At 64.6% G+C, this 57671-nt stretch carries 48 protein-coding genes (1 of these 48 running past the window's edge); 27 read left to right on the forward strand and 21 right to left on the reverse strand.

The window, feature by feature from the left end; all coding sequences use genetic code 11:
* Positions 1-403: 403 nt before the first annotated feature.
* Positions 404-691 carry a GIY-YIG nuclease family protein gene (locus tag C7450_RS30920; protein ID WP_110378345.1) on the forward strand — a complete coding sequence of 96 codons (288 nt, stop codon included), beginning with the start codon at positions 404-406 and terminating at the stop codon, positions 689-691.
* Positions 692-768: 77 nt separating this feature from the next.
* On the opposite strand, the gene lepA is transcribed toward C7450_RS30920, so the two are convergent.
* A complete protein-coding gene (gene lepA, locus C7450_RS30925) occupies positions 769-2574 on the reverse strand; it encodes a translation elongation factor 4 (protein ID WP_110378413.1) in 1806 nt (601 codons plus the stop codon).
* Positions 2575-2743: 169 nt separating this feature from the next.
* Between lepA and C7450_RS30930 the strand changes: the two genes are divergently transcribed.
* The gene (locus C7450_RS30930) at positions 2744-3286 is read left to right on the forward strand and encodes a GNAT family N-acetyltransferase (protein WP_110378346.1); all 543 of its coding nucleotides are present in this window, start codon (positions 2744-2746) and stop codon (positions 3284-3286) included.
* Between the two features lie 3 nt (positions 3287-3289).
* Here C7450_RS30930 and hrcA read toward each other — a convergent pair whose 3' ends face one another.
* Positions 3290-4390 carry a heat-inducible transcriptional repressor HrcA gene (hrcA, locus tag C7450_RS30935; protein WP_110378347.1) on the reverse strand — a complete coding sequence of 367 codons (1101 nt, stop codon included), beginning with the start codon at positions 4388-4390 and terminating at the stop codon, positions 3290-3292.
* A gap of 240 nt (positions 4391-4630) precedes the next feature.
* Here hrcA and rph point away from each other — a divergent pair, with 240 nt between their 5' ends.
* From rph to hemW, 3 genes are all read left to right on the forward strand, one after another.
* Positions 4631-5344, forward strand: coding sequence for a ribonuclease PH (rph, locus tag C7450_RS30940; protein ID WP_110378348.1), 714 nt, complete (start codon positions 4631-4633; stop codon positions 5342-5344).
* Positions 5345-5347: 3 nt separating this feature from the next.
* Positions 5348-5989, forward strand: coding sequence for an RdgB/HAM1 family non-canonical purine NTP pyrophosphatase (gene rdgB, locus C7450_RS30945; protein WP_110378349.1), 642 nt, complete (start codon positions 5348-5350; stop codon positions 5987-5989).
* Positions 5990-6433: 444 nt separating this feature from the next.
* The gene (hemW, locus tag C7450_RS30950; protein WP_110378350.1) at positions 6434-7594 is read left to right on the forward strand and encodes a radical SAM family heme chaperone HemW; all 1161 of its coding nucleotides are present in this window, start codon (positions 6434-6436) and stop codon (positions 7592-7594) included.
* Here hemW and C7450_RS30955 read toward each other — a convergent pair whose 3' ends face one another.
* On the reverse strand, positions 7595-8740 hold the full coding sequence (locus C7450_RS30955) for a penicillin-binding protein activator (RefSeq protein ID WP_246573953.1): 1146 nt from the start codon (positions 8738-8740) through the stop codon (positions 7595-7597).
* Positions 8741-9051: 311 nt separating this feature from the next.
* Here C7450_RS30955 and rsmI point away from each other — a divergent pair, with 311 nt between their 5' ends.
* From rsmI to C7450_RS30975, 4 genes are all read left to right on the forward strand, one after another.
* Positions 9052-10026, forward strand: a complete 975-nt coding sequence (rsmI, locus tag C7450_RS30960) for a 16S rRNA (cytidine(1402)-2'-O)-methyltransferase (RefSeq protein WP_110378352.1) — start codon at positions 9052-9054, stop codon at positions 10024-10026.
* On the forward strand, positions 10023-10403 hold the full coding sequence (locus C7450_RS30965) for a YraN family protein (RefSeq protein ID WP_110378353.1): 381 nt from the start codon (positions 10023-10025) through the stop codon (positions 10401-10403). Before rsmI ends, C7450_RS30965 begins: the two co-directional genes overlap by 4 nt.
* A 107-nt stretch (positions 10404-10510) precedes the next feature.
* Positions 10511-11464 (forward strand): glutathione synthase, encoded by a 954-nt coding sequence (gene gshB / locus C7450_RS30970; protein WP_110378354.1) that lies wholly within the window; start codon positions 10511-10513, stop codon positions 11462-11464.
* Between the two features lie 106 nt (positions 11465-11570).
* On the forward strand, positions 11571-12152 hold the full coding sequence (locus C7450_RS30975; RefSeq protein WP_110378355.1) for an NAD(P)H-dependent oxidoreductase: 582 nt from the start codon (positions 11571-11573) through the stop codon (positions 12150-12152).
* Positions 12153-12168: 16 nt separating this feature from the next.
* On the opposite strand, the gene nth is transcribed toward C7450_RS30975, so the two are convergent.
* Positions 12169-12864, reverse strand: a complete 696-nt coding sequence (gene nth, locus C7450_RS30980) for an endonuclease III (protein WP_110378414.1) — start codon at positions 12862-12864, stop codon at positions 12169-12171.
* Between the two features lie 418 nt (positions 12865-13282).
* On the opposite strand from nth, the gene C7450_RS30985 reads away from it, so the two are divergent.
* Positions 13283-13810 (forward strand): DUF2244 domain-containing protein, encoded by a 528-nt coding sequence (locus C7450_RS30985; protein ID WP_110378356.1) that lies wholly within the window; start codon positions 13283-13285, stop codon positions 13808-13810.
* A gap of 8 nt (positions 13811-13818) precedes the next feature.
* Here C7450_RS30985 and C7450_RS30990 read toward each other — a convergent pair whose 3' ends face one another.
* On the reverse strand, positions 13819-14619 hold the full coding sequence (locus C7450_RS30990; protein ID WP_146227598.1) for a hypothetical protein: 801 nt from the start codon (positions 14617-14619) through the stop codon (positions 13819-13821).
* A gap of 424 nt (positions 14620-15043) precedes the next feature.
* Here C7450_RS30990 and dnaK point away from each other — a divergent pair, with 424 nt between their 5' ends.
* The 11 genes from dnaK to grpE all read left to right on the forward strand — a co-directional run bounded on the left by dnaK (position 15044) and on the right by grpE (position 27601).
* On the forward strand, positions 15044-16960 hold the full coding sequence (dnaK, locus tag C7450_RS30995) for a molecular chaperone DnaK (protein ID WP_110378358.1): 1917 nt from the start codon (positions 15044-15046) through the stop codon (positions 16958-16960).
* A gap of 400 nt (positions 16961-17360) precedes the next feature.
* Positions 17361-18506, forward strand: coding sequence for a molecular chaperone DnaJ (dnaJ, locus tag C7450_RS31000; protein ID WP_110378359.1), 1146 nt, complete (start codon positions 17361-17363; stop codon positions 18504-18506).
* A gap of 96 nt (positions 18507-18602) precedes the next feature.
* A complete protein-coding gene (locus C7450_RS31005; protein WP_110378360.1) occupies positions 18603-19217 on the forward strand; it encodes a class I SAM-dependent methyltransferase in 615 nt (204 codons plus the stop codon).
* 322 nt (positions 19218-19539) lie between these two features.
* Positions 19540-20409, forward strand: a complete 870-nt coding sequence (locus C7450_RS31010; protein ID WP_245450271.1) for a hypothetical protein — start codon at positions 19540-19542, stop codon at positions 20407-20409.
* A 315-nt stretch (positions 20410-20724) separates the two neighbouring features.
* Complete coding sequence (gene pyrF, locus C7450_RS31015) at positions 20725-21465, forward strand: orotidine-5'-phosphate decarboxylase (RefSeq protein ID WP_110378415.1); 741 nt, start codon at positions 20725-20727, stop codon at positions 21463-21465.
* A 10-nt stretch (positions 21466-21475) separates the two neighbouring features.
* Positions 21476-21763 (forward strand): DUF1330 domain-containing protein, encoded by a 288-nt coding sequence (locus tag C7450_RS31020; protein ID WP_110378362.1) that lies wholly within the window; start codon positions 21476-21478, stop codon positions 21761-21763.
* Positions 21764-21820: 57 nt separating this feature from the next.
* Positions 21821-22636, forward strand: a complete 816-nt coding sequence (dapB, locus tag C7450_RS31025; RefSeq protein ID WP_110378363.1) for a 4-hydroxy-tetrahydrodipicolinate reductase — start codon at positions 21821-21823, stop codon at positions 22634-22636.
* Between the two features lie 126 nt (positions 22637-22762).
* Positions 22763-23383, forward strand: a complete 621-nt coding sequence (locus C7450_RS31030; RefSeq protein ID WP_110378364.1) for a 2,3-bisphosphoglycerate-dependent phosphoglycerate mutase — start codon at positions 22763-22765, stop codon at positions 23381-23383.
* Complete coding sequence (locus tag C7450_RS31035) at positions 23380-24039, forward strand: alpha-ketoglutarate-dependent dioxygenase AlkB (protein ID WP_425351271.1); 660 nt, start codon at positions 23380-23382, stop codon at positions 24037-24039. Before C7450_RS31030 ends, C7450_RS31035 begins: the two co-directional genes overlap by 4 nt.
* A gap of 2 nt (positions 24040-24041) precedes the next feature.
* On the forward strand, positions 24042-26858 hold the full coding sequence (locus C7450_RS31040; RefSeq protein WP_110378366.1) for a [protein-PII] uridylyltransferase: 2817 nt from the start codon (positions 24042-24044) through the stop codon (positions 26856-26858).
* Between the two features lie 107 nt (positions 26859-26965).
* The gene (gene grpE, locus C7450_RS31045; RefSeq protein WP_110378367.1) at positions 26966-27601 is read left to right on the forward strand and encodes a nucleotide exchange factor GrpE; all 636 of its coding nucleotides are present in this window, start codon (positions 26966-26968) and stop codon (positions 27599-27601) included.
* Positions 27602-27802: 201 nt separating this feature from the next.
* On the opposite strand, the gene C7450_RS31050 is transcribed toward grpE, so the two are convergent.
* Both C7450_RS31050 and C7450_RS31055 read right to left on the reverse strand, forming a co-directional pair.
* Positions 27803-28771: a hypothetical protein gene (locus C7450_RS31050; RefSeq protein ID WP_110378368.1), complete on the reverse strand. Its 969-nt coding sequence runs from the start codon at positions 28769-28771 to the stop codon at positions 27803-27805.
* A 345-nt stretch (positions 28772-29116) separates the two neighbouring features.
* Positions 29117-29920 carry an undecaprenyl-diphosphate phosphatase gene (locus C7450_RS31055; RefSeq protein ID WP_110378369.1) on the reverse strand — a complete coding sequence of 268 codons (804 nt, stop codon included), beginning with the start codon at positions 29918-29920 and terminating at the stop codon, positions 29117-29119.
* 468 nt (positions 29921-30388) lie between these two features.
* On the opposite strand from C7450_RS31055, the gene C7450_RS31060 reads away from it, so the two are divergent.
* Genes C7450_RS31060 through C7450_RS31070 form a run of 3 tightly spaced genes read left to right on the forward strand, consistent with a single transcriptional unit; the run spans position 30389 to position 33269 of the window.
* Positions 30389-31081 (forward strand): glutathione S-transferase family protein, encoded by a 693-nt coding sequence (locus C7450_RS31060; protein ID WP_110378370.1) that lies wholly within the window; start codon positions 30389-30391, stop codon positions 31079-31081.
* 50 nt (positions 31082-31131) lie between these two features.
* Positions 31132-32370: a tRNA epoxyqueuosine(34) reductase QueG gene (gene queG, locus C7450_RS31065; RefSeq protein WP_110378371.1), complete on the forward strand. Its 1239-nt coding sequence runs from the start codon at positions 31132-31134 to the stop codon at positions 32368-32370.
* On the forward strand, positions 32367-33269 hold the full coding sequence (locus C7450_RS31070; protein WP_110378372.1) for an SDR family oxidoreductase: 903 nt from the start codon (positions 32367-32369) through the stop codon (positions 33267-33269). Before queG ends, C7450_RS31070 begins: the two co-directional genes overlap by 4 nt.
* Positions 33270-33290: 21 nt before the next feature.
* Here the strand turns inward: C7450_RS31070 and olsB are convergent, their stop codons facing one another.
* The 4 genes from olsB to mutS all read right to left on the reverse strand — a co-directional run bounded on the left by olsB (position 33291) and on the right by mutS (position 41140).
* Entirely contained in the window at positions 33291-34274 is a 984-nt protein-coding gene (gene olsB / locus C7450_RS31075; RefSeq protein WP_110378373.1) for a l-ornithine N(alpha)-acyltransferase, read from the reverse strand.
* 319 nt (positions 34275-34593) lie between these two features.
* Positions 34594-36696: an ATP-binding protein gene (locus tag C7450_RS31080; protein ID WP_245450273.1), complete on the reverse strand. Its 2103-nt coding sequence runs from the start codon at positions 36694-36696 to the stop codon at positions 34594-34596.
* Positions 36697-36802: 106 nt separating this feature from the next.
* Positions 36803-38341: a YifB family Mg chelatase-like AAA ATPase gene (locus tag C7450_RS31085; RefSeq protein ID WP_110378374.1), complete on the reverse strand. Its 1539-nt coding sequence runs from the start codon at positions 38339-38341 to the stop codon at positions 36803-36805.
* A gap of 105 nt (positions 38342-38446) precedes the next feature.
* Positions 38447-41140: a DNA mismatch repair protein MutS gene (gene mutS / locus C7450_RS31090; protein WP_425351272.1), complete on the reverse strand. Its 2694-nt coding sequence runs from the start codon at positions 41138-41140 to the stop codon at positions 38447-38449.
* A 243-nt stretch (positions 41141-41383) separates the two neighbouring features.
* Between mutS and C7450_RS31095 the strand changes: the two genes are divergently transcribed.
* Complete coding sequence (locus tag C7450_RS31095) at positions 41384-43666, forward strand: NADP-dependent malic enzyme (RefSeq protein WP_110378376.1); 2283 nt, start codon at positions 41384-41386, stop codon at positions 43664-43666.
* 76 nt (positions 43667-43742) lie between these two features.
* Here the strand turns inward: C7450_RS31095 and C7450_RS31100 are convergent, their stop codons facing one another.
* Together C7450_RS31100 and C7450_RS31105 are read right to left on the reverse strand one after the other, a co-directional pair.
* Complete coding sequence (locus C7450_RS31100; protein ID WP_110378377.1) at positions 43743-44216, reverse strand: DoxX family protein; 474 nt, start codon at positions 44214-44216, stop codon at positions 43743-43745.
* Between the two features lie 241 nt (positions 44217-44457).
* Positions 44458-45549, reverse strand: coding sequence for an ATP-dependent DNA helicase (locus tag C7450_RS31105; RefSeq protein ID WP_110378378.1), 1092 nt, complete (start codon positions 45547-45549; stop codon positions 44458-44460).
* 276 nt (positions 45550-45825) lie between these two features.
* Between C7450_RS31105 and mepA the strand changes: the two genes are divergently transcribed.
* On the forward strand, positions 45826-46812 hold the full coding sequence (gene mepA / locus C7450_RS31110) for a penicillin-insensitive murein endopeptidase (RefSeq protein WP_425351273.1): 987 nt from the start codon (positions 45826-45828) through the stop codon (positions 46810-46812).
* 120 nt (positions 46813-46932) lie between these two features.
* Here mepA and C7450_RS31115 read toward each other — a convergent pair whose 3' ends face one another.
* From C7450_RS31115 to C7450_RS31130, 4 genes are all read right to left on the reverse strand, one after another.
* Complete coding sequence (locus C7450_RS31115) at positions 46933-47430, reverse strand: TIGR00645 family protein (RefSeq protein WP_110378379.1); 498 nt, start codon at positions 47428-47430, stop codon at positions 46933-46935.
* Positions 47431-47653: 223 nt separating this feature from the next.
* Positions 47654-48304, reverse strand: a complete 651-nt coding sequence (gene msrA / locus C7450_RS31120) for a peptide-methionine (S)-S-oxide reductase MsrA (protein WP_110378380.1) — start codon at positions 48302-48304, stop codon at positions 47654-47656.
* A 64-nt stretch (positions 48305-48368) separates the two neighbouring features.
* Positions 48369-48689 (reverse strand): hypothetical protein, encoded by a 321-nt coding sequence (locus C7450_RS31125; RefSeq protein WP_110378381.1) that lies wholly within the window; start codon positions 48687-48689, stop codon positions 48369-48371.
* Positions 48690-48828: 139 nt separating this feature from the next.
* Complete coding sequence (locus C7450_RS31130; protein WP_110378382.1) at positions 48829-49860, reverse strand: LLM class flavin-dependent oxidoreductase; 1032 nt, start codon at positions 49858-49860, stop codon at positions 48829-48831.
* A gap of 702 nt (positions 49861-50562) precedes the next feature.
* On the opposite strand from C7450_RS31130, the gene C7450_RS31140 reads away from it, so the two are divergent.
* On the forward strand, positions 50563-51948 hold the full coding sequence (locus C7450_RS31140; RefSeq protein WP_210206590.1) for an MFS transporter: 1386 nt from the start codon (positions 50563-50565) through the stop codon (positions 51946-51948).
* A gap of 111 nt (positions 51949-52059) precedes the next feature.
* Here the strand turns inward: C7450_RS31140 and C7450_RS31145 are convergent, their stop codons facing one another.
* The 4 genes in view from C7450_RS31145 to C7450_RS31160 are tightly spaced (at most 20 nt apart) and all read right to left on the reverse strand, a layout consistent with a single transcriptional unit that may run on beyond the window.
* Positions 52060-53829 carry an ABC transporter ATP-binding protein/permease gene (locus C7450_RS31145; protein ID WP_210206591.1) on the reverse strand — a complete coding sequence of 590 codons (1770 nt, stop codon included), beginning with the start codon at positions 53827-53829 and terminating at the stop codon, positions 52060-52062.
* Positions 53826-54740 carry a ChaN family lipoprotein gene (locus tag C7450_RS31150; RefSeq protein ID WP_110378385.1) on the reverse strand — a complete coding sequence of 305 codons (915 nt, stop codon included), beginning with the start codon at positions 54738-54740 and terminating at the stop codon, positions 53826-53828. Before C7450_RS31150 ends, C7450_RS31145 begins: the two co-directional genes overlap by 4 nt.
* A gap of 17 nt (positions 54741-54757) precedes the next feature.
* Positions 54758-55480, reverse strand: a complete 723-nt coding sequence (locus C7450_RS31155; protein ID WP_170147539.1) for a ChuX/HutX family heme-like substrate-binding protein — start codon at positions 55478-55480, stop codon at positions 54758-54760.
* A 20-nt stretch (positions 55481-55500) separates the two neighbouring features.
* On the reverse strand, positions 55501-57671 hold the 3' portion of the coding sequence (locus tag C7450_RS31160) for a TonB-dependent hemoglobin/transferrin/lactoferrin family receptor (RefSeq protein WP_170147540.1). The gene runs 163 nt beyond the window's last position; 2171 of the gene's 2334 nt are visible here — the last part of the coding sequence; its start codon lies beyond the right edge, outside the window; its stop codon occupies positions 55501-55503.

Raw genomic sequence — 57671 nt, forward strand, 5'->3', positions numbered from 1 at the left:
ATGAACGTTCATCCGGGTGCTCCGGTTAGGGTTGGTGCTTCGCAACCCCAGCCTCACATCCCGGCCCCGGATGAACAACCTTCATAGCTTCGACACCTAGAGCAAATCCCGCGTGGATTGAATCCGCTGAGTCAATCCAAGCCGGTGAATTTGCTCGTCTAGTTATAACGCCTCACCGATCGGGATGGCCGGGACAAGCCCGGCCATGACGGGGATTGTGCTGGAAAGGCCATTGGCCGCTCGGGCGAACGCGAGGCGCTCACACTTGCACCGCCATCGGCCGCGCTTGATCTCTGATCCAATCGGACGGGCGGTCATGCCTTCGCTTTAAGCGTCATGGCCGGGCTTGTCCCGGCCATCCCGATCGGTGAGGCTGTACGAGACGTGCTTCGGGGGGAGCCGAATGAAACAGCCTTGCGTCTACATTCTCGCGAGTCGTCCAGGGGGAGCGATCTATGTCGGCGTCACAAGCCATCTTGCTCGCCGCATTTGGGAACACAGACAAGGTCTCGCAGACAGCCACACCAAGCGTTACGGCATCACTCGGCTCATCTACTACGAGCAGTACGATCGAATGATGGACGCGATCCAGCGTGAACGCACCATGAAGCACTGGCCACGGGTTTGGAAGACGCGGCTGATCGCTTCCATGAATCCGGAATGGCGCGACCTCTACGATGACCTCGCGTAGAGCATTGCCGATCGGGATGGCCGGGACAAGCCCGGCCATGACGTCCGATTCTTTTCGGAATGCGAAGAGGTTCCCCCTCAGCTATCCATCTTCAGGGCGGCGATGAAGGCTTCCTGCGGGATTTCGACCTTGCCGAACTGCCGCATGCGCTTCTTGCCCTCTTTCTGCTTGTCGAGGAGCTTGCGCTTGCGGGTGGCGTCGCCGCCGTAGCACTTGGCTGTCACGTCCTTGCGCAATGCGCGCACGGTCTCGCGGGCGATGATCTTGCCGCCGATGGCCGCCTGGATCGGAATGACGAAGAGATGCGGCGGGATGAGCTCCTTCAGCTTCTCGCACATGGCGCGGCCGCGGGATTCGGCGCGGGCGCGGTGCACGAGCATGGAGAGCGCATCGACCGGCTCGGCATTGACGAGGATCGACATCTTCACGAGATCGCCGGGGCGATATTCGGTGATCTGGTAGTCGAACGAGGCGTAGCCCTTCGAGATCGACTTCAGGCGGTCGTAGAAATCGAACACCACCTCGTTGAGCGGCAGGTCATAGGTGACCATGGCGCGCTTGCCGACATAGTTCAGGTCCACCTGCTCGCCGCGGCGGTCCTGGCAGAGCTTGAGCACCGAGCCGAGATAATCATCCGGGGTCAGGATGGTGGCGCGGATCCACGGCTCCTCGATCTCCTCGATCTTCATCACATCCGGCATGTCGGCCGGGTTGTGCAGCTCGATCGCGGTGCCGTCCCGCATCCTCAGCTTATAGATGACCGACGGGGCGGTGGAGATGAGGTCGAGGTTGAACTCGCGCTCCAGGCGTTCCTGGATGATCTCGAGATGGAGAAGCCCGAGGAAGCCGCAGCGGAAGCCGAAGCCGAGCGCGGCCGAGGTCTCCATCTCGTAACTGAAGCTCGCGTCATTGAGGCGCAGCTTCCCCATCGCGGCGCGCAGGTTCTCGAAGTCGGCGGCATCAACGGGAAAGAGCCCGCAGAACACCACCGGCTGCACCGGCTTGAAGCCCGGCAGCGCCTCGGCGCAGGGGCGCTTGGCATCGTTGATGGTATCGCCGACGGCCGTATCCGCCACTTCCTTGATCGATCCCGTGAGGAAGCCGACTTCGCCCGGCCCGAGCTCGGCGACATCGACCATCTTCGGCCGGAACACGCCGATCTTGTCGACGCCATGGATGGCATTGGTGCCCATCAGCTTGATGGTCATGCCCTTCTTGAGCACGCCGTCGACGATGCGCACGAGCACGACGACGCCGAGATAGGCATCATACCAGCTGTCGACCAGCAGCGCCTTCAACGGCGCGTCGCGGTCGCCCCTCGGCGGCGGCAGGCGGGTGACGATGGCTTCGAGCACATCGGGAATGCCGAGGCCCGTCTTGGCCGAGATCGGGATGGCATTGGAGGCATCGAGCCCGATGACCTCCTCGATCTGCTCCTTCACGCGGTCCGGCTCGGCTGCCGGCAGGTCCACCTTGTTCAGGACCGGCACGATCTCATGGCCGGCGTCGATCGCCTGATAGACGTTCGCGAGCGTCTGCGCCTCCACGCCCTGGGAGGCGTCGACGACGAGGAGCGAGCCCTCGCAGGCCGCCAGCGACCGCGACACCTCATAGGCGAAATCGACGTGGCCGGGCGTGTCCATCAGGTTCAGGATGTAGGTCTTGCCGTCCTTGGCCGGATATTCCAGCCGCACGGTCTGCGCCTTGATGGTGATGCCGCGTTCGCGCTCGATATCCATGGAGTCGAGCACCTGCTCCGACATCTCGCGATCGGTCAGGGCGCCCGTCATCTGGATCAGACGGTCGGCCAGCGTCGACTTGCCATGGTCGATATGCGCGACGATGGAAAAATTGCGGATGGTGTCGATGGGTTGCTCACTCATGCTCGGCACATAGCAGTGCGCTTCGGCCGCGCCAAGAGGGAAGGCGCTGCAGCGCCGCAAAGAACGAAGTAAAATCACGGGTTGAGCCGCTTTGCCGCGTTGGTTCGAGTTACGCTCAAGCTCGCCGCCGTGCTATGACGGGACGCGCGAACAACCGGATGACGTGACGATGACGTGTGAAACATCAGGCGTAGCTGTGCGATCGGTTGCGCCAGCGGAGGCTGAAGCACGCGCAAGCGAACTCGCCGATCTCCTGGTCGATGCGGTGGCGGGTGGCGCATCCGTCAATTTCCTGGCCGACTTCACCCATGAAGACGCGCTGGCCTTCTGGCGGGGACAGTTCGCAGGCCTTGCGGACGGCTCGCGGCGCCTGTTCGTGGCCGACGATGGCCAGCGCCTTCTTGGAACCGTGGTGCTGACTTTTGCGCCGCAACCCAATGCGCCGCACCGCGCCGAGATCGGCAAAATGCTCGTCCATTCGGATGCACGGCGCCAGGGCCTCGGTGCGCGCCTTCTCACGGCCGCCGAACAGGCGGCGCTCGCCAACGGCCGCACGCTGCTGCTGCTCGATACGGCAAGCGGCAGCGCCGGGGAACAGCTTTACCGCCGCTGCGGCTGGACGGAATACGGTGTCGTCCCCGACCACGCCCATACTCCTGACGGCGTACTCGCGCCGACGACCTTCTTCTTCAAGCACCTCACTGCGCGCTGACGCTCAGGTCCGCCGGGCCTCGAGCAGGCTCGAGACGAGCTTCGCCGTGTAGTCCACCATGGGCACGATGCGGGCATAGTTGAGCCGGGTCGGGCCGATGACCCCCACGACGCCGACGATGTGCTGCGAGCCGTCGCGGAAGGGCGCGGCGATCATCGAGGAACCGGACATCGAGAACAGCTTGTTCTCCGAACCGATATAGATGCGCACGCCTTCCCCCTGCTCGGCCCGCGCGAGCAGATCGATGACCTCCTTCTGCGTCTCGAGGTCGTCGAACAGGAGGCGGATGCGCTCGAGATCCTCGGCGGCGCGCAGATCATCGAGGAGGTTCGCCTGCCCGCGTACGATCAGCTGACGGCTGTCGGCCGGGCCGACGGAGGTGGCAAGGCCAGCCTCCACAAGCCGGGCGGTAATCGCGTCAAGCTCGCGCTCCATCGCCTCGCGGGCGCGCTGGATCTCGCGCTTGGCATCGGCGAGCGTCCGGCCGCGGATATGGGCATTGAGGAAATTGCCGGCCTCGATCAGGGCTGCGGTCGGCAGTCCCTGCGGCAGATCGAGCACCCGATTTTCCACCTTGCCATCTTCGGCCACCATGACGACGAGCGCCTTGCCGGGGTCGAGGCGAACGAATTCAATGTGCTTGAGCGGTGCATCCTGCTTGGTGGTGACGACCACGCCCGCGCCGCGCGACAGGCCGGACAGCGCCGACATGGTCTGGCCGAGCGCCGCATCCAGGGACGATTCGGCGCCATGGGCCTTGACCTCCGCCTCGATGCGGGCGCGATCCTCCTTGCCGAGATCGCCAATCTCCAGAAGCGCGTCCACGAAGAAGCGGAGCCCGCGCTCGGTCGGCAGCCGGCCCGCGCTGGTGTGGGGGGAATAGAGCAAACCCGCATGTTCCAGGTCGGCCATCACGTTGCGCACGGAGGCCGGCGACAGGGACATCGGAATGATCCGCGACAGGTTGCGCGACCCAACCGGCTCGCCCGTCGCGAGGTAGCTCTCGACGATCTGCTTGAAGATCTCACGGGAGCGTTCGTTGATATCCACGAGCACGCCCTTGCCTTCAGCCTCGGAGAGAGGGGGGCTTAATGGTGCACCCATATGCTGTCTCGACCTTCCATCCTGCCATGCGGTCGCGACGCAGTATGCCGCGAACCCGGTCTTTAGATTATGGTGATGGATGGGGGGCAAACACAAGCGGTGCCCGATCGGGCAGCCCGATCATCCACCACGGCGGCAGGTTGCGATCAGCTCGGCCATGCCATCGGCTTGCGTGTCGCAAGCGCTGCTTCTAGAAGCTGCTTTCGGCAGCGTTCTGGCTGCCCAATGGGAGATTGTAGGATGCGGCCCTCCAAACGCGCTCCGGACGAATTGCGCAAAGTCACCCTGGAGCGGGCGGTCGCACGCTACGCCGAGGGCTCATGCCTCGTGAAATTCGGCGACACCCATGTCCTGTGCACGGCTTCTCTCGAAGAGCGCCCCCCGATGTGGGTGCGTGGCTCCGGCAAAGGCTGGGTCACCGCCGAATATGCGATGCTGCCGCGCGCGACCCTGGAGCGCACCCGCCGTGAGGTGACCGCCGGCAAGCCTTCCGGCCGGACCCAGGAAATCCAGCGCCTGATCGGCCGCTCCCTGCGGGCGATCGTCGATCTCGGCGCCCTTGGCGAGCGCCAGATCACCATCGATTGCGACGTCCTGCAGGCGGACGGCGGCACGCGCACCGCATCCATCACCGGCGCCTGGGTCGCACTGCATGATTGCCTCGCCTGGATGCGGGCCCGCTCGATCATCGCAACCAATCCCCTGAAGGATCACGTTGCGGCCGTATCCTGCGGCATCTACAAGGGCCAGCCGGTGCTCGACCTCGACTACCCCGAGGATTCCGCCGCCGAGACGGACGCCAATTTCGTCATCACCGGTGCCGGCGGCATCGTCGAAATCCAGGGGACCGCGGAGGGCACGCCCTTCTCCGAGGACGAGCTGCTCGAACTGCTCAAACTCGCCAAGCTCGGCACCACCAAGCTGGTCGACCTGCAGAAAATGGCGGTGATGTAGTCCATGGGTCTCTCTCCGGCGCGTCCCCTCACCTCGCCGCTCGTGATCGCCACGCATAATGCCGGCAAGCTTCGGGAAATGCGCGAGCTCCTGGCGCCCTTCGGCATCGAGGCGCGCTCGGCCGGGGAACTCAACCTGCCGGAGCCGGACGAGACCGGCACGACCTTCGCGGAAAATGCCGCGATCAAGGCACGGGCGGCGGCGAAAGCGACGGGCATGCCATCCTTCGCCGATGATTCCGGCCTATGCGTCGCCGCCCTCGACGGCGCACCGGGCATCTTCTCCGCGCGCTGGGCCGGCCCGGACAAGGATTTCGCCGCCGCCATGGCACGCATCGCGCATGAGCTCGACATCCGGGGCGTCGCTCCTGCCGACCGCAGGGCTCATTTCGTCTCGGCACTCGTCATCGCCTGGCCGGACGGCCACGAGGATCTGTTCGAGGGGCGGGTGTTCGGAACGCTCGTACCGCCGCGCGGCACGCTCGGTTTCGGCTATGATCCGATATTCCTGCCGGACGGCCATGACCGAACGTTCGGTGAAATGGCGAGCGCTGACAAACACGGCTGGAGCAAGACGGGCGCACTGTCCCACCGCGCGCGCGCCTTCGCGAAGCTGGCTGAGGCCTGCCTGCCGTCGATCGACTGACTGAGGTGCGCGGCTGACGACGCGGCCTTGATCCCTCCCCTCAGGGGAGGGTGGCGCCGCAGGCGCCGGGTGGGGTCCGCCTTGGCGCCTCCCGAAAGGCGATACGGCTTTTGCCGCGATCTCTCGCGAATGAAACAATTCTGGGTGCGCGGGCACGGGAACCCCACCCGACCTCGCTGACGCGAGGCCACCCTCCCCTGAGGGGAGGGATCGGCGGTGGCGCTTGCGTTCGAGCCATGCGACAGCGCGGTGCTAGAGCAAGTCCGTCTGTTGCGGACTTGGCGTCACTCCAAAATCGACGAGCATATTCACCGGCTTGGATGGTATCAGACGATTCCATCTAAGCCGGATTTGCTCTAGGCCAAGCACTGCCGGTGATCACAGGTTCGCTCCCCGCCTCGTTGGCCCTTGCGCTGCGGCACGCTTCGCGGCAAAGCATGGGGCATGATGCATCCAACAGCGGACGCCGGCTTCGGTGTCTATGTGCACTGGCCGTTCTGCGCCTCGAAATGCCCCTATTGCGACTTCAACAGCCATGTCCGCCATGCGCCGGTGGATGAGGCGCGTTTCGTCGCGGCCTTTGCCACGGAAATCGCCCACCGTGCCGAACTCGCGCCGAAGCGCACGGTCACCTCCATCTTCTTCGGCGGCGGCACGCCATCGCTCATGCAGCCCGCCACCGTCGGCGCCATCCTGGATGCCATCGGCCGGCACTGGCCGGTGGACGCGCATGTCGAGATCTCGCTGGAGGCCAATCCGACCAGCGTCGAGGCTGAACGCTTCCGCGGCTACCGGGCGGCCGGTGTCAACCGGGTGTCGCTCGGCGTGCAGGCCATGAACGACGCGGATCTCAAGGCGCTGGGCCGCCGGCACACGGCAGAGGAGGCCATGGGCGCGGTCGGCATCGCCGCCTCTATCTTCGACCGCTTTTCCTTCGATCTGATCTATGCGCGACCGAACCAGACGCCGGCTGCCTGGGCAACGGAGCTCAAGGAGGCGATCGCCCGCGCCGCGGAACATTTATCGCTCTATCAGCTCACCATCGAGCCCGGCACGTGGTTCCATAAGCTGCACCAGGCAGGCAAGCTCGTGGTGCCGGACGATGAGGTGGGACGCGCGCTCTATGATGTGACGCAGGACGTCTGCGCCGCGCGCGGCCTGCCGGCCTACGAGATCTCCAACCATGCCGCCGCCGGGGCCCAGTGCCGCCATAACCTCGTCTACTGGCGCTATGGCGAATATGCCGGCATCGGCCCCGGCGCCCATGGCCGCCTCGTCACCGGCCAGGGCCGGCTCGCCATGGAAACCGAGCTCGTGCCCGAGACCTGGCTCGCGCATGTGGAGAAGCGCGGGCATGGCCTGGTCGACGTCGAGGTGCTGTCCCAGGAGGCCCAGGGCGACGAATATCTGTTGATGGGCCTCAGGCTCAAGGAAGGGATCGATCCCATGCGCTATCGCGCCTTGTCGGGCCGCACGCTCGATCCGCAGCGCATCACCGACCTCGTGGAACACGGCATGATCGAATGCCATGCGAACGGACGGATCTCCGTCAGTCCGGCCGGTTTCCCCGTGCTCAACGCCGTCGTGGCCGACATCGCGGCCTGATCAGCTATCCGGCTTCAGCTCGCGTGGCGCCGGGCTCACCGTCACCGCTGCGCCGTTGCGGATCTCGAGCACGGCCAGCGCACGCTGGTTTGTGCCGTCCGGCAGGAACCGGAACACCCCGTCAGCTCCGGCGAAGCCTGACGGATTGGTCAGGACTTGCTCGCTGAAACGCTGCGACCCCTGGGTGCGGACCAGCGCGGCGGCCAGCGAAACGGCATCGTAACTGAGGCTGGCGATCCGCACCGGCTCCGCGTTGTAGCGCGCGGAATAGCGGCGCGCGAAAGCGGCGAATCCCGCTGAATCAGGCGCAGCGAACCAGCCTCCCTGCATGGTGGGCAAGGCCAGCACCTGCGGGTCATTCCAGATGCCCGTGCCGACGAGCTTGACGCGGCTGCCGTTGACGCCGGCGGTCTGCAGTGCTTGCGCCGCTGATGCCAAGCTTGACCCGCCGTCGGGGAGGAAAATGGTGTCAACCTGCGGATTGGCGCCCGATGCGATCGCAGCCACCTTCTGGGCCGCCTCGCGCATGCGCGCGTTGTCGGTCGGGAACCGCTCGACGAGACCGACCTGGACGCGCGCCGAAGCGGCCGCCGTCCGGAAGGCGGCTTCCGCGACCGTGCCATAGGCCGTATCGGGCACGAAGGCCGCGAAGGACCGGCGCCGCTGCTGCGCCGCGAAGGCGACGATGCGGCTGATTTCGGTCTGCGGCATGAAAGACAGGAGATAGACGCCGCGCGACGCGACATTGGCGTCCGTGGAGAAGGCAATGACCGGCTTGCCCGCCGGCTTTGCCACCTGGGCGACGGCCTGGACTTCCGCCGCGAAAAGCGGGCCGATGATCAGTTCGGCGCCTTCCGCGACCACGGCCTGCGCCGCGGCGCGCGCGCCTTCGGCCGTGCCGCGGGTGTCCTTGACCAGGATCTGCAAATCGGGATTGTTGAACTCGGAATAGGCGAGCTCGGCCGCATTGCGCAGCGACTGGGCGGCCTGGCCGCCCTGGCCGGAGGCGGACAGCGGCAAGAGCAGGGCCACCTTGACCGCCCCCTGACCGATCACCGTGCCGGGCACATTGCTCGAACCGAGTGTCGGGCCCCCCTCACCGCCGCCGACAAGGCCGTTCAATCCCCCTGAACAGGCCCCGAGCATGGCGCAGACGGCGACGGCGCCGAGGCGCGGCACCCATCTGCGGGTCACGGGTGAAGTCCGCGTGAGAAGCGGTGCGAAAGTGTCTTTCAGGCTGCGCAACACCGGCAAATCCTTGAATATCCCTTTCATTGTCCCGTTGAGAGCGTGGTCGGATACCCTCCGGGGCCTATAAACCATAAAAGCAACCGCGAGCGAATCACTCAAGCTTCGAGAGTGATAGTAAACAGCTTCTTCCCATACCCCGCATATCGACTATCGTGGCCATACCCTGCGCAGACCAATGCAGGGCTTTCAGACTTGGAGACCTGAGCATGAACGGCGAGCGACCCGCGCCCCAGCAACAAGGCCCTCGCCAACGCACACCCAGCTTCACCGCCTTCGGTCTCGCCGCCGAAGCGGAAAAGCTCAATCCGGGCCTGCATCTCGTCGCGACACCGATCGGCAACCTGAAGGATATTTCCTTCCGCGCCCTCGCGACACTCGCAGCGGCCAATGCGATTCTCGCCGAGGATACCCGCGTCACCAAAACGCTGCTAGCCCATTACGGCATCTCTACACCGCTCATGGCCTATCACGAGCATAATGCCGCGCAGATGCGCCCCCAGATTCTCGCGCGCCTGAGGGCGGGCGAAGCGCTGGCGCTCGTCTCCGACGCAGGCACCCCGCTTGTTTCCGATCCCGGCTACAAGCTCGTCGCATCGGTTCTCGAGGAAGGCATCGCCGTGACGAGCGTGCCCGGCGCCTCGGCCGTGCTGACCGCGCTCGTCGTCTCCGGCCTGCCGAGCGATCGCTTCTTCTTCGAGGGGTTTCTGCCGCAGAAGAGCGCGGGCCGCCGCAGCCGCTTCGCGGCCCTGGCCGCGGTGCCGGGAAGCCTCGTGTTCTTCGAATCGCCGCGCCGCTTGGCGGCCATGCTGTCCGACGCTGCCCATGTGCTGGGCGACCGGCCGGCGGCGGTGGCGCGCGAACTGACCAAGCTGTTCGAGACCGTGCGGCGCGGCACATTGGCGAGCCTCGCGCAGGAGTACGAGGCGGAGGGCCCGCCGAAGGGTGAGATCGTCGTCATCATCGGGCCGCCCGATGCCAGCGGCGAAAAGGGCGCCGCCGGTGACCTCGACGCCCGGATCGCGGCGGCGCTCGAGATCCATTCCCTCAAGGACGCCGCGACCGTTGTCGCCGCCGATACCGGCCTTCCCCGGCGCGAGGTTTATGCGCGGGCGCTCACGCTGGCGGCCGGTGCCAAGGCGAGCCCCGAAAAGGCCGGCCCCGAGACCGACGAGGACGCATGACCGCGGCTGCGCCCCGACAGCGCCTCACCTCCCACCGGCGCGGATTGGGCGGCGAACGGCTGGCCGCGCTCCTCCTGATGGTCAAGGGCTATCGGATCGTCTCTCGCCGCTACGCGGCACTCGGCGGCGAGATCGACCTCGTCGCCAAGCGCGGCCGTACGATCGCCTTCGTCGAGGTGAAGGCCCGCCGCGACCTGGACGACGCCCGCGTCGCCATCACCCCGGACAAGCGGCGCCGCCTTGCGCGGGCCGCGCGCCACTGGCTGTCGCACAATCCCTGGGCCGTCGGCATGACCCTGCGCTTCGATGCGGTCTTCGTGGCGCCGCGCCGCCTGCCGCGCCATCTCGCCAACGTCGCGTCGCTGGCGACCGACTGAGGGTTGAAAAGCGCGTGCTTCTCCACACTTGCCTTGCGCGATGAGCGCGCGCATGGATCACGCAGCATCGATCTTGCAGCGAGGGACTATGTCATGAGGGCAATGCCATGAGCCGGGCGTCGCAATTGCGGGTCGCCGTGCAGATGGACCCCATCGAGCGCATCAACGTCGCCGGCGATACGACCTTCGCGCTGCTGCTCGAAGCCAAGGCCCGCGGCCATCAGCTTTTCTACTACACCCCCGAGCGGCTCTCGATGACCGGCGGCACCGTCACCGCCGCCATGCAGAGCCTCGATGTCAGGGATGTCGCGGGGGATCATTTCACGCTGGGCGACTTGGAACGCCGGGCGCTCGCCGATGTGGACGTCGTCCTGCTGCGGCAGGACCCGCCCTTCGACATGGCCTATATCACCTCCACCCACCTCCTGGAGCGCGTGCATCCGAAGACGCTGGTGGTGAACGATCCGACCTCCGTGCGCAACGCGCCGGAAAAGCTCTTCGTCACCGAATTCCCGCAGTTGATGCCGCCGACCCTGATCACCCGCGACAAGGCGGAGATCGAGGCCTTCCGCGCCGCGCACGGCGAGGTGGTCATGAAACCGCTGCACGGCCATGGCGGCGCAGCCGTCTTCCGCATCGCCCAGCCCGATGCCAATTTCGGCTCGCTGTTCGATCTGTTCTCCACCACCTTCCGCGAGCAGTGGGTGGTCCAGCGTTTCCTGCCGGCCGTTTCGCGGGGCGACAAGCGAATCATTCTCGTCGACGGCGAGGCGCTCGGCGCCGTCAACCGCGTCCCCGCCGATAACGACATCCGTTCCAACATGGTGCGGGGCGGCGCGGCGGCCGCGACCGATCTGACGGAGCGCGAGCGCGAGATCTGCACGACGATCGGCCCGTCGCTCAAGGCCCAAGGCCTCGTCCTCGTCGGCATCGACGTCATCGATGGCTACCTCACGGAAATCAACGTGACCTCGCCAACCGGCATCCGCGCCATCAAACGGCTCGGCGGGCCGGATCTCGCGGTCTCCGTCTGGGATGCCATCACCACCCGCCTCGGCTGACGAGGGATCTGATCTCGATCAATGTTGCGCATGTTGGCCAAGCCTAGACTTCGCCTTGCGCCTGCCCGTTCTGCGGCGGGGGCAGCAGCGAGGAAAGGGAAGCGCGATGCCGCGGCGTATTGTCATCATTCAAGGCCATCCGGATCCGGATGAGCAGCGGCTGTGCCGGGGCTTGGCGAATGCTTATGGCGAAGGCGCGCGCGAAGCGGGCCATGAGGTCACGTTTGTCGACCTGGCCTCTCTCGACATTCCCTTTCTGCGCAGCCAGTCGTCCTTCGAGAATGATCCTGTGCCGCCGAGCCTCAAGCCGGCACAGGAGGCCATTCTCGCCGCCGAACATATCGTGATCGTCTTTCCGCTCTGGCTCGGCACCATGCCGGCCCTCGTCAAGGCCTTCCTGGAACAGGTGATGCGGCCGGGCTTTGCCTTCGGCTATGACAAGGGCGTGCCGAAGACCAATCTTTCAGGCCGCTCTGCCCGCCTCGTCGTGACCATGTCGATGCCGGTCATGGCCTATCGCTGGTGGTATTTCGGCCACGGATTGAAGGCCTTGCAGCACAATATCCTGCGTTTCGTCGGGATCGGCCCCGTTCGCGAGAGCCTGTTCGGGATGGTCACCGGAGTAAGCGACGCAACCCGGCGCGGATGGCTGGACACCATGCGCGCCCTCGGCCGGCAAGGCGCCTGACGGAGAATGCCCGCGGTCAGGCGACGGCAGGCGTTTTCGGCTCGAACCGGCAGAGATCGCGAATAAGGCAGCGCCAGCATTCCGGCTTGCGCGCCTTGCAGACATAGCGCCCGTGCAGAATGAGCCAGTGATGGGCGTGGCGCCGATAGCGTTCGGGGATGATGGCCTCGAGCCCGAGTTCCACCTCGAGCGGGGTCTTGCCGGGTGCCAGCGGAATGCGGTTGGCAACCCGGAACAGATGCGTGTCGACGGCGATCGTCGGTTCGCCGAAGGCGATGTTCATCACCACATTGGCGCTCTTGCGGCCGACGCCGGGCAGCGTCTCCAGCGCCGCCCGCGACATCGGCACCTCGCCGCCGAATGTCGCGATGAGGTCGCGCGACAGGCCGATCACGTTCTTCGCCTTGGCGCGGAACAGGCCGATCGTCTTGATATGATCACGCACCTTGTCTTCGCCGAGGTCGAGCATCTTCTGCGGCGTATCGGCGATGGCGAACAAGGCGCGCGTCGCCTTGTTCACGCCGACATCGGTCGCCTGCGCCGAAAGCACCACCGCCACGAGGAGCGTATAGGCGTTGACATAGTCGAGCTCGCCCTTGGGCTCCGGATCGACCCGATGAAACCGGTGGAAAATCTCCTCGACGACAGCGGGGTCGACCACCGGCGCCTTGGCTGCCGGCGCCTTGGACACCGGCGCCTTGGATACCGGCATCTTGGATACCGTCTTGGGTTTCGTCGCCTTTCGCGTCGGACCCTTGGGTGTCGTCGCCTTGGGTGTCGTCCCGGCCAGCCCACCGCGCGCGGCTGACTTCGCCTTGGCCTTGGGCCCAGCCCTGGCCTTCACCTTGGCCCCGGCCTCGACCTCAAGCTTGGCCTTGACGTCAGCCTTGGCCTTGCTCCGGCGGCCGCCAGACCAGGCCGAAGGCCTCGTCGCATCAACGGTTCCGACGTCGTCCTGCGACGCCCTCCCCGATTTTTGTTTGTCGCCCACAGCCATCCGACGCTTATACTGTCTGGCAGTTTGAATGGACAAGGCCAGGACAACGGAGAGGCTCGGCGGTTGCTCCCGCCGGGCCGTCCACCTCTCGATGACAGCCCATGATCAGCCCCCCACGCCAGCGGAGCCTGCCATGATCGCGGAGCCGCCCTTTCCCACGGACCGGGAACCAGCACCGGTCGCAGGCGTCGACTACGAAAAGCCGGTCTTTTCCGCGGTCATCACGCCCCATCGCTCGCTTGGCCCGAACGGCTTCCGACTTCTGATCGCGCTGCTGTGCGCCGCGAGCATCGTCTCGAGCCTGCCCTTCGTCATCATGGGGGCCTGGCCGGTCGCCGGCTTCTTCGGCCTCGATCTCATCGCCCTCTACATCGCCTTTCGTGTGAGCTTCGCCCGTGCGGCCGCTTTCGAGGAGATCATCCTCAGCCCGATCGAGCTTCTGCTGCGTAAAGTGTCGCACCGCGGTCGCCATGACGAGTGGCGTTTCAACCCGCTCTGGACCCGCCTGGAACGCGATGTCCATGCGGAATTCGGGGTCCAGAAGCTCGCCCTGGTGTCACGCGGGCAGAGGGTGACGGTCGCACACGAATTGCCGCCCGAGGAAAGGGCGAAATTCGGCGACGCGCTCGGCAGGGCCCTGGCGGATATCAAGCGCGGCTGATTGATCCCTCACGGACGCGCCGCCTTTTTCTTCTCGGGCGTCACGGCAAGCCGGGCATCGACCGCAACGACCCGCGCGGCTGTCACCCGCTCCGCGCAGAAGCCGTGGCTCACCTCGCCCGCATAGTCACGGCAGAGCATCTCCCGTTCGGATGAGAAGCCAGCCTGTTCGGCCGCGGCCTCACGCAGTTCATTGCCGGAAAGCCTTTTGAGCAGGCTGCGGAACTTGTCGCGCAGATTGCGTTCCTCCCGGCTGCGGCGGCGCTCGATGTCCTTGGCCTGGGCGATGAGGGCTTGGGCCTGCGGCCCCCACAGGCCGCCGATGCGGCCCTGGCAATCCGCAGCAGAGAAGGTGCAGCTGGCTTCGTGGTTTGCGACCAGCACCGCCCCTTCGAGCACGTCGAAAGCCACGGGACAGATGGGAGCCGCGAGCTGGTAACGCGGCATGCCCAGCGGCGCGCCGAGATAGGTGAGCGCCACAGGCTCGCTCATGCCGAGCTCCACGGCGCAGGCGTGCCCTGGATCCGAAATCTGGGTGCCCTCCACCCGCAAGCGGGCCGCAAAGCTCGTGTCATCGACCCTTTCAATGACCAGACGCCCGCTGTTGCCGCCTTGAAAAAGGGGGGCGCCGATGACCGTGTGTGCCACGGCCGCGCGCGTGGTTGGCGCCGTCGCGGGGCGCGCAGCCTGCGGCCGGGCAGCGGCGGGCGGGCGGGCCTCGCGAAGGATTTCCTGTTTGACACCGGCCGGTGTCGGCGGCTGGGCACCGGGCAAGACAAGCGCTTGGCCACGCGCCTCGAGGGGCGTCAAGGCGGCCGTCCCGCCGAGAAAAACTGTGGACACCACCTGGAGAAAGAAGAATGGGATATGCGACCCCGGTGCCGCATACGGCGCCGGCCACGCCGCTCCCCCCGGACGCCAAAGCCGTCCATCAGCAAACTTGCTGCCCAATGCCACCACCCAAACCCACACTGATTGTTAGGCTAGCACGCGAATCAGCCCTTGCGAACACGGCAACGAGCGCCCACTTTTCAATCAATTCAAAGATCGGGCGCCTGCCTCCTCTCCAGCCCGCTTGCGAGCTGTGGAACTGGTCCTTATATACGCGGCCGATGTGCGATTAGCTGAAACCAGGCTGAGGACGCTTGTCTGTCGTCAGCCGAGATGTGTTGAGCCATGGGCCAGGTCGCTTCGGGATCTGGCGCCGGTCTGCTTGAAAGTGAGGGATCACTCCATGGGTAAAGTCATTGGTATCGACCTTGGTACGACCAACTCCTGCGTCGCGGTCATGGAAGGCTCGACGCCAAAGGTCATCGAGAATGCCGAAGGTGCACGCACGACACCTTCGATCGTCGCCTTCACCGATGAAGGCGAGCGGCTTGTGGGCCAGCCGGCCAAGCGCCAGGCGGTCACCAATCCAGAACGTACTTTTTTTGCCATCAAACGCCTGATCGGGCGCACCTTTGACGATCCGATGACCAAGAAGGACATCGGGCTCGTTCCCTACAAGATCGTCAAGGGCGGCAACGGCGACGCCTGGGTCGAGGCCGACGGCAAGACCTATTCGCCCTCGCAGATCTCCGCCTTCACCCTTCAGAAAATGAAGGAGACGGCTGAAGCTTATCTCGGGCAGAAGGTCGATCAGGCCGTCATTACCGTCCCGGCCTATTTCAACGACGCCCAGCGCCAGGCCACCAAGGACGCCGGCAAGATCGCCGGCCTCGAGGTGCTGCGCATCATCAACGAGCCGACGGCGGCGGCGCTCGCCTATGGCCTGGAGAAGAAGGGCAACGGCACCATCGCGGTCTACGACCTCGGCGGCGGCACGTTCGACGTATCGATCCTCGAGATCGGCGACGGCGTCTTCGAAGTGAAATCCACCAACGGCGACACCTTCCTTGGCGGTGAAGACTTCGACATGCGCCTGGTCGAGTATCTCGCGGACGAGTTCAAGCGCGAGAACGGCATCGACCTGAAGAAGGACAAGCTGGCTCTCCAGCGCCTCAAGGAATCCGCCGAGAAGGCCAAGATCGAGCTGTCCTCCGCCAGCCAGACCGAAATCAACCTGCCCTACATCACGGCGGATGCAACCGGTCCGAAGCATCTGACGCTGAAGCTGACGCGCGCCAAGTTCGAGGCGCTGGTCGACGACCTGATCCAGCGCACCGTCGAGCCGTGCAAGAAGGCCCTGAAGGATGCAGGCCTCTCCGCAGGTCAGATCGATGAGGTGGTCCTCGTCGGCGGCATGACGCGCATGCCGAAGGTGCAGGAAGTCGTGAAGCAGTTCTTCGGCAAGGAGCCCCACAAGGGCGTCAACCCGGATGAGGTCGTCGCCATCGGCGCCGCCATCCAGGCGGGCGTCCTCCAGGGCGACGTCAAGGACGTGCTGCTGCTCGACGTGACCCCGCTGTCGCTCGGCATCGAGACGCTGGGTGGTGTGTTCACCCGCCTGATCGATCGCAACACGACCATCCCGACCAAGAAGAGCCAGGTGTTCTCCACCGCCGACGACAACCAGACGGCCGTGACCATCCGGGTCTTCCAGGGCGAGCGCGAGATGGCGGCGGACAACAAGGTCCTCGGTCAGTTCGATCTCGTCGGCCTGCCGCCGGCGCCGCGAGGCGTGCCGCAGATCGAAGTCACCTTCGACATCGACGCCAACGGCATTGTCAACGTGTCCGCCAAGGACAAGGCGACCGGCAAGGAGCAGCAGATCCGCATCCAGGCCTCCGGCGGTCTGTCCGACGCCGACATCGAGAAGATGGTCAAGGACGCCGAGGCGCATGCCGCCGAGGACAAGGCGCGCCGGGAACTGGTGGAAGCCAGGAACCAGGGCGAGGCCCTTGTGCACTCCACCGAGAAGTCTCTCGCGGAGCATGGCGACAAAGTCAGCGAAGGCGAGAAGACCGCGATCACCAGCGCTGTCGAGGCGGTGAAGACGGCGATTGCCGGTGATGATCTGGAAGCGATCAAGGCCAAGACGGCCGAGTTGATCCAGGCCTCGATGAAGCTCGGCGAAGCCGTCTACAAGGCATCCCAGGGCGGTGACGCGGAAGGCGGCGGGGACGGCTCCGCCAGCGCCGAGGCGAAGGACGACGTCATCGACGCCGACTTCCAGGAAGTCGACGACGACAAGAAGAAGCGCGCCTGAGTTCCGGACCATGCGAGGCATGCAGCGTGCTGACACCCTGGAGAAGCCTCTAGCTTGAGCATTTGGCGGGTGGGTTCCTCCCCATCCGCCAATATCAGTTGGCGCGGCGCTTCGCATCAGGCGGCGCCTCGGCCCGCCGATCTCCTGCTGGAAAGCCTCCTGCTGAAAACCTTCTTGCTGGAAAAGCCTCTGAAAAGCCTCTTGCCGGAACGCACGAATAGCGCCAGAAGCACTGGAATGGTGGTGAACACCCGTCCAGGGGCCGGATACAAGGGGCGTGTGATTGCCTCTGATGGATTATGCAACATGACGACAACCGTGCCCGTGATGCCTGCGCGTGTCAGCGACCCGCATCGGGCAGGCCGCAAGAAAGGTTTGGCCGTGAGCAGGAGAGCCTGGCGTGGCTAAGCTCGACTACTACGAGGTGCTCGCCGTCGAGCGCAGCGCATCCGATGGGCAGATCAAGGCGGCTTTTCGCAAGCTCGCGATGCAGTTCCATCCGGACCGCAACCCGGGCGACCATACGGCCGAGTCCAAGTTCAAGGAAATCAACGAAGCCTACGACGTTCTGAAGGACCCGCAGAAGCGGGCGGCCTATGACCGCTTCGGGCATGCCGCCTTCGAGCAGGCCGGTGCCGGCGGAGGGCCAGGCTTCGGTAACGACTTCTCCGATTTCATGACCGACATCTTCGATACCTTTTTCGGAGATGCGCGCGGTGGCGCCCGCGGGGCGCGCTCGGCCAGCGGGCGGGAGCGCGGCGCGGACCTGCGCTACAACCTCGAGATCACGCTCGAGGATGCCTTCACCGGCAAGACCGAAACCATCCGCATCCCGACGACGACAGCCTGCACCACCTGCAGCGGCAGCGGCGCAAAGCCGGGCTCCAAGCCAAGGCAATGCTCGACCTGCGGCGGCGCCGGCCGCGTCCGAGCCGCCCAAGGCTTCTTTTCCATAGAACGCACCTGTCCGGCTTGCCAGGGACGCGGCGAAGTCATCGACGACCCCTGCCCGGATTGCAGCGGCGCCGGCCGCATCACGCGTGAACGCAGCCTGTCGGTCAACATTCCGGCCGGCGTCGAGGACGGCACGCGCATCCGCCTGACCGGCGAAGGCGAGGCCGGCCTGAGGGGCGGGCCCTCCGGCGACCTCTACATTTTTCTGTCCATCAAGCCGCACCCGCTGTTCCAGCGCGACGGCGCGGATCTCTTCTGCCGGGTGCCGATCTCCATGGTGACGGCGGCGCTCGGCGGCGCCTTCGAGGTGCCGACCGTAGAGGGCAAGCAGCACAAGGTGGAGGTGCCCGAGGGTACCCAGACGGGCAAGCAGTTCCGCCTCAGAGGCAAGGGCATGCCCATCCTGCGTTCGCGCGACACGGGTGATCTTTACATCCAGGTCGTCGTTGAAACGCCACAGAAGCTCACTAAACGTCAGCGTGAACTCCTCGCGGAGTTTGACCAGGAGTCGTCGCGCGACACCCATCCCGAAAGCGCGGGTTTCTTCTCCCGCGTGAAGGACTTCTTCGAGGGGCTGAGCGGATCTGCGTGAGAGTCCCAGTAGCATTCTGTAGACCGTCATCCCGGTTATCTTAGAATGTCCGAGTGCTTAGTCAGCATTGGCGCAGCCAGCGAGGATGGTACCCCCGTGTTTCAACACAGTCTCCGCAACGCCAGCAGCCCTGCCCGCATCGAAGATGAAGCGCGCTTTCTGAAATCCTGGGTCGAGAATCCGTTGCGTACCGGCGCTGTCAGCCCGTCGGGCCGCCATCTCGCCCGCACGATGGCCGCCTACATCGATCGTGACATGGCAGGCCCCGTCATCGAGCTCGGACCGGGGACCGGACCGGTGACCGAAGCGATCCTGAAACATGGCGTTCCAGAGGAACGGCTCATCCTGGTCGAATTCAACCCGGATTTCTGCAAGCTCCTGCGACTGCGCTTTCCCAAAGCGACCGTCGTACAGGGCGATGCGTATGGCCTCAGGCGCACCCTGCAGTCGGTGGTGACCGAACCGGCCGCGGCCGTCGTTTCCGGCCTCCCGCTCTTTACCAAGCCCCTGCCTATGCGCCGCGCGCTACTCGACGAAACCTTTGCGCTGATGCATCGCGGAGCGCCCTTCATCCAGTTCACCTACGCGACTGTGCCCCCCATTCCCAAGAAAGGCGCCGGCTACACGGCCAAGGGCTCGGCACGCATCTGGTGGAACCTGCCGCCCGCACGCGTGTGGGTCTATCGCCGCGACGCCGAAACAAGAGCCTAGGGCAAGTCTGCCTTGGATGGCAGCGAAATCCTTTCGCAGCACGGCTCCGGGCCGATGCGCCTGGCGATCCTATCCGAGCCGCATCGTCATTCAAGGTGGGGAAGCGAATCCTTCCCCATCCGTCCCGTTGCGGGCGACACGGCCCTGCCATGGCGAACGCCCGCCATCACCAGACTGGAACTCAAACTTATTCCAAAGTATACTTTTTAAGATTTTCTTATTTCAAAACCATAAGCTCGCTTGAAGGCAAACGATATGCTCTAACATTTTAGATCTTGAACCGCCTTCGCTCACTGCAAAACGCTGGGAACTTTCGCGATTTGTGAATCATTTTGCGCTGGACAGCAGGCGCGGAAAGGTTAACATACAACCAACGATTGCTTCATCCAATTTATTGCCGAGCGATAATATGAAAACTTATATTTGTGTAGCTCATGCGGGTGGGCAGGGGAAGACGACTGTTGCCCAACTCCTTTTTCGTAACATTTTACGTAAGAACTCGAAGTACAACCTGGTCTCGGCTGATTTCGTCGATGACACCGGCCGCTCGAAGATCGGAAAGTTCTATCCCGATCAGGTCGACGAGTTGGGGACAGGCGCGCGCCTGATCGCCGCAAAGTTGGAGAACGACCCCAACGCGGCGCTGCGTTACTGGGACAAATTCGGCACGATCCTCATGCGTGGGAGCGCCGTCATCGATGTCGGCGCCAATGTCGTTTCACTCCTGAAACAATGGGCTCATCACCGCAGCGCCTTCCGCGTGTTGCAGATGTCGAACGCTCCGCCCAGCGAAATCCTCCTCGTCTGCAAGGCCGAAAAACACGCCATCGAAGACGTGGCGGAGCTGGTCAGCACCATAGCCGACAACAAATTCATCCCCTACGAGCATGTCACCGTCGTGCTGAACGAAGTCGGCGGTTCGTTCGGGCGAATCGATGTCAGATCCGTCATAAAGGAGGCTGCGCCCGACGCCTCCGTTCGCTTCGTCTCCCTGCCGCGCTGCACCTCCGAGCTTTGGACCCAGTTGGAGCAAACCAACACGCCGATCGACCGGGCGTTGGAGATGTCGGATCGCGAAATCTCGGAAACATTCGGCACGGATATCTGGAGCGCGACCGCGGGTCTCGCCGATCTCAAATCCTGGGTGACAAGCGTGGACAAGGAATGGAAGAACGCCGGCATCTTCAAATAGCAGGCGCGCCGCGCGCCATATTGCAAAGGCGCGGGTGCGTAGCATGTCAAAGGGCCGCGGCGCCCGCCCCTGATCCATCCGGGCCGCCTTTCCCATCCGCCGATCCACATGGATCCGCCGGTACGGCATCACGCTGAAATGCTGCAACCAGCCGGCTTGCGGCAACCAGCCGGCTCGCGCCGCCTGCGGCCTCACCATTTGCTTGGGCCGCGGGTAATACCATAGACAGGCCATCTTATTTTACTTCGACAGACGAACGACCGGCGTGTAAACAGCTGGCGCATCCACGCGAACAGGGAAGCGCCAGCCTTGACCATCGCGCCTCAGTCACCCCCCTCCCCGAGGGACCGACTCATCGTCGCCCTTGATCTGCCAAGCGTTGCCGATGCCGAGCGCATGGTCGATCAGCTCGGCGACACCGTCACATTCTACAAGGTCGGGCTTGAGCTCGCCTTTGCCGGCGGCCTGCCATTTGCTGCAGCCCTCGCCCGCTCGGGCCGCCAGGTGTTCCTCGACCTCAAGCTCCACGACATCCCGACCACTGTCGAACGCGCCACACGCCAGGTCGCCGATCTCGGCGCCACCTTCCTGACCGTCCATGCCTATCCCCAGACGCTGGCCGCCGCCGTGCGCGGCCGGACCGGGCATGAAGGCGCAACGGGTCTCACGGTCCCGCGCGGCCTGCAGATCCTCGGCGTGACGGTGATGACGTCCTACAGCGATGCCGATCTTCGCGAGGCCGGCTACGCCGAGGGCGTCAGCTTGACCGTTGCGCGGCGGGCGCGCCAGGCCGAAGCGGCCGGCGCCGATGGCCTGATCATTTCCGCGGAGGAGGCAGCCCGCATCCGCGGTCTCGTCGGCCCGCGCCTGCAGCTCGTCACGCCCGGCATCCGCCCCGCGGGAACCCCAAACCAGGACCAGAAGCGCGTCATGACGCCGGGGGATGCCATCCGCGCCGGGGCCGACTATCTGGTCGTGGGTCGGCCTGTCACGGCAGCGGCGGACCCGGCAGCGGCGGCGCGGGCCATCATCGCCGAAATTCAAGCGGCCAGCTGAGGACAGGACGATGCCCAAGGGCTATATGATTGCGCGCGTGACCGTCACCAATCCCGAGGCTTATGCCGAATACGTGGCGCTCGCCTCCGAGGTGATCAGGGCCTACGGCGGCAAACTTCTGACGCGCGGCGGCCGGACCGAGCTGCTGGAGGGCGAAATGAGGCCCCGCAACGTGGTGATCGAGTTCGAGACCTACGAAAAGGCGATCGCCTACTACAATTCGCCCGAATATCAGCGGGCCAAGAAGGCCCGCGAGAACGCCGGCGTCGCCGACATGATCGCGGTCGAGGGTGTATAAGCCCGCGCGGGATCTTCAGCAGGCCGGCTCAGGGTTTCAGAACAAGGAGAACCGGGGATGAGCGAATTGCGCCTCGTCGTCGTTGGAGCAGCCGGCCGCATGGGACGGATGCTGATCAAAACCATCAGCGAGACCGCCGGCGTGCGCCTCTCGGGCGCCATCGAGCGAAGCGGCAGCGAGGTGCTCGGCCAGGATGCGGGCCTTCTCGCCGGTGTGGGCACCCTCGGCGTCCCGGTCACCGACGATCCGCTCGCGGCCTTCGTCGCGGCGGACGGCGTGCTGGACTTCACGACGCCTGCGGCAACCATTGCCTTTGCCGGTCTCGCAGCCCAGGCCCGTATCGTCCATGTGGTGGGCACCACGGGCCTCGACGAGGCTGACCTTGCCAAGCTCGAGGCCGCGTCCCGCCATGCCGTCATCATCCGTTCCGGCAACATGAGCCTTGGCGTCAACCTTTTGGCCGCTTTGGTCGAGCGCGTTGCGCGGACACTCGGCCCGGAGTTCGATATCGAAGTGGTGGAAATGCATCACCGCATGAAAGTCGATGCGCCGTCGGGCACGGCGCTGATGCTCGGCGAGGCGGCCGCCAAGGGACGCGGCATCACGCTGAAGGACCACGCCGATCGGGGCCGCGACGGCATAACCGGCGCGAGGCACGCGGGCGCCATCGGCTTCGCCGCCCTGCGCGGCGGCACGGTGATCGGCGAGCACAGCGTGATCTTTGCCGGTGCCGGCGAACGCATCGAGCTCTCCCACAAGGCCGAGGATCGCAGCCTCTTCGCGCATGGCGCGCTGCGGGCCGCCCTCTGGGGCCACGGCAAGAAGCCGGGCCTCTATGGCATGGCGGACGTTCTCGGCATCGCCGCAATCTAGGGCAGGTCCGGCGCAATCAAATCGACCGGACAGGCTCGGCTTCCTTGTTTTCACACAATTCCGGACGCAGAACCGCTGCACATTTCCGCTGGAATTGCTTTAGCGTATCAGTGAAGGAGACATCGCATGGAGCGGCTGCTCGTCCTCGTTCGGCATGGCCAGAGCGACTGGAATCTCAAGAACCTGTTCACCGGCTGGAAGGATCCCGATCTCACCGAGCAGGGTGTGCGCGAGGCGACAAGCGCCGGCCGGCGCCTGAAAGCGCTTGGCCTGACGTTCGATATCGCCTTCACCTCGGTCCTGACGCGCGCGCAGCACACCAACAGCCTGATCCTTGGCGAAATCGGACAGCCGGACCTTCCGACGATTCGCGACCAGGCGCTCAACGAACGCGACTACGGCGACCTCTCCGGCCTCAACAAGGATGATGCGCGCGCCCGCTGGGGCGAGGAACAGGTGCATATCTGGCGCCGGTCCTACGATATCGCGCCGCCCGGCGGCGAGAGCCTGAAGGACACCGCCGCCCGTGTGCTGCCCTATTACATCACGGAAATCCTGCCGCGCGTGCTGCGCGGCGAGCGTGTGCTTGTGGCGGCCCACGGCAACAGCCTCCGGGCCCTCGTCATGGTGCTCGATCGCCTGACACCCGCCACCATTCCGAGCATGGAACTCGCCACCGGCGTGCCGCTTGTCTATCGCCTCAAGGCCGATTCGACCGTCGAGAGCAAAGAGGTGCTGGAGGGGTGACGGGTCAGAGGGGGACAGGGGCGCTCGCCATCCGGGACGGGGTGACCTATCATCCCGGCTATCTCGGCGCGCAGGAGCAGGGCGATCTCGTCGCGGCGCTGCGCGCGATCCTTGAGGCGGCGCCCTTCTTTGTCCCCCGCATGCCGCGTACAGGCAAGCCTTTCTCGGTGCGCATGAGCAACTGCGGCTCTCTCGGCTGGGTTTCGGACGAACGCGGCTATCGTTACCAGCCGACCCATCCCGACACCGGCCTGCCTTGGCCTGCCATGCCGGAGCGCCTGTTGCGGGCCTGGCGGGACCTTGCCCCCGGCGCGCCCCCGCCGGAGGCCTGCCTGATCAATTATTACAATACGGGTGCGCGCATGGGCTTGCACCAGGACCGGGATGAGGACGATCTCGTGACGCCGGTTGTCTCGCTGTCCCTAGGGGATACGGCCGTCTTCCGCATCGGCGGCACCAGCCGGCGCGATCCCACCACATCGCTGAAGCTCGCATCCGGCGATGCCCTCGCTTTCGGCGGTCCGGCGCGGCTCGCCTTCCACGGCATCGACCGCATCCTCGCCGGATCCTCGACCCTCCTCGGCGGACCGCCGCTCGCCGGCGGCCGCATCAACCTCACCTTGCGGCGTGTCAGTCCCGCGACGCGGGAACACTGATCATGGCGCGCGCTCCGGCTGATTCCGTCCAGGCTGCAATTACCACGCTCCAGGCCAATTGTGGCAGTGATGCGAATGCCCTGCGCAGCGGCCTGGTCACCTATCTCAAGCTCATCCACGAACGCGGCCTCGCCCATGCGGAAGAGCGCCTGCTGGCGGAGCGAGACGGGCTGGCCTGCGCCCATCGCCTGTCCGCAACGATGGATAAGATCATCAGCATCGCCTTCGGGGTGGTCACGCAGCTCCTGCATCCACAACCCGAGGCGACCGGGACCGCAACGCTGGCGATCGTCGCCGTGGGGGGCTATGGCCGCGGGACGCTGGCCCCCGGCTCGGATGTCGACATCCTCTTCATGATGGGCTCGCCCGGCAAGCCGAAAAGCGGACTGCGTTCCCGCAACGGCCAAGGCCCCGCCGTGTCGCAGACAGCCTGGAGCGAGCGTGTTGTCGAGACCCTGCTCTACGTGCTCTGGGACCTGAAGCTGAAGGTTGGCCACGCCACGCGAACCGTTGACGAATCCATCCGCGAGGCCACCAACGACCTCACCATTCGCACGGCGATCCTGGAGGCACGCCATCTCGTCGGCGACAAGGGGCTGTTCGATGAGCTGGTCACGCGCTTCGACAAGGACATCGTCAGCGGCACGGCGCCGGCTTTCGTCGAGGCGAAGCTCGCCGAGCGCGACGCCCGGCTGCATCGCGCCGGCACATCCCGTTACGTGGTGGAACCGAACGTCAAGGACGGCAAGGGCGGTCTTCGCGATCTCAACACCCTGTTCTGGATCGCCAAATACACCTATCGCGTACGCGACGCGAAGGAGCTCGTCACGGCGGGATTGTTCACCCAGGATGAATTTGCGCTGTTCCAGCGCTGCGAATCCTTTCTCTGGCGCGTGCGGTGTCACATGCATTTTGTGACCGGGCGAGCGGAGGAGCGCCTCTCGTTTGACCTGCAACCGCCGATCGCCCTGCGCAACGGCTATATCGCCCATGGCGGGCTCTCGGCCGTCGAGCGCTTCATGAAGCGCTATTTCCTCACGGCAAAGGACGTCGGCGACCTGACGGCGATCGTCTGCGCGGCGCTGGAGGCGCGCCATGCCAAGCCCCGTCCGGTGCTCGACCGCTTCGTCAGCCGCCTGCGCAGCCGCCGCAACTACCGGACGCTGGAATCCCGCGACTTCATCCTCGACAACAACCGGATCACGGTCGCCAGCAACGAGGTCTTCAAGCGCGATCCCGTCAACCTCATCAGGCTCTACTGGCTTGCCGACCGCCACAGCTATGCCATTCATCCCGATGCGAGCCGGCTCGCGACGCGGTCGCTGGCCCTGATCGACCGCTCGGTCCGCAACGATACCGAGGCCAACCAGCTGTTCCTTGATGTCCTGACATCCCACAACGCGCCTGAAGTCGTCCTGCGGCGCATGAACGAGTCCGGCGTCCTCGGACGCTTCATTCCGGAATTCGGCCGCATCGTCGCGCTGATGCAGTTCAACATGTATCACCACTACACGGTGGACGAGCATCTCCTGCGTGCCGTGGGCGTGCTTGCGGATATCGATGCCGGCCGGTCGGATGCCGAACATCCGCTGTCGGGTGAGATCATCGGCACCATTCAGAACCGGCGGGCGCTCTATGTCGCGGTTTTTCTCCACGATGTCGCCAAGGGGCGCCAGAGCGATCACTCCACCGGGGGTGCGCGCGTCGCGCGCAAGCTCGGACCGCGCTTCGGCCTGACCCCGGCCGAGACGGAAACCGCGGCCTGGCTGGTGGACAATCATCTCCTCATGTCCATGGTCGCGCAGAGCCGGGACATCAACGATCCCTCGACCATCCGCAGCTTCGCCGGCACCGTGCAGACCATGGAGCGGCTCAAGCTGCTCCTCGTCCTCACGGTCTGCGATATCAAGGCGGTGGGCCCGGGCGTCTGGAACGGCTGGAAGGGCGAGTTGCTGCGCAGCCTCTATTACGAGACGCAGATCGCGTTGACCGGGGGTCACGTCTCGGCAAGCCGCAACGAGCGTGTCAGCGCCGCCCAGGCGGAATTGCGCCAGGCCCTGCCGGACTGGACGGGCGCCGAATTCGCCGCCTATGCCGCGCGGCATTACGCGCCCTACTGGCTCAAGGTCGATATCGCGCGCAAGATCCAGCATGCCAGGCTCATTCGCCGGGCGGAGGAGACCGGCGAGACCACCGTCACCACGGTGGAAACCGATGGCTTCCGTGGCGTCACGGAGCTCGTGGCCGCAGCCCCCGACCATCCGCGTCTCCTCGCCATCCTCACCGGCGCCTGCGCGGCGGCCGGCGGCAACATCGTCGACGCGCAGATCTTCACGACGACCGATGGCCTGGCGCTCGACACCCTGGTGATCTCACGCGCCTTCGACCGGGACGACGACGAACTCAGACGCGGCGAGCGGATCGCGCAGGCCATCAAACGCGCCCTGACCGGGGAGGTGCGGATCGCGGATCTGGTCGCATCACGCCGGCCGAAGAAGGATCGCAGCCGCACCTTCCATGTGCCGACCGAGGTTATCGTCGATAACAGCCTGTCCGACCGGCATACCGTGCTCGAAATCTCCGGGCTGGACCGCCCGGGGCTTCTTTATGACCTGACGACGGTGCTCAGCCAGCTCAATCTGAATATTGCATCGGCCCATATCGCCACCTACGGTGAGAAAGTCGTCGACGTCTTCTATGTCACAGACCTCACCGGCGCGAAGATCGACAACACCAACCGTCAGGCTGCCATCCGGCGCGCGATCGAGCGCATCTTCCTGGATGACGACGGGGACGATGCCATCAGCAAAACCGGATAACGGCATATCCACGTCGATAGGGGGCAAGGCATGCCAGACAAATGCTTGATTTTTGGGCCGTCTGACCTGATATCACCGGTGACAAACACTCAACAGCTACGAGAGCCATGACCCAGACGCCGCCCCGCCCCGAGCCGGTTGACGCCGACAAAGACGCCAACGCCGTGGAAAGAGACGAAACGCTTGCGGGCCACGTGCAAGACGAGATTGCCGCCGAGGCGGCGGCCATCGCCGCGCTCGAGGCGGAGAAGCGCGAGCTGAAGGACAAGCTCCTGCGAACGCTGGCCGAGATGGAAAATCTGCGGCGGCGCACCGAGCGGGAAATCGCCGATGCACGGGCCTATGGCATCACGAGCTTCGCGCGCGACATGCTGACGGCCGCGGACAATATCCGCCGCGCCATCGAAACCATTCCCGAGGACGTCCGCGCGCAGCCCGATAACCCGGTCAAGCCGTTCCTCGAAGGCATCGAACTGACCGAGCGCGATGTGCTCAAGACCCTTGAGCGTCATGGCGTTCGCAAGATCGATCCGATCGATCAGAAATTCGATCCGAACCTGCATCAGGCGATGTTCGAGGTCGAGGACCTGAGCAAGCCCCACGGCACTGTTGTGCAGGTGATCCAGTCAGGCTTCGTGATCAGCGATCGCGTGCTGCGACCGGCGCTTGTGGGTGTATCGAAGGGCGGCCCCAAGGTCCCGACCGGCAACGGCACCGATACGGATCCGACAACCGGCCAGTGAACGGCCTTGGACCGTCGCCAATCGGGCCCTCGCCAATCGGGCCCTCGCCAAGAGCCCTCGCCAAGAGCCCTTTGATCGTCTGGCGACGCGGCTTGCAACTGCATCAATTAAGGAAAAGGCCGTCTGCGATGAACCCGCGACGGCCTTTTCTTTCGTTTTGATCCGGCGGTTGCCGGCGCGGCCCATCCTGGCCGTCGATGTTCAATCCTTGGTCTTCTCGGGTTTCGGCGCGATGCCGTCACGGATCGTCTCGAAACGCGCGAGCATCTTCTTCTGGTCCCGCTCGCGCGACATGGCGATCAGGCGGATATAGCGCGTCGTATCGAAGCGGATGGCCTGCATGACGAAGACCTTGTCCTTGGTCTCCGAATCCTGGGCGGTCGCGGTGATCTCGTGCCACGGCACATTCTGCAGCGTCAGATTGCGCGCACTCTTGATCTCCGGGGCGATGATACTGGCCAGGCCACTGAAAGCCTGACGCGCGAAGCGATCCTGATCAAGCGTGCCGGGGATGGCGCCATCGCCCGAGGCGACGATGACAATGGGTTGCTCGGCACCTTTGATGCTGTCCTTCGGGCCGTCCGTCATCAGGAGGCCGGTGCCGGCCAGGACACGCGAAACGCGAAAGCCGGCCTGTTTGCCGAGCGAGAAGGGAAGCGCCGCGACCTGCTCTTCGATCGGCGGAGGCTTGCGGAAAACGAGACTTTTCAGCGCCGTACGAACCGTCTCGTCGCTGTAGGTGCTGGAGGACTCGTCAGGAACCTGGACCGTGACAACGGCAGTGGCAAGCGGCGATGAGGCCACCAGCACCCATTTCTTGATGAGATGCGCGCCTGCCTGCTGCTGGGCGCTCACAAACAGCGCCTTGGCACCCGCGAGGGTCCAGTCTTCGCGTTTGACCGCGGTCAATCCCTGCTTTGCCATGTGGTCGACCTTCAACCCCTCGACCACGCGGGGATAAGCATCGGTCGGCAGTTCGGTCATCAGGATGGCAGCGCCCGATGCCTCATCCTCGAAGCCGAGGAAGTTCTTGGCCTCCCGCATCTCGCCGGGCGGCGTGATGCCGACGTTCAATCCGGATGGAAAAACAGGATCAGCCGCACGCGCGGACGAGGCGAAGGCCGCAAGAACAAAAGCAAGAAGCACAGTGGCAACCGATTGTCGCATCATTCGGGGTACCCTCTTTTCGTCCATCCCGCCCCCTCGTCTTCCCGCGAAGCGAATGGTGTGATGCACGCTCAATATGGCGACAACGCGATTGATGGCATTCATCCCGCGCCGTCCTTGGCGCGGATCACGCACAAGCGCACTGAGGTTGCTCGACAAATCCGACCTGCATGGAATCGCCTGATGCCATCCGGGACTATGAATTGTCTCGTCACGTCTTAAGTGAAGCAAGTCCGCAACAGACAGAGTTGCTCTAGAATTTAAGCCCGTCTTCCCTTGAGCCTTTCCGGCGAAAACCAGCACGCAATTCCGGACGCGGAACCGCAACACACATCCGCTGGAATTGCTCTAACCGAAGACGATGAGCCCGGCGAGCCCCGCGGCGCCAACCACGATACGCCACCACGCGAACAATGCAAAACCGTGACGGCTGACATAGTCAAGCAAGGTCCGGACCACGAACAGGCCCGACAGAAAGGCCATGACAAAGCCGATGGCGACGAGCCCGATGTCGTGGGCATCGAGCAGGCGGTAGTTCTTGTAGAGATCATAGGCGAAGGCGCCCGCCATGGTCGGCATCGCCAGGAAGAAGGAGAACTCCGTCGCCGCACGCTTGTTCGAGCCGAGCAGCATGGCCCCGACAATCGTGGCGCCGGAGCGAGAAACCCCCGGAATCATGGCAAGGCATTGGAAGAAACCGATCTTCAACGTCATGCTGAGCGGAAATTCCGATATGTCGCGATAGCGACCGCCAAGTCCCCGTTGATCGACCACCATCAGGATGAAGCCGCCGACGATGAGACTGACGCACACGATCCACGGATTGAACAGCACCTCCTTGATGAAACTATGGGCAAAGGCGCCAATCACCATGGCCGGCAGGAAAGCGACGAGCACGCCGAGGACGAAGCGCTGCACCGCCGGATCATGCGGCAATTTGGTCGCGATCGTGACCAGGCGGTGGAAGTAGACGGAAACGATGGCGAGAATAGCGCCGAGTTGCACCAGGACCTCGAAGGTTCGCCCCTTCGATTCGAAGCCGAGGAAATGACCGAGAAGGAGGAGATGCCCGGTCGAAGACACAGGCAGAAACTCTGTCAGGCCCTCGACAAGGCCAAGGATAGCCGCCGACACGACATCGTACGTATTCATCGCTGATCCCACGATCCGAGACTGCGCACCGTCCCCGAGCCGAGCCCGCCGGGCGCACCAAAGTCGCAAGGACCTGCTGGATCAGATTCCCGCAAGACGTCATTTCACCGCAGCCCAGCGGCTAACATCTTAGGACCGATGCCATAATTTCGCTTCATGAGGCGGCTTCATGGCATACGATTGACCGAAGCGGTTCGGGATCACGACAGGACCTTGGTCCACGCTCGAGATGCGTTGTGAGCCTGCTGTCGTTAGCGAAGCCTTAATGACAACACGGGAAAGGCCGGCACAGCCGGCAAAACGAGTTGTTCGCCATTTTTTGGAGTTTTATACGAGACCCGTGCTGATCGCGAATGTCCTCCACGAGAATATGCCGAGCCGCCACGGCTGTTTCCGTCATGCGCTGTCAGGCCGTCGAATCCACAGATCGTCATTGCCGCCCAACCTGCTGATCGCGTGACCAACTCCATGGCGACCTTCCATCATTATCCCTTCTGTCCCCAGTCGCGCTTCATTCGCCTCGTCCTCGGCGAAATGGGCATTGCGCCTGCTACCGTCGAGGAGAAGCCCTGGGAGCGGAGCCAAAGCCTGCTGATGATCAATCCGGCGGGGCACCTGCCCATCTTCGTCGAGGAACAGGGGCTCGCGGTGCCCGGGGCGGCCGTGATCGCCGAGTATCTCGACGAGACGCGTGGCCTGGGTCTCGACGGCCGTCGCCTTCTGCCCGACCATCCGGCTGATCGCGTCGAGGTTCGCCGCCTGATGGAGTGGTTCCTCGTCAAATTCTTCGAGGAGGTCTCGGCCTATCTCGTCACCGAGAAGATCTACAAGCGCTTTATGAAGGCGGAACTGGGCGGTGGCCCCCCCGATATGGCCGCCATTCGCGCTGGCCGTAGCAATGTGCGCTATCACCTGCAATATATTGGCTTCCTGATTGGCAAAAGGAACTGGCTCGCCGGGCCGGATTTGACTTATGCAGATTTGGCGGCGGCGGCCCATCTGTCCTGTGTCGACTATCTCGGTGATGTGCCCTGGGAAGAGGATGAGACCGCCAAGGCATGGTACGCGCGCGTCAAATCGAGGCCGTCCTTTCGCGCCCTGCTGACGGACCGGGTGCCGGGCATGGCGCCGGCGGCCCACTACGAGGATCTCGACTTCTAGAGGCGCCGGCAGGCACCGGCGTGAGGGAGCGCTCTGCCGCACGCCCGGCTATGAGCCTCAGAGATGCCTTGGTCGATCGCGCCCGGCAGATGGGCTTCGACGACGTCCGCATCACCAGCCCCGACGCCATCCCGCACGCTCCTGAACACCTCGCGGCCTGGCTCGAGGCGGGCTATGCCGGGAGCATGACCTGGATGGGCGAGACGCCGGAGCGTCGATCCGATCCGCGCGCGCTGTGGTCCGAGGTGCGTTCGGTCGTGATGCTCGGCATGAATTACGCCCCCTCCAGCGATCCCCTCGCCTCACTGGCTATGAGAGACCGCGCGACGATTTCGGTCTATGCCCGCAATCGTGACTATCACGACGTCATCAAGGGCAAGCTCAAGCAGGTGGCGGGCTTTCTCGCGTCGGCCGGCGGCGCGGACGTCAAGGTCTTCGTCGATACCGCGCCTGTCATGGAAAAGCCGCTCGCCGAAGCGGCCGGCCTCGGCTGGCAGGGCAAGCATAGCGTGCTCGTGTCGCGCCAGTTCGGCAGCTGGCTCTTCCTCGGTGCGATCTTCACCACCGCCGAACTGCCCTTCGACGCGCCCGGCACCCCGCTATGTGGCAGTTGCCGGCGTTGCCTCACCATCTGCCCGACCGCGGCATTCCCGGCGCCTTATCAACTCGACGCGCGACGTTGCATTTCCTATCTCACCATCGAGCACAAGGGGCCGATCGACCGGGCGCTGCGTCCGCTGATGGGCAACCGCGTCTTCGGCTGCGACGATTGCCTTGCTGTCTGCCCCTGGAATAAATTCGCCGAGGCAGGCCGCGAGGCCAAGATCGTCGCCGGCGCGGACTATCGCGCCCCTGCCCTGACGGAGCTCGCGCAACTGGACGATGCCGCCTTTCGGCTGCGCTTTGCCGGCTCGCCCGTGAAGCGCACCGGACGCGACCGCTTCATGCGCAATGTGCTGATCGCGATCGGCAATTCCGGCGATCCCGCGATGGTCCCCGTCGCTGGCGAAAAGCTCACGGAGGACAACCCGCTCGTGCGCGGCGCTGCCGTTTGGGCCCTTTCCCGTCTCCTGCCGGCTGCCACCTTCGCGGCTCTCGCGCCCCGCTATATGATGGGCGAGCCCGACGAGAGCGTCATGGCCGAATGGAACGCCGGCTTGGAAGAGGGCTTGGCAGAGAACTTGGCAGAGAGTTTGGATCAGGAACGCCAGGTGCCTGCCCCTCGGGAGATCAGGCAAAGCGCGGTATGCGTCACCAGACCCAGTGAAAAGGCCGGAAAACGCCCATGAGACTCTTCGTATTTGGCCTCGGCTTTTCTGCGCAGGCCTTTATCAGGCAACACCGTGCGCAGTTTTCCGCAATCGCCGGCACCGTCCGCAGCGCCGGCAAAGCCACAGCGTTGACGCCGCTCGGCGTGGAGGCCCTGAGCTTCACTGGCACCGAAGCGGCTGAGCCGGCCATTTCCGCCTGGCTCGCCAAAGCCGATGGCGTGCTCGTCAGCGTGCCGCCCGGCGCCGACGGTTGCCCTGCGCTACGCGCCTTCGCGCCCGAGATCACCACCTCCCGCACCATCCGATGGATCGGCTACCTTTCGACCGTCGGCGTCTACGGCGACCATGGCGGTGCCTGGGTGGACGAGACTTCCGCCCTCCTCACCCACAATACCCGCTCGCTCCTGCGCATCGAAGCGGAGAGGTCCTGGGCGACCCAAGCCGCAACCGCGGGCCACGCGCTCGATATCCTCCGCCTGCCCGGCATCTACGGGCCTGGACGCAATGCGCTGGTCGACGTCGCCGAAGGCCGCGCACGCCGGATCGCAAGGCCAGGCCAGGTCTTCAACCGTATCCATGTGGATGATATCGCCGCAACGCTTGCGACCCTGACCGCGCGTGCAGCCGGAGGGCCGGCAGAGCCGAGGATCGGCATCTACAACGTCAGCGACGACGAACCTGCCCCGCAGGGCGATGTCATCACCTACGCCGCAAGTCTCCTGGGGATTGCGCCTCCGCCTGAAACGACGCTGGAGGAAGCCGGACTTTCGCCCATGGGATTGAGTTTCTGGACAGAGAACAAGCGCATTGCCAACGCCAGGCTCAAAGCCGAACTTGGCATCCAGCTCGCCTATCCCAACTACCGCATAGGGCTCGATGCCCTGTTTGCCGCCGGCGAGGGCCGCCCGACCGCTTGATCAAGGGGGCGGACGCTCGCCTCAGGCCGACTGCCGGTTGGCCGTCGCGCCGAAATGCTCGATATAGCGAGGGTTGATGGTCGGGACCGGCAGCATGACGAGGACGTCCGTCGTCCCGAACTGCCGGTCGATGACAGCCCCCTCCCCGAACGTCGCGCCAAGCCGAAGGTAGCCCTTCACCAGCGGCGGCAGGCTGTGGAGCGCGGCTTTGGTATCCAGGCCCGCGGCCGGCATCCTGTCCATCGTCACGAAGCGCTCCGACAGGGCCCGCACGCGCCAGGGCTCCGGCGACAACGCGTGGTGATGCAGGAAGCTCAACGGCATCGCGAGACGTTTCGGGTCCGTGCCCTCAAGGCTCGCACATCCGAACATGACGTCGATGCGGTGATTGCGGACATAGGTCCAGATGCCATACCACAGCAATTCCACGGTGCGCTTGTTGCGATAAGGCTTCAGAACACAGGAACGGCCAAGCTCAAGGAAGCGCAGATGCGGATTGCTCTCGGTCAGCTTGGTGATCTCGAACTCACCGGCCGTGTAGAAACCGAAATGGCGATCCGCAACCTCCTGGCGCAGGAGGCGATAGGTTCCGACAACCTGCGGAGCGGCCGTGCGGAAGGGACGGCGCGGCGCATCGTGGTCCAGCACGAGCAGATGGTCGCAGATGGCATCATAGTCGTCCACGTCACGCCGCGCGATCATCGAGGCGGCATTGGGAACAGCCGACATCTCGTCATAGAAGACGCGGTAACGCAGGCGTTGCGCCTGTTTCAGTTCTTTCTTGGTCGTCGCCAGCCTCACCTCGAGGGAGCCCATGCGACCGAGAACGGGCTCGCCATGATTGGACAATGACGCGGATGGCAGGCGCCCGACACTCCAGTTGCCAGGCGTCCAGTTGGACGGTGTCCAGGTTGACGGCAGGAATTTGCCGGCTATGGCGCCCAAAGCCCCCGCAGGTACTTTGTCTGCCCATGCCTTCTTCGATTGAAGGGGACCCTGGACCATTCTGATTAACCTCGGTTTCATCCGACATCGCCGGCGATTCGCGGGCGATCTAAGTCCCACCAAGCCGACGCATGCTATGCTTTCTACACTGTTGTGACAATGACATGTCGGCCGTGGGCGCCGTCCCGGCCACAGCCTTGCAGAGGCGCGTTCCGCTGCCGGCCGCGCAAAGATTCCTTGAGATTTTTTCGTTGAATTGACGCCAGGATTCGCAGCCTTCAGCTCAAGCCGGATCCAAGCCGGCGGGCGGTAGGCGGGGGCTTTCCTCACGAGGCTGTGCGTCAACGCACATCAGCCCATGCGCATCCAACGCGCGTGATCACATGACCTCACGCTGCTGCCGCGCCGGCAACCATGCCTTCAGCTTCGCGCGGTCCAGCGGCTTGGCGAGAAAGCCATCCGCGCCGGCACTGAGCGCCGCCTGCCGATCCTCCGTGAAGGCATTGGCCGTCAGCATCACGATCGGAAGGCGCTTCTCGCTGTCGCCCCCCACCTCCAAAGCACGGATCTGCCGGACCACCTCGAGCCCATCCATCTCCGGCATGCGCACGTCGAGCAGGGCGAGATCGTAAGCCGGCATGCGGCCCGCCAGCATCCCCTTGGCAAATCCAAGGGCACGGCGGCCGTCACGCGCCCAGTCGACCTTGGCGCCAAAATGTTCAAGCGCCTTCAGGGTAAGAAGTGCGTTGATCTCATTGTCCTCGGCGAGGAGGACACGGGCGGTCTGGCCTGTTGTCTGCAAGCCCGCCACCATGCGCTCCGCCGCAAGGGCGTTCTGATGCTGAACGGGTTCGCCGGAAACCCATCCGTCGATCTGCTGAAAGAGCGAACGCGAACGCACGGGCTTGATCAGGAAGACGTCGAAGCCGGCCGCCGATGGCAGGCCGATATCCCGCCGTTCGAAGGGCGAGAGCAGAATGATCGTACGCCATGCGCCTGCCTTCCGGGCGGCGGCGGCCAGCCGGCGCGCCCGCTCGTCCCCAAGGGCATAGTCGATGATCGCGATGTCGACCCCCTCCGCCATCGCGGATATCGCCTGCTCCTCAGCCCCAAGGACCGTCAGGGACCCGCCCGCAGCCGTGAGCTGCGCAGCCAGGAACGGAGCCTCAAAAGGCGAGTCCGCAGCAATCAGAATGCGCTGCCCCGCCAAGTCAGGCCGCTCGATTGCATCAGCAGGGTCGGTCTCCGGTGCAGCCTCGAGAGGAAGATCGACCGAGAAGGTCGAACCCTTGCCGAGCACGCTCTCGACGGAAATGGTGCCATTCATCCCCTCGGCGATGCGGCGGCTGATGGCAAGGCCAAGCCCCGTGCCCCCCTGACGCCGCCCTGACGGCTCGTCCACCTGCTCGAACTCGCCGAAAATGTCCTGCAGCCGAGACGCCGGAATGCCCGTGCCCGTATCGAGCACGCTGATGCGAAGCCGCCCCTCCCCAGCGAGCTCGGCGCGGATACCGACGCCGCCCCTGTCCGTGAATTTCACCGCATTGCCGGCGAGATTCATGAGAACCTGCCGCAGGCGATCGGCATCCCCCATGATGCGGACCGGAACGTCCTCCGCGATATAGGCGGCAATTTCGACATCCTTGCCCTGGGCGCGCGGCGCCAGAAGCTCCACCACGCTCTCGACGAGAGCACGCAGGTTGAACGGCGCCCGTGTCAGCTCCATCTTCCCCGCCTCGATCTTGGAAAAATCGAGAATCTCGTCGATGAGCGACAGCAGCACGTCCCCGGACGTGCGGATGGCGCGGACATAGGTGGCCTGTTCGGGATCGAGTTGGGTCTCGCCGAGGAGATCGGCCATGCCGAGGATGCCATTCAACGGCGTTCTCACCTCATGGCTGACAGTGGCCAGGAAGCGGGATTTGGCGACATTGGCAGCCTCGGCCTTGCGCCGTCCCTCCTCAAGCGCCCGCTCGGAGATCAAGCGATCGGTCTCGTCCCGGCCGATCAACTGCCATTCGGGGCCGCGCGAGGTTTCTATGGCTGTCTCATCCCAGGCAATCCAACGCATGCCCTGCGCCGTCTCGAGCTCCGCCTCGATTCGCTCGCTCCGCGCTGCGCCGTGACCGGACGGCGCAATCTCCTTTATCACCATGCTCAGTGGCGCGCCCTTGAGGTCCTCACGCTCGTAGCCCATGAGCTTCGCAAAGGCTTCATTGGCGTATGTGATCCGGCGATCGCCGTCATAGCGGAGAATGAATTCGCTCCTCACCTCGGCAAGGCTTCGATAGCGCGCCTCGGACGCAAGAAGGGCCTGGTTGCGGCCGACGAGCGCGATGATCTCGGCTTCGGCAACGGCCAGGCGGCGGGCCATAACGCGGCGAGCATGATAAGCCAGCGCTATCAACGTGGCCGCTACCACAACTATCGCTCCCCCGAGCCACGGGCTGAGCCAGATCATGTTGAACGCGTCAGTCGTCATGCCGTTGCCGTATTCCAAAGGGAATTCGGCAGAGTATTGCCGCGGGACATTGATAATGCATTGTCGTAATTGCTGAACACGCAATTAAGCTTATCAATCAAATGTGTCATGCAGCGGCCGGGACGCGATCAAGGACTGAGCGGTACGATAGTGCCTCCGCGAGATGAACATGCCTCAAATGAGAGACGCCGTCGAGATCAGCAAGTGTTAACGCCAGTTTCAAAACGCGGTGATAGCCACGCGCGGTCAGTTTCATGGCATCGGCCGCCTGCCGCAGCAGCGTGAGTCCGGCCTTGTCCGGCCGGGCGATGTCGTCGAGAACGGCGGCCGGGCAGGCCGCATTCGTCGTGATTCCATCGAGCCCCAGGGCCCGGTAGCGCTCCTCCTGACGCCGTCGGGCTGCGGCCACACGCCGCGCGACCTCCGCGGAGCCTTCCGCGGCCGGCGGCCGGATCAGGTCGGCCGCTGTCACCGCCGGCATTTCGACGACAAGATCGATGCGATCGAGGAATGGGCCGGAGAGCCGTGCCTGGTACTGCGCCATGCAACGCTCGTTGGGCTGGCGTCGGCAGGCATAGCCGGGCTCGGTCGCACGCCCGCAGCGGCAGGGATTCATGGCCGCGATGAGCTGGAAGCGGGCGGGATAGACGACGCGGTGATTGGCCCGAGAAATCAGGACTTCCCCGGCTTCCAGCGGCTGCCGCAGGCTGTCGAGCACCTGTGGCTGGAATTCCGGCAGCTCATCCAGGAAAAGCACGCCCTGATGCGCCAGCGAGACCTCGCCAGGCCGCGCATGGAGCCCCCCACCGACGAGTGCGGCCATGGAGGCCGAATGGTGCGGGGCACGGAACGGGCGCCGATCGGTCAAGGTGCCCCCGGCCAGAAGACCTGCGACCGAATGGATCATGGAAACGTCGAGCAATTCGCGCGGACCGAGCGGCGGCAGGATCGACGGCAGGCGCTGCGCCAGCATCGACTTGCCGGCCCCCGGCGGGCCGCTCATCAACATGTTGTGGCCGCCCGCCGCAGCGATTTCGAGCGCCCGCTTGGCCGTCTCCTGTCCCTTGATCTCGCGCAGGTCCGGCAGAGGGCCCGACGGCTGCGCCACCGCCGGCTGCGGGCGCGACAGAACCTGTGTACCCTTGAAATGATTGGCGAGCTGGATGAGCGAGAGCGGCGCGATGATCTCACCATCGCGGCTCGCCCAGGCGGCTTCGGCACCGCAGGCCGCCGGGCAGATCAACCCTTGCCCACGGCCGTAGGCGCCAATGGCCGCCGGCAGGACCCCGGATACCGCCGTGATCGTGCCGTCGAGCGCCAGTTCCCCAAGGACGGTGAAACTCGACAGGGCATCATCCGGGATCGCACCGATCGCGGCCATGATGCCGAGCGCGATGGGCAGATCGTAGTGCGAGCCTTCCTTGGGGAGATCGGCCGGAGCCAGATTGACGGTGATGCGCTTGGCGGGCAAGGCCAGCCCTGACGCAATCAGGGCGGAGCGCACGCGCTCGCGGGATTCCGCGACCGCCTTGTCCGGCAATCCGACGATCGTAAAGCCGACGGTCCCCGGTGCGATCTGCACCTGCACATCGACCGCGCGCGCATCAATCCCCTCGAGCGCGACAGTCGCGACCCGCGTCACCATTCCACGCTCCCCCGTGGCAGCACGGACGTCCCCCGACGTCCTTCAGCCGATCCTATGCAGGAGTGAAGCCAGCATCAAGGATGGTGACGGGCGGATGTCACACAATCAGGCTCCGTCCGCGGCCGCCTTTTTCAGCCGATAGAGCGCCTCCAGAGCCTCACGCGGTGTCATCTCATCCGGCTCGATCCCCGCAAGGGCCTCACGCAGTCGATCCGGACCGGCCACGGCGGAGGCTTTGGGGGGCGCCACCTCCTTCAGCGTGGCGGCGAAGAGCGGCAAGTCGTCGATGAGCGCCGCCACGGGCGTCTCCCGCTCGGTCTTCTCAAGCTGGTCGAGCACCTCGCGCGCCCTTGCGATCACCGGAGCAGGCAGGCCGGCGAGCTTCGCCACCTGGATGCCGTAGCTGCGATCGGCCGCCCCCGGCACCACCTCATGCAGGAAGACGACGTCGCCATGCCAGTCCGTGACACGCATGGTGGCGTTGCTGACATGGGCGAGGCGATCGGCGAGCGCGGTCAACTCGTGATAGTGGGTCGCGAAGAGGGCGCGGCTGCGGTTGACCGCCTCCAGATGTTCGACGGCCGCCCAGGCGATCGACAGTCCGTCGAAGGTCGCCGTGCCACGGCCGATCTCATCGAGGATAACCAGGGAGCGCGGCCCCGCCTGATTGAGGATGGCGGCCGTCTCGATCATCTCCACCATGAAGGTCGAACGGCCCCGCGCCAGGTCATCGGCGGCACCGACGCGCGAGAACAGGCGGTCGACGATGCCGATGCGCGCTGCCCGCGCAGGCACGAAGGCGCCCATCTGCGCCAGCACGACGATCAGCGCGTTCTGGCGCAGATAGGTCGATTTACCGGCCATGTTGGGCCCGGTGATCAGGGTGACCGCGCCGACCCCGCCGCCCGGCGCGGAGAGGTCGCAATCATTGGCGACGAACGTGCCGCCGCTCGCCTTCAATGCCGCCTCGACGACGGGATGGCGGCCCCCCTCGATCCGGAAGGCGAGACTGTCGTCGACCTCCGGCCGGCACCAGCCGAGATCGGCGGCAAGATCCGCGAGGCCGGCGGTCACGTCGATCAGCCCGAGCGCATCCGCCGCGCGTTTGATCGGCTCGGCATGCGCGACCACCGACCCGACCAATTCGTCGAAAACCGCCAGTTCCAGGCGCACCGCCCGGTCGGAGGCCGAGGCGATCTTGGCCTCCAGCTCACCAAGCTCCACCGTGGAGAAACGCATGGTGCCGGCCATGGTCTGGCGGTGCACGAAGAGTTCATTCAAGGGCGGCTTGAGAAAGTCCTCACCCGCCGCTTGCGGCACCTCGACGAAATAGCCGAGCACGTTGTTGTGCTTGACCTTCAGCGTCCGGCAGCCCGTTTCGCCGACATACCGCGCCTGGAGCGCGGCGATGAAGCGGCGGGAATCGGCCTGCAACAGCCGCGCCTCGTCGAGGGCCGGCAGATGCCCGGCGCGCACGAAGCCGCCGTCCCGCTTCAGGAGCGGCAGATCGTCGGCCAGCGCCCCCTGGAGATCATGGGCCAGTTCGGGCGCGAGACCGGCCAGGGCCTTGGCGGCACGGGCAAGTTCCTCAGGCCGGTCGGCCGCAGCCGGCAGACCGCCACCTTCCTCGCCGTCCTTTTCCGCCAGGAGTTCGGCAATGACGCCGGCCACGCTGAGCCCGTCGCGCAGCGCGGCGAGGTCGCGCGGCCCGCCGCGACCGAGCGTGAGGCGCGACAGCGCCCGCGCCATATCCGGCGCCGCGCGCAGCCGGCTGCGCAGCCCCTCGCGCAGGAAAGCGCGCGTCACGAGATAGGACACGGCGTCGTGACGCGCGCGAATGACGGCAAGATCCGTCGACGGCCCGGCCAGCCGCTCCGCGAGAAGCCGTCCACCGGCTGATGTCAGCGTGCGGTCGACGGCGGCCAGAAGGCTGCCGCCGCGCTCGCCGGACAGGGTGCGTGTGAGTTCGAGATTGGCGCGCGTCGCGGCATCGATGAGAAGCGTGCCCCCCACGGCCTCCCGCGTGGGGGGCGAGAGCGGCGGGCGCGAGCCGAGCTGGGTGCGGTCGACGTAGCCGAGGACGAGCGCGGCCGCTGCCACCTCCGTCCGCGTAAAAGCCCCGAAGGCATCGAGGCTGGCGACACCGAAATAGTCCTTCAGCCGGCGGTCGGCGGACGCCGCATCGAGCCCGTCACGGGCCATCGGCGTGATGGATGTGCGGATCTCGCGCCACAATGACGCGAGCTCGGGATCGTCGAGGAGCGCGTCCGGCACCAGGAGCTCGCGCGGATCGAGGCGCGCAAGCTCGGCCGCAAGCTGCCCCGCCTCCACTTCGGCCACGGTGAAGCGGCCGGTCGAGATATCGATGGCGGCGAGCCCGTAGACGAAGGCCTGATCGCCGACGCGGCGGCGGGCGACGGCGACGAGCAGATTGGCGCGCGCGGGATCGAGAAGGCTCTCCTCCGTGATGGTGCCCGGCGTCACCAGGCGCACCACGCCGCGCGCCACCACCGACTTAGCCCCGCGCTTCTTGGCCTCCGCCGGATCCTCGGTCTGCTCGCAGACAGCCACGCGGTGGCCTGCGGCAATCAGGCGCTGGAGATAGTCTTCCGCCTTCTCCACCGGCACACCGCACATCGGGATGTCTTCGCCGAGGTGCTTGCCGCGCTTGGTCAGCACGATGCCGAGCGTCCGCGATGCGATTTCCGCATCCTCGAAGAACAGCTCATAGAAATCGCCCATCCTGTAGAACAGGAGGCAATTGGGATGCGCGAGCTTGATCTCGGTATATTGAGCCATCATCGGTGTCACGCGCGCGTCTGCCGCCGCGGCGACCGGCTTGCTCGCTTCATCCGGCTTTGCTTGATATGCGAATGGCCCATTCATGGCCGGACCGTAGCAAAGCCGCGATCGGCTTTCATCGCCCTGGCATGACACTTTTGAAGGAAACAGTGGAGAACGCGCCTTGAGCGCGCAACGCCACCTGCGTAAGGTCGCGCTCCAGCCGGGAAGAACATCGAACGGGAGGTCTGAACAATCCACATGAACGACAAAAAGCGAACGGCGCGTCCGACATTTACCGATCAGGAAGCCCTGCAGTTCCACTCCCAAGGCCGTCCCGGCAAGCTTGAAGTCGTCGCCACGAAGCCCATGGCGACCCAGCGCGATCTGTCGCTCGCCTATTCGCCCGGCGTCGCGGTACCCGTGCGGGCCATCGCCGAGAACCCGAGCCTTGCCTTTGACTATACGACGCGCGGCAACCTGGTGGCCGTCATCTCGAACGGCACCGCCATCCTCGGCCTCGGCAATCTCGGCGCGCTCGCCTCGAAGCCCGTCATGGAAGGCAAGGCCGTCCTGTTCAAACGGTTCGCCGATGTCGATTCCATCGACCTCGAGGTCGATACGGAGGACGCCGAGACCTTCATCAACTGCGTGCGGTATCTCGGGCCATCCTTCGGCGGCATCAATCTTGAAGACATCAAGGCCCCGGAATGTTTCATCATCGAGGAAAAACTCCGCGAGCTGATGGACATCCCGGTCTTCCACGATGATCAGCACGGCACCGCCATCATCGCCGCAGCCGGTCTCCTGAACGCGCTGCACCTCACCGATCGCGACGTCAGCAACACCAAGCTCGTCGTCAATGGCGCTGGCTCTGCCGGCATCGCCTGCATCGAGCTTCTGAAGGCCATGGGCTTTGCGCCCAACAACGTCATTCTCTGCGACACCAAGGGCGTCATCTACCGCGGGCGTACCGAGGGGATGAACCAGTGGAAATCCGCCCACGCGGCAGAAACCTCTGACCGCACGCTGGCGGACGCCCTGCGCGGGGCGGATGCGGTCTTCGGGCTATCCGCCAAGGGCGCCCTGACCATGGACATGATCGCGAGCATGGCGCCGAACCCGATCATCTTCGCAATGGCCAATCCCGACCCGGAGATCACGCCGGAAGAAGTCTCGTCGGTCCGCGATGATGCCATCATGGCCACCGGCCGTTCGGACTATGTGAACCAGGTCAACAACGTCCTCGGTTTTCCCTATATCTTCCGGGGCGCGCTCGATGTGCACGCAACCACCATCAATATGGAGATGAAGATCGCCGCAGCCGAAGCGCTGGCGGCGCTGGCCCGCGAGGACGTGCCGGACGAGGTGGCAGCCGCCTATCAGGGCGCGCGTCCGCGCTTCGGCCGTGACTACATCATTCCCGTGCCGTTCGATCCGCGCCTCATCCACGTCATCCCGCCGGCCGTCGCGCAGGCGGCGATGGACACCGGCGTCGCCCGCCGGCCGATCACCGACATGCACGTCTACAAGGCGCAGCTGTCCGCACGGCGTGATCCCGTGGCAGGGACGCTCAACCGCGTGTTCGAGCGGGTGCGCCGTTCGCCGAAACGCGTCGTCTTCGCCGAGGGCGAGGAGGAGCAGGTCATCCGCGCTGCCGCTTCTTTCGTCAATCAGGGCCTCGGCACCGCCATTCTGGTCGGCCGCGAGGACCGCGTGCGGGAGACCGCCTCGCTCGCCGGCATCGATCTCAGCGGCCGCAACGGCATCGAGATCCACAACGCGCGGCTCTCCCATCGCAACGCGGTCTACGCGCAGTTCCTCTACGAGCGGCTGCAGCGCGAGGGCTACCTGTTCCGCGATTGCCAGCGCCTGGTGAACCAGGACCGCAACCATTTCGGGGCGGCCATGGTCGCCATGGGCGATGCCGACGCCATGGTGACCGGCGTCACCCGCAACTACTCCATCGCCCTGGAGGACGTGCGCCGCGTCGTTGACGTGAAGCCGGGACATCGCGTCATCGGCGTGTCGATCGCGCTGGCGCGCGGCCGCACCGTCCTGGTGGCCGACACCGCCATCACCGAGATGCCGAACGCGCAGGAACTCGCCGATATCGCCGTCGAGGCCGCCGGCGTCGCAAGGCGCCTGGGCTACGACCCGCGCGTCGCGCTGCTGGCCTTCTCCACCTTCGGCCATCCCAAGGGCGAGCGCTCGGCGCGGGTGCAGGAGGCCGTGCGTCTCCTCGACAAACGCCGTGTCGATTTCGAATACGACGGCGAAATGGCGGCGGACGTCGCGCTGAACCGCGACCTGATGTCGGTCTACCCGTTCTGCCGCCTCACCGGCCCCGCCAATGTGCTGGTGATGCCGGCGTTCCACTCGGCATCGATCTCGACCAAGATGCTGCAGGAGCTTGGCGGATCGACCGTGCTCGGCCCGTTGATCGTCGGTCTCGACAAGGCCGTGCAGATCGTGCCGCTGGGCGCCAAGGACAGCGACATCGTCAATATGGCGGCGCTTGCGGCCTACAACATCGGCGGCTGAACGCCACATTATGCCGACATCTAAACAATGGCCGGGCACTGCCCGGCCATCGTCGTTTCGCGCGATACGCGTGAGGTCAGAGCTGGCGTCCGATGGCACGGTCGACTGAGAGTGCGCCGCCGCCGCGCGCGATGATGCTGAGCAGCATCGCCGACCACAGGATCGATTTTTCCGAGCCCATATAGCCCTGCCCCAGGACGACCCAATGGAAGTAGATCGTCACCAGGAGGATGATGAGGGCCACGATCGCCGCCGGCCGCGTGAGAAATCCAAGGATCAGCAGGACGCCCGTACCGAACTCGCTGAACGAGAGCAGCGGTGACCACAAGGCACCCGGGACGAAGCCGATGCGCTCGACCATCGCCACCGCCCCGAAAGGATCAAGAACCTTGCCCCAGCCGTGGGCCACCAGCGCGATGCCCGTGACGATCCGCAAAATCACATCCGCCGGAACCGCCAGAGCGGCCCACAGCCCCCCAAGGGCCGGCATGACAAGCCCGCCGGCTCTCGTCCGGGATGGATTCGTTCGCGAAATCTGGTCAACCGCCATGAATGCGCCTCCTTGCGCGCTCGTCCGTGAAAGAGATACGGCAAGCATAACGGCGATGGGGCGCTGAAATTTCAAGATCAGATGATAGAACCTCCGACGCTATGGCATCACCATAGCGTGAAGATGTGGGAAAACCATGCGGGGTCAGCGCATAGATTTAAATGAAACCAATCCGTGGTGCGATCTATACGGATTACTCTCATAGCGGCTGCGCAATGGCCGGCCGCAACATTGAACAAGTCTAGGAAACGATCGTAATGCGCTCGGCGGCCCGGGTCAGGCCCGTATAGAGCCAGCGGCTGGCGTGCTCGCGGAAGGCGAAGGCCTCGTCGAAAAGCACCACGTCGTCCCACTGCGAGCCCTGCGCCTTGTGCACCGTGAGCGCGTAGCCATAGGTGAACTCGTCGGCGTTGCGGCGGATGGCGAAGGGCACGCTCTCCTCCTCGCCCTCGAAGAAGGCACGGGGCACGCTGACCTCGGTGGTGCGCCGCACCGTCTCGTCGTCCGGCGTCACGTCCATCTTGACGAGGCCCTTCGCCTCGCCCTTGAGCTGCTTGATGAGCCAGGTGCCGCCGTTGAACAGCCCCTTGGTCTTGTTGTTCTTGAGGCAGACGAGCTTCTCGCCGGCGGCCGGCATCGCATCCCGGAAGCCGAGGAGCGAGCGCATGCGCGCGTTATACATCCGGCGCGTCTTGTTCATGCCGAGCAGCACCTGATCGGCACGCATCACGGCCGGCGCATCGATGTCGCGGCGGGAGATCACCCGGCTCTCGCCGAACTGGCCGTGGGACAAGCTGCCGCCTTCGCGCACGACCATCGACATGTGGATGATCGGATTGTCGCGCGCTTGGCGGTGCACCTCGGTCAGCATCATGTCCGGCTCGGCCTCCGTGAAGAACCCACCGCCCTTGACTGGCGGCAGCTGCGCGGGATCGCCCAGGACGAGCACGGGAACGCCGAAGGAGAGGAGATCGCGCCCCAGCTCCTCATCGACCATGGAGCATTCGTCGATGATGATGAGCGCGGCATCGGCGGCCGAGCTCTGCCGGTTGATGACGAAGGACGGCCCCTCCTCCTTCGAGCCGCGCGAGCGGTAGATCAGGCTGTGGATGGTGGTCGCCCCCTCGCAGCCCTTGGACCGCAGCACCGAGGCGGCCTTGCCGGTGAAGGCGCCGAAGGCGACGTCTCCGTCGATGCCCTCCGCAATATGGCGCGCCAGCGTCGTCTTCCCCGTGCCGGCATAGCCGAACAGCCGGAAGACCTGGGAATCGCGACGCTTCAGCCATGCGGCGACTTCCTTCAAGGCATCATCTTGTTGGGGCGACCAGCTCATAATGTGCTCACACGAATGGCTCAGGATGGACAATGACTGTGGTGAAAGCCGGGAAAGCGCATAGGTTGCCCGGAGGAATTGCAAGGATCGTGGCTGATCGTCATAGAATGCAGGCGGCCTGCAGAAAAGCCCACGCCTTGCAATCGAAAAAAAGGCATAATTATCAGTCAATTGCCGAGCGACCACCACTGATGACGGCGGTCGGCGCAGGAGGATGATTCGGTACGGCCACCGTCGTTTCGCCCTGGGAATCGGCTGCGGAAGGAGTGCTTGCGAATGACGACGACGCCGTTTCAGCCAAAGGGGAGCCAAGGCGCAGGTCGCGCGTTCAAACCGCTGGCGCTCGCCGGCCTTCTCATCGTGCTGACCTCGCTCATGGGTGGCCATCCTGCTCGGGCGCAGGAGAATGCGGCCCAGGAGGCTGCCCGCCGGAAGGCTGCGTTGGCCAAGCTTCCTGCAGATGCGGCCCAGCGGCGCTTCGGCACCATTCCGCTGCCGTCGGCCGGACAGGCCGCCGTCTTCGGCTTCTATTCTCTCGGCTGCCTCGCCGGCGGCGTCATGCTGCCGCCCGACGGGTCGACCTGGCAGGTCATGCGTCTGTCGCGTAATCGCAATTGGGGCCACCCCGCTCTCGTTGAGTTTCTGCAGAACTTCGCCGCCAAGGTGCCATCGACCACCGGCTGGCCGGGCATCCTTGTCGGCGACATGGGCCAGCCACGCGGCGGGCCGATGCTGACAGGCCATGCCTCCCACCAGATAGGCCTCGATGCGGACATCTGGCTGACCGCCATGCCGGCAGGACGTCTCAGCGCAAGCGATCGCGAAGAGGTATCAGCCATCAATATGGTGAGAAGCGACTGGAACGATATTGATCCGTCGCGCTGGACGGCGAGCCACATGGCCCTCCTGAAGACGGCCGCCTCCTTCCGGCAGGTGGAACGGGTCCTCGTCAACCCCGCCATCAAGCGCGCGCTCTGCCGGGATGCAGGTTCGGACCGCCGCTGGCTTTCGAAGATCCGGCCTGCGCCCGGTCACAACTATCATTTCCACATCCGCCTCGCCTGCCCGGCGGGCGAGACCGCCTGCCGCCGGCAGGCACCGCCACCGACGAACGACGGCTGCGGGGCGGAGCTCGACTGGTGGTTCAGCGCCGAAGCGCGCCGGCCGAAGCCCCACAAGCCCGCACCACCCCTGATGGTCGCCGACCTGCCGGCGCAATGCCGCGCCGTGATCGACAGCGCGGCAGCGGCGGCGAAGAACTGAAGGTCCGCACTTGTGCCTGTGTCGTCCCCGCGTCCTGGTTCCCGCTGTCTTGGATCGTTTGGACGCCGGCCTTGATCCCTCCCCTCAGGGGAGGGATCGGCGGCGCACATGTGAGTTCACTCAGTGCTTCTCGGCAGCGATCCGGTCGGTCAGCGCGAGAATGATGCCGGAGCCGACGAAAACGACGTGGATGCCGACCAGCCACATCAGCTCGCGGTCGCTGACATTGCCCACATTCATGAAGGCCTTCAGGAGCTGGATGGCCGAGATGGCGACGATCGACGACATCAGCTTGAGCTTCAGGCCGGAGAAGTCGATCTTCCCCATCCATTCCGGCCAGTCCTTATGCTCGTTCGCATCGATCTTCGACACGAAATTCTCGTAGCCGGAAAAGATCACGATCACGACGAGCGAGCCGGTGAAGGTCAGGTCCACCAGACTGAGGATGCCGAGAATGATGTCGGATTCCTTGCTGGAGAACACCATGGGCAGGAAATGAAGGAGCTCCAGCATCGTCTTGATCAGGAGGCCGACGAGCCCCAGGACAAGGGCGACATAGAAGGGCGCAAGCAGCCAGCGGCTTGCAAACAGAAAACGCTCCAGCGCTCTCTCGATCATGACGTCTCCATCATAAAAGGGGCCGCCACATGGAGTGGCGCCCCCTGAAATTTCGTAACCAGCCACCCGGACCCTGCTTTCGGCCCGAACTATGTAATCCACGTGACGCCGGAGCCAATCCGTCTTGGGCTGAATCAGCCGATTCTACCCAAGTTATTGAACAAGATATTAGATCTGCGCGCGGACTGCGAAACGGCGCAAATCCGCGACGCCCTGACGTGTCCTAGGCCGCGACACCGGTTCCGATGGCGCAGCTGACGCCCGTCCCGCCAAGGCCGCAGTAGCCGGCCGGGTTCTTGGCCAGATACTGCTGGTGGTAGGCTTCAGCGAAATAGAACGGCGGGCGCTCGGCGACCTCCGTCGTGATCGGCGGATAGCCGGCGAGCCGCAGTGCCTCACCAAAAGTCCGCCGTGTCGCCTCGACAAGCGCGAGCTCGGCCTCACCGGTCACATAGACCGCCGAACGGTACTGGGTGCCGATGTCGTTGCCCTGCCGCATGCCCTGGGTTGGATCATGGTTCTCCCAGAACACGCGCAGCAGGCTGGCGAGGTCGACGCCCTTCTCATAGACGACCTGGACGACTTCCGTATGCCCGGTCAAGCCTGTGCAGACCTCCTCGTAGGTCGGGTTGGGCGTGACGCCACCCGCGTAGCCGACGGCCGTGACATAGACGCCGGGCAGGCTCCAGAACTTTCGCTCGGCCCCCCAGAAACAGCCCATCCCGAACAGCACCTGCTTGCTGCCCTCGGGATAGGGACCCGCCAGGAAATGGCCGTTCACAAAATGCGTCTGGGCCGTCTCAATGGGCTCGGGCCGGCCCGGCAGCGCCTCATTGGCACCGGGCAGGGTCGATGATTGACGAAACAATCCCATGATGCTTCTCCTCATGCCCGACATGTGGGAATGCTCGCCATGCCGGGCGAGGTCCCATGAGCCCTCATCGCAAGGGTTTGAACAGAAACGGATCCGCTGGCCGCCGGCCGAGCCACAACAGCAGAACACCCAGGATGGCCCCAACGGCTGAGGTCGGCAAGGTCAATACGTTGTCGACGACAGCGCGCTGGACCGCCTCAGGAAGATGCGTGCCCATCCACGGCAGGAATTGCGGAAACAGGGATGGCAAAGCGGCCTGCAGCGTGTTGGCGAGGGGCGTGGAGGCGAACTCGCTGTTGGCAATGCCCCGCGCGCCATCGATGACGAAAGCGACGAAGCCGCCGGTCAAGATGACAAAGCCGATGAAGCGCAGCAGTGCACGCATTCGCGAGACATCATCCTCCAGACGACTTCCGACGCATCGCGCCGGCCTCCGCCGCTGATCCAGCCAATCCGGCCGCATGACCGGATATGTCCAGATCTAACGATGCGCGGCGGGGGTCGCAAGAGGCAGCCTGCCCGCATCACGCGAGCATGTCGCGCACCATGGGAACAACCTTGCTGCCGTAGAGCTCGATGCTCCGCATGAGCTTGTCATGCGGCAGGGGCCCCGCACTGTACTTCATGTCGAAACGGGCGATGTCGAGCGCCTTCGCGGTTGCCGCGATCTTCCGCGCGACCGTCTCAGGGGAGCCCACGTAAAGCGAGCCACGCTCCACCTCCTGCCTGAACTCATCCTCGCCCATGGGCGGCCATCCGCGTTCCGCCCCGATCTGATCGCGCATCCGCTTGTAGTCGGGGAACAGCTCCTCCTGCGCCTGGCTGTCGGTATCCGCCACATAACCGGGCGAATGCACGCCGATGGGCGGCAGCGGCTGTTGCAGCTGCTGGCAGGCCCGCCCGTAAAGGTCGACATAGGGGCGGAACCGCTTGGGATCCCCGCCGATGATGGCGAGCATCAGCGGTAGGCCATAGCGCGCGGCGCGCACCACTGATTCGGGGCTGCCGCCGACGCCGATCCAGGTCTTGAGCGGCCCCTGCTCGACCTCAGGGTAGACACGCTGATTCGTGAGCGGGGCACGCGTGGTGCCCTGCCAGGTCACGGCGTCCTGCTTCAGGAGCGCCACGAAGAGATCGAGCTTCTCCTCGAACAGTCGCTCGTAGTCCTTCAGTTCATAGCCGAACAACGGGAAGGATTCCGTGAACGAGCCACGACCGAGGATGACCTCGGCCCGCCCCTTCGACAGCGCGTCGACCGTCGCGAAGCGCTGGAACACACGGACGGGATCGTCCGAGCTCAGGACCGTGACGGCGGAGCCGAGCCTGATATGGCTGGTGCGGGCGGCGATGGCCGCGAGCACCACCTCCGGCGCCGATATCGCAAAATCGGCCCGATGATGTTCGCCGACGCCGATGAAGTCGATGCCCAGCTGGTCCGCAAGCACCGCCTCGTCGACGAGATTGCGGATGACCTCGGCCTGCGCCAGCAGCGAGCCATCCGCACGGCGCGTCACGTCGCCAAAGGTATCAAGTCCGAGTTCCAGATGCGCTGCCATAGTTCCCTGCCAATCGTTCCGCTTGCCGCATCAGCTCCGGACGGCCAAAGCCAAGGCGTGTTTCCGAGTCCCGCGTTTCCGAGTCCCGCGTTTCCGAGTCCCGGGTTTCCCAGTCCCGGGTTTCCCAGTCCATTGAGCAAAGCAGGTAATGTCGATCGGCTTGAAGTAAAGGCCTGAAACGCTCCAGGACCTTGCATCCATGCTTAAGAGACCTTGCGCCCACGCAATACAACGCGCGACGTCTCATGGCGCAGCAGCCGTCGTCACACAAGAAGCCCTCCCCGACCAGGCTCGCGCGTTCGGCCGGACGCCCCGACGCATGCGCGTATTCACGCGCGATCTGCGGTATTAATATATCACGTAACAATATCCATTTTCAAAAATAAGACGAAAATAGCTCTTTTTAAGATCAATATACGCCCGCCATCCTCCATATCCATTTCTTGCGAGAACTGTTCATAAGCCAATGACTGCACGGCAGGCAGCGCAGGATGCGACGCGACACTCCCGTATGACACGTACTGGATCGCGGCAACGGGCGCCGCGGCGCACAATGACCGTGCCGTTACTTCGCGATCTTGCCTGGCAACGGTCCTGCAGCAGCTGCGCCCCGCAATATGATCCCCGAAGCATAATGCGGGTACCGGCGCCTTGCTTCGACCGGGAAATGCGTTCGAACATGTAAACGAGGGACAGATGGCTATGACCCAAGCTGCTCAATCCAGACCAATCCATGTGGTTCTAGCCAGTCTCATCGGGACCGCCATCGAGTGGTACGATTTCTACATTTATGGAATAGCGGCAGCACTTGTTCTCGGTCCCCAGTTTTTCCCGGACATGTCTGAAACATCGGCGATGCTTGCAGCCTTCGCGACCTTCGGGGTCGGCTTCATTGCACGGCCGATCGGCGCAGCCCTCTTCGGACATTATGGTGACCGGGTGGGACGAAAGAAGGCACTGGTCATTTCATTGATGTTGATGGCCGCCGGCACATTCGCAGTCGGCCTCCTGCCCAACTATGCGAGTATAGGTGTCGCCGCACCGGTGGGACTCGTGTTGCTACGCTTCATTCAGGGACTGGGAATTGGCGGCGAATGGGGCGGAGCCGCGCTGATGACCGGCGAATATGCGCCGCCCAAGCGGCGCGGTCTCTATGTGAGCTGGACCCAGTTCGGCAGCCCGGCGGGCCTGCTTCTGGCGAACGGTGTGTTCCTCGGCGTGCGCGGAATGATGGACGCCGAACAGTTCGCCGACTGGGGTTGGCGCATTCCCTTCCTGCTGAGCCTGGTGCTGATCATTGTCGGATACGTCATCCGCCGGACGTTGCGTGAAACGCCTGTTTTCGAGAAGGCGCAGAAGGAAGGACGCGTCGAGCAGCTGCCCCTAGCCGTCGTTTTCCGTCGATATAAGCGGCCACTTTTCCTGGTGGCCGGCGCCTATATACTGAACAATACTGTCTTCTTTATCGTAACAACCTATACGATCGCCTATGCGAGGAGCCTGTCCACCCTCGGCAATACAACGCATATTGCTCTGGTGGCGCAAATCGTGGGTGGGCTCACCCTCGCCGTCGGCGTCGTCGTGTTCTCATGGCTCTCCGACAGCATCGGCCGCAAGCGCGTGATCCTGCCGTTCTATTTCGGCTGGATGCTCTGGATCTGGCCGATGTTCTGGCTCATCGACCTTGGCACCCCCGCCGCCTTCATCACCGCCATCGCGATTGGTACATTCATGACCTCCGCCTATGGCCCGCTCGGCGCATTCATGCTGGAACAGTTCGATACCCGCGTCCGCTACACCGGCGCGGGCGTCGGCCAGCAGCTTGGATCCATCCTCGGCGGCGGCATCGCTCCCATGGTCGCCGTCCAGCTTAACGCCATCGGTGGCATCACAGCCGTGCAAGGCTATGTCGTCGCCGTTGCGATCATCAGCGCCGGTTGCGTCATGATGCTGCGCGAGAGCGCAGCCTTGACCGCAGATCAGCTCGACGACCACGCCGTGCCGCTTGCGCCGCGCGTGGACGTGGCCGTCGGCTCGGAGGAGATCGCCAGCGTGCCGCTCGCCCTGCAGACGGAAACGGCGGGATAGCGCATTTTCGAGCGAAGTGGACACCGGTTCGCGTGAAGACAATGCGTAGAAACAATGACTTAAAGAATATCAGGTGAACCGGAATTCACCGGATATGCTTTAAGTCCGCGTTCAGGCCGTCTTCAGGCCGACGGCTGGCTCCTGCGGTCGCGCCGTTGAAAGGCTGCCGGATGGCTGGCGATCAGACGCGAGATCGACGCGCCTGAGGGGGCCGAGCCCTGCCGGCTCGCGATGCGCCACGACGACGAAAGTCGTCAGCGGCAACATCTCGCGCAGAAGAAGAAACAGCTCGCGTTCGGCCTGCGCATCCAGGGCGCTCGTTGGTTCGTCGAGAAAGGCCCAGTTCGGGCGCATGGCAAGCAGGCGCGCGATCATCAGGCGCTGCATCTCCCCGCCTGAGAGGCCAAGCGGCTTGTCCCTGTGCTCGGTCTCCGAGGCAAAGGGTGGCGAGCCGAGCCGATGCGCCAGGCCGACCTTGAAGCCGACCTTGGCCAGCACGTTCTCGATCCATCCCGGCGGAAACTCCCGCGGATCGTTGGGATAGACGGCGGCCGCCGCGAGGTCCCCGAACGGCAGATACGGCCTCTGCGACAGGAAGAACGGCGCATCGAGCGGCGTGGCGATGCGGCCCTCGCCATGCGGCCAGAGCCCAGCGATCGCCTTGAGAAGCGTCGACTTCCCCACACCCGAGACACCACTGAGCCAGATGCATTCGCCGCGCGTGATATGGAGATCCGGCAGGTGGACGAGCACGCGCCCCTCCGGGTCCCGCACGATGACCTCGCGCAGCGTCACGCTGTCACCCGCCGTGCGCACGTGCTCGAAGGCTGAGCGGTGGCCTCCCTGCGCGTCCGCCGCTCGCAGGAAATGGCTGAGGCGCGAAGTCGTCGCGGCGAGTTCCGCTAGATCCCTATAGGAAAAAATGAACCAGGACAGGGTCGTCACCACATTGGAGAACGCATTGGCGATCTGCATCAGGCCGCCGAGCGTCAGCTTCCCCGCCAGAAAGGCCGGCAGCGCGAGGAAAAGCGGAATGCGCAGCACGGTCGCCATATAGGGGCGCGTGAAAAGGCCCAGGACAAACTCGCGCCCGATAAGGCGCCGCCAGTTGTCGATGATCCGGCCGAAACGGCCCTCGAACTGCCGCCTCTCCGCAGCCTCACCGCCGGCCAGGGCCACTTCGTCAGAAGCTTCACGCATGCGCACAAGCGAGAAGCGAAAATCAGCCTCCCGCTTCTGTTGCTCGAAACTCAGCCGCTTGAGCGGACGCCCCAGGACATGGGTCATCAGACTGCCGATGGCGACATAGATCGGCGCGGCCCACACCATATAGCGCGGAATTTCCACGAACGTACCGGCGATCGTGAAGGCGAGCGGAAAGGTGCTCAGCGTCCAGAGCAAGGTCACATAGGAAAAGAGGGCAATGATGTTGCCGGCGACATCAAGACCTTCCTGGGTGAATTTCTCCACGAAGATACGGCAATCGTCGGCGATACGCTGGTCGGGATTGTCGATTTTTCCGTCGTTTGCAAGATGCCAGTAGTTCTTATGCGCCAGCCACCGGTCGAGCGACGCCGACGTCAAAGCCCGCCGCCACCGGATCTGAACGATCTTGCGGAGATAGCTGGCGATGAGAAATACGCTCGCGCTCGCGCCGATGATCACGAAGAAGGCGCCCACCTGGCGAACGGCCGCGCCCGCATCGAGCTTCTGGAGCGCGTCATAGAAGGATGCGTTCCAGGCGATCAGCTTTAGGTTGATCTGGATCGAGACGATATTCAGCAGGAACACGCCGACAAAGACGGCAAGCCCAACCTTGCCGCCCGGTCCCTTGACGGCGAGGCTGACCAGCCACGCCATCTCGCGGATGAGGCGGATCACGATCGGGAGCCCTCTGCAGGAGCCGTCGCGGGTGTTGGTCGTTTGGCCCGCCAGGAATTCGGCGGCTCGGGCCGGTCCAGACGAAAGATCGCATCGGCTATGCCGGCAACCGCACCAAGGTCCTGTGTGTCTGCCTCGCTCGGCAACAGGACCGATACATCGCTGATATCGAGGTCCCGCAACTGGTAGGGTGTGCCATGCCCATATTCCAGATGCCCCCGGCCGATGATCCCGACGACAAGCGCGATCGGCCGCTCCGCGAGCGCTCGCGCGATATTGCAGGCGAAGGCGCGGTCCCAGGTCTGCTGGGCGCGGACGAAACGGTCGAAGGCGGGATCGTCGGCGCTTTGCGCCATGCCGTTCGGACCGCCCGCGCGGCCGCCCCCCACCAGGTTGAACAGATGCTGCCGGTAAGCCGCTGTCGCCGGCGCGGAGGGCGTCAACCCGTCGCGCTCATCCTCCGGGATTGCCTCCCAGCCTTCCTTGCCGACCCGCGTCACGAGGGGACGATAACAGTTCAAGGCCAGCATCGGCACCTTTTGCTGGCGGCAGAAATGGAAGATCGGCAGGTAGAGCGCGGGATCGAAACCCCACACATCATACCATTCCGACCGGACCAGGAAGGTCTCGGTATCCATCTCGCCATCGACCCAGGCGTCGAGCACAGGCTGAAGGCGGCGTGGAAACATCTCGAACCCGACCGCCAGGCCGGCGTTGAGCATGTGCAGGAAGGCGAGGACATGGAGCTGCCAGCGATGAATCTCCGCGACATCATGCGTCTCGCCGAGCAGCACCGCGCGCCGGAAGGCCGCCTTCTGCAACAGTTGCCGCTGGTCCGTGAGCTGCCCGCTTTCGGGATCGAGCCATGTCCCCCGGGGATGGGGAACGACATGCACCTCGGAGTTCGTCATCGCCTTGAGCCCGATGTTCAGAATCGTGAAAAGACGGCTGCCGGCCCGCGAACGCTGAGACCGATCAGCTCGCCCGCGGCATTCTCCGCGTCCAGCGCGACCGCGTCGCCCTCGTTGCGACGGCGCCAGCCGGCGACCGACCCGCCGCGCAGGTGGAGGTGGAAATCCGGCTGCATGACGTTGATGAAGCCCATGCCGGGCTTCACGGCCGCCACGATGCCCTGCCAGTTTTGCACGACGCCGGGACGCGTGAGGGTGATCGAGATCGGCTCCCCGCCCGCGCGCGCGGCCTCGAAGGCGAGCGTGCCGGGATCGCCCTCCTCGAGGGTTGCCGGCTCGCGGGCCGGCTTCTCAGCCTCCGGCAGAGCTACCCCGCTGCCGAGCGGTGCGAGGCCGCGGTCGAAGGGCTCCAGGCCCGCCATACCGATGATGCTGAACAGCACCGCGCCGCCGGCATCCTGAAAGTCGAGCCGCGGCAGGACCATCTCCTGCATGCGTCCCGAACGGTCGACCACCACGGAGGCGATCTCTGCGACAGCAATGCGCGCGTCATGCGCGGCGCCGCGACAAATGACCGTATCGCCCGCGATGGAAACGGCCTCGACAGGGCCGATGCGCTCGTGCGTGGCACCGCCATGCCGGGTTGTGAGCATGACGCTGCCCATCTCGGGCAGGCGGCGCAGCACGGCGACAGCATCGCTGCCAAGGGACGCGCGGCTTAGCGTATCGATCGTCGTCATATCAGGCATCCATCTTTCAATCAGAAATCGACCTGGGCGCTGAGCTTGAAGGTACGGCCCGGCGCGGTCTGCAACTCGAGGGGATTGGTGATCGCCTGCGCCGTCGTGCTCGTGCGCGCGAAGGTATAAGGCAGCGGTCCCTTGAAGTAACGCTGGTCGAAGATGTTGAGAACACCCGCGCGCAGCGTGATCATCTCGGTCGGCTTCCAGTTCACGTAGCTGTCGAACACCATGTAGCTGGACGGACGGAAGAGATCGGTGGAACTCGCGCGGGTTACGCCCTGACCGAAGGTACTGATGACTTCCGCCTGCAATCCCCAGTCCGGTCGCATCCACTTCAACCCCACCGTTCCATTGAACGGCGTCGCGCCATCATAGGGCACCATCGGATCGCCCGCCTGATAGCGCTGATCCCCATGCTGATAGGAGGCGGACGCATTCACGGCCCAGTTGTCGTGGAACTGCCATTCGCCGAAGGCTTCGATACCCCAGATCTTCACAGCCGACAGGTTACGATAGGTGTAGTCGTTCGTGCCCGGCGGATTGTAGAAATTCTGGATGAAGTCCTTGTAGTCGGCATAGAAGCCGCCGATCGAGAACCACGCACGATTGAATTGGCCGCGGAAGCCGCCCTCGTAGGACTGGACGCTTTCCGGCTGCAGGTTGGGGTTCGGAATGAGATTGAAGGAGACGCCCGGCGATGACGTATAAAGCTGCTGCGCGGTCGGCATCTTGAAGCCTTCCGCATAGCGCGCATAAACGGAATAGTGGTCCGTGAGCTTGAAGATCGCACCGATCTGCGGGATAAGCTTGCTGGATTCAGACTTACTTGGCGTGATGCCATCCGTCTCGATATAATAGGCGTTCGTCTTGGGATCGATTGCGTAATTCGCCCAGCGCACGCCCGGCGTGATCAACAGGCGCCCATCGAGCAGGCTGATCTCATCCTGCAGATAGAAATCGGCGCGGGTCGTGTCGGCATTCGAAAAGCTGGCGCTGCGCGTATAGGTCGACCGCCCGGTCGTCAGATTCTTGACGAGGCTGTCGCGATAGTATTCCGCGCGCGTATAGTCACCTTGGAAGCCATAAGTCAGCGTATGTCGGCTGGAGCCGAGATTGAACTTCGACGTCAGCTGTATATCAGCCTGCCAGAACTCCTCGGAATATCCGAGATTATCCACTGTCACCTGATTTTGCTTTGACGCCAAAGTCTGAAGACGCTCGCTGTGAACATCGCGGCTTTGCGGCGAATAGGACAATTGCCAGTGTAGATTATCGAGGAAATTTACCCCGACATTCCAGTCGTGCGACAAGGACACGCGCTTGCGGGTCTGATCCTGGTTGCGGGGATATAACCCGTTGAAGGCCCCCGTCGACTGCAAACCGTAATCATACATCTGCCGGATGTTGTTCGAGCTGTCATAGAGCTCGCCGGTCAGCTTGAACTCGTGATCGGACGACGGGCGGAACACCAGCTTTGTCAGCATGTTCCAGGTCGTGCCGTCGAGCGGATTGAGGGTGTCGCAGCGAATGGCCATCGGCACGCGCGGGCAGCCCCAGAGGCCGCCATCCGCGCGCGCCTTGCTGAGCTTGCCCTCGTTGTAGGTGTTCTGGTTGACGAGGATGAGGCCCTGCAGGGTCGGCGTCAGCTGGAACGCCGCCATCGCGGTCTTCGAGAACGACTTGTTGAAACTGTCGTAGGTCGCCTGGATGCGGCCCGCGTAAGGCTTGTCCTTGCCTTTCAGGAGATCATCCGGATCAAGCGTGCGATAGGCGACGATACCGCCAAGGGCGTCCGCGCCCCAGAGCACGGACCCTGGGCCGCGCACGATCTCGACGGCCTTCAGGCCGGGAAAGTCGACGAAGCTGCGGTTGCCGTCGGTGATGCGCTCCTGGATGCGCGTGCCATCGACCTGCATCTGCACGCGATTGCCGCCAACACCGCGAATCGTGAAGCCGCCGAGATTGCCGAACGGATCCGTGCCGGATGTCTGGCGATCGACAGTAATGCCGGGCTGGTAACGCGCGAGATCCATGTTGTCGCGCGTCATGGTCTGGTCGAGCTGCTGCCGGGTCGTGACCGTCACCGTGCCCGGCACGTCGAGGACATTGGTCGGCTGGCGCGTGGCCGTAATGGAAATGGCATCGAGTTCGATGGTACCCGGCGGGACAATGGTTTCGCCCGCCGCAG

Source organism: Chelatococcus asaccharovorans (genome assembly GCF_003201475.1).
Classification (GTDB): domain Bacteria; phylum Pseudomonadota; class Alphaproteobacteria; order Rhizobiales; family Beijerinckiaceae; genus Chelatococcus; species Chelatococcus asaccharovorans.

Excerpts from the sequence above, each read along its gene's own strand:
- C7450_RS31055 (WP_110378369.1), bottom strand. The coding sequence starts at position 29,920 with ATGAATACGTACGATGTCGTGTCGGCGGCTATCCTTGGCCTTGTCGAG.
- C7450_RS30975 (WP_110378355.1), top strand. The coding sequence starts at position 11,571 with ATGCCGCGGCGTATTGTCATCATTCAAGGCCATCCGGATCCGGATGAG.
- hemW (WP_110378350.1), top strand. The coding sequence starts at position 6,434 with ATGATGCATCCAACAGCGGACGCCGGCTTCGGTGTCTATGTGCACTGG.
- dapB (WP_110378363.1), top strand. The coding sequence starts at position 21,821 with ATGAGCGAATTGCGCCTCGTCGTCGTTGGAGCAGCCGGCCGCATGGGA.
- msrA (WP_110378380.1), bottom strand. The coding sequence starts at position 48,304 with ATGGGATTGTTTCGTCAATCATCGACCCTGCCCGGTGCCAATGAGGCG.
- C7450_RS31070 (WP_110378372.1), top strand. The coding sequence starts at position 32,367 with ATGAGACTCTTCGTATTTGGCCTCGGCTTTTCTGCGCAGGCCTTTATC.
- C7450_RS31150 (WP_110378385.1), bottom strand. The coding sequence starts at position 54,740 with ATGACGAACTCCGAGGTGCATGTCGTTCCCCATCCCCGGGGGACATGG.
- C7450_RS31095 (WP_110378376.1), top strand. The coding sequence starts at position 41,384 with ATGAACGACAAAAAGCGAACGGCGCGTCCGACATTTACCGATCAGGAA.
- rsmI (WP_110378352.1), top strand. The coding sequence starts at position 9,052 with ATGAACGGCGAGCGACCCGCGCCCCAGCAACAAGGCCCTCGCCAACGC.
- C7450_RS30955 (WP_246573953.1), bottom strand. The coding sequence starts at position 8,740 with ATGCTCGGGGCCTGTTCAGGGGGATTGAACGGCCTTGTCGGCGGCGGT.
- grpE (WP_110378367.1), top strand. The coding sequence starts at position 26,966 with ATGACCCAGACGCCGCCCCGCCCCGAGCCGGTTGACGCCGACAAAGAC.
- C7450_RS31020 (WP_110378362.1), top strand. The coding sequence starts at position 21,476 with ATGCCCAAGGGCTATATGATTGCGCGCGTGACCGTCACCAATCCCGAG.
- C7450_RS31085 (WP_110378374.1), bottom strand. The coding sequence starts at position 38,341 with ATGGTGACGCGGGTCGCGACTGTCGCGCTCGAGGGGATTGATGCGCGC.
- lepA (WP_110378413.1), bottom strand. The coding sequence starts at position 2,574 with ATGAGTGAGCAACCCATCGACACCATCCGCAATTTTTCCATCGTCGCG.
- C7450_RS31105 (WP_110378378.1), bottom strand. The coding sequence starts at position 45,549 with ATGAGCTGGTCGCCCCAACAAGATGATGCCTTGAAGGAAGTCGCCGCA.
- C7450_RS31040 (WP_110378366.1), top strand. The coding sequence starts at position 24,042 with ATGGCGCGCGCTCCGGCTGATTCCGTCCAGGCTGCAATTACCACGCTC.
- nth (WP_110378414.1), bottom strand. The coding sequence starts at position 12,864 with ATGCCGGTATCCAAGGCGCCGGTGTCCAAGGCGCCGGCAGCCAAGGCG.
- C7450_RS30920 (WP_110378345.1), top strand. The coding sequence starts at position 404 with ATGAAACAGCCTTGCGTCTACATTCTCGCGAGTCGTCCAGGGGGAGCG.
- C7450_RS30985 (WP_110378356.1), top strand. The coding sequence starts at position 13,283 with ATGATCGCGGAGCCGCCCTTTCCCACGGACCGGGAACCAGCACCGGTC.
- C7450_RS31130 (WP_110378382.1), bottom strand. The coding sequence starts at position 49,860 with ATGGCAGCGCATCTGGAACTCGGACTTGATACCTTTGGCGACGTGACG.
- C7450_RS30930 (WP_110378346.1), top strand. The coding sequence starts at position 2,744 with ATGACGTGTGAAACATCAGGCGTAGCTGTGCGATCGGTTGCGCCAGCG.
- mutS (WP_425351272.1), bottom strand. The coding sequence starts at position 41,140 with ATGGCTCAATATACCGAGATCAAGCTCGCGCATCCCAATTGCCTCCTG.
- C7450_RS31155 (WP_170147539.1), bottom strand. The coding sequence starts at position 55,480 with ATGACGACGATCGATACGCTAAGCCGCGCGTCCCTTGGCAGCGATGCT.
- C7450_RS31100 (WP_110378377.1), bottom strand. The coding sequence starts at position 44,216 with ATGGCGGTTGACCAGATTTCGCGAACGAATCCATCCCGGACGAGAGCC.
- C7450_RS31030 (WP_110378364.1), top strand. The coding sequence starts at position 22,763 with ATGGAGCGGCTGCTCGTCCTCGTTCGGCATGGCCAGAGCGACTGGAAT.
- dnaK (WP_110378358.1), top strand. The coding sequence starts at position 15,044 with ATGGGTAAAGTCATTGGTATCGACCTTGGTACGACCAACTCCTGCGTC.
- C7450_RS31060 (WP_110378370.1), top strand. The coding sequence starts at position 30,389 with ATGGCGACCTTCCATCATTATCCCTTCTGTCCCCAGTCGCGCTTCATT.
- rdgB (WP_110378349.1), top strand. The coding sequence starts at position 5,348 with ATGGGTCTCTCTCCGGCGCGTCCCCTCACCTCGCCGCTCGTGATCGCC.
- rph (WP_110378348.1), top strand. The coding sequence starts at position 4,631 with ATGCGGCCCTCCAAACGCGCTCCGGACGAATTGCGCAAAGTCACCCTG.
- gshB (WP_110378354.1), top strand. The coding sequence starts at position 10,511 with ATGAGCCGGGCGTCGCAATTGCGGGTCGCCGTGCAGATGGACCCCATC.
- C7450_RS31080 (WP_245450273.1), bottom strand. The coding sequence starts at position 36,696 with ATGACGACTGACGCGTTCAACATGATCTGGCTCAGCCCGTGGCTCGGG.
- C7450_RS31140 (WP_210206590.1), top strand. The coding sequence starts at position 50,563 with ATGACCCAAGCTGCTCAATCCAGACCAATCCATGTGGTTCTAGCCAGT.
- queG (WP_110378371.1), top strand. The coding sequence starts at position 31,132 with ATGAGCCTCAGAGATGCCTTGGTCGATCGCGCCCGGCAGATGGGCTTC.
- olsB (WP_110378373.1), bottom strand. The coding sequence starts at position 34,274 with ATGGTCCAGGGTCCCCTTCAATCGAAGAAGGCATGGGCAGACAAAGTA.
- hrcA (WP_110378347.1), bottom strand. The coding sequence starts at position 4,390 with ATGGGTGCACCATTAAGCCCCCCTCTCTCCGAGGCTGAAGGCAAGGGC.
- C7450_RS31115 (WP_110378379.1), bottom strand. The coding sequence starts at position 47,430 with ATGATCGAGAGAGCGCTGGAGCGTTTTCTGTTTGCAAGCCGCTGGCTG.
- C7450_RS31050 (WP_110378368.1), bottom strand. The coding sequence starts at position 28,771 with ATGATGCGACAATCGGTTGCCACTGTGCTTCTTGCTTTTGTTCTTGCG.
- C7450_RS31125 (WP_110378381.1), bottom strand. The coding sequence starts at position 48,689 with ATGCGTGCACTGCTGCGCTTCATCGGCTTTGTCATCTTGACCGGCGGC.
- mepA (WP_425351273.1), top strand. The coding sequence starts at position 45,826 with ATGACGACGACGCCGTTTCAGCCAAAGGGGAGCCAAGGCGCAGGTCGC.
- C7450_RS30965 (WP_110378353.1), top strand. The coding sequence starts at position 10,023 with ATGACCGCGGCTGCGCCCCGACAGCGCCTCACCTCCCACCGGCGCGGA.